Origin of the sequence: Streptomyces sp. NPDC051569, from assembly GCF_044454085.1 — a bacterium.
Lineage (GTDB): Bacteria > Actinomycetota > Actinomycetes > Streptomycetales > Streptomycetaceae > Streptomyces.
The window spans coordinates 82,161-138,749 of record NZ_JBITDJ010000011.1; the positions used below are offsets into that span (position 1 = coordinate 82,161).

The 56,589-nt window shown below is 71.9% G+C and carries 51 protein-coding genes (1 of these 51 cut by a window edge); 21 read left to right on the forward strand and 30 right to left on the reverse strand.

All coding sequences use genetic code 11. The annotated features are described in order from the left end of the window. Nucleotides 1–6 precede the first annotated feature (6 nt). The 7 genes from ACIBAE_RS17860 to ACIBAE_RS17890 all read left to right on the forward strand — a co-directional run bounded on the left by ACIBAE_RS17860 (nt 7) and on the right by ACIBAE_RS17890 (nt 13,638). Nucleotides 7–372: a hypothetical protein gene (locus ACIBAE_RS17860; protein WP_399286139.1), complete on the forward strand. Its 366-nt coding sequence runs from the start codon at nt 7–9 to the stop codon at nt 370–372. Beyond that, entirely contained in the window at nt 285–1,169 is an 885-nt protein-coding gene (locus tag ACIBAE_RS17865) for a DUF4132 domain-containing protein (RefSeq protein ID WP_399285941.1), read from the forward strand. Before ACIBAE_RS17860 ends, ACIBAE_RS17865 begins: the two co-directional genes overlap by 88 nt. Further along, the gene (locus tag ACIBAE_RS17870) at nt 1,166–6,205 is read left to right on the forward strand and encodes a hypothetical protein (RefSeq protein ID WP_399285943.1); all 5,040 of its coding nucleotides are present in this window, start codon (nt 1,166–1,168) and stop codon (nt 6,203–6,205) included. The genes ACIBAE_RS17865 and ACIBAE_RS17870 overlap by 4 nt, the downstream gene beginning before the upstream one ends. Next, nucleotides 6,202–7,365 (forward strand): AAA family ATPase, encoded by a 1,164-nt coding sequence (locus ACIBAE_RS17875; protein WP_399285945.1) that lies wholly within the window; start codon nt 6,202–6,204, stop codon nt 7,363–7,365. Before ACIBAE_RS17870 ends, ACIBAE_RS17875 begins: the two co-directional genes overlap by 4 nt. Further along, a complete protein-coding gene (locus ACIBAE_RS17880) occupies nt 7,352–10,981 on the forward strand; it encodes a DUF5682 family protein (protein ID WP_399285947.1) in 3,630 nt (1,209 codons plus the stop codon). The genes ACIBAE_RS17875 and ACIBAE_RS17880 overlap by 14 nt, the downstream gene beginning before the upstream one ends. Continuing rightward, entirely contained in the window at nt 10,978–12,855 is a 1,878-nt protein-coding gene (locus ACIBAE_RS17885) for a hypothetical protein (RefSeq protein WP_399285950.1), read from the forward strand. Before ACIBAE_RS17880 ends, ACIBAE_RS17885 begins: the two co-directional genes overlap by 4 nt. A gap of 66 nt (nt 12,856–12,921) precedes the next feature. Further along, nucleotides 12,922–13,638, forward strand: coding sequence for a vancomycin high temperature exclusion protein (locus tag ACIBAE_RS17890; protein WP_399285952.1), 717 nt, complete (start codon nt 12,922–12,924; stop codon nt 13,636–13,638). A gap of 15 nt (nt 13,639–13,653) precedes the next feature. Here the strand turns inward: ACIBAE_RS17890 and ACIBAE_RS17895 are convergent, their stop codons facing one another. Continuing rightward, nucleotides 13,654–14,139, reverse strand: coding sequence for a gamma-glutamylcyclotransferase family protein (locus ACIBAE_RS17895; protein ID WP_399285954.1), 486 nt, complete (start codon nt 14,137–14,139; stop codon nt 13,654–13,656). A 340-nt stretch (nt 14,140–14,479) separates the two neighbouring features. On the opposite strand from ACIBAE_RS17895, the gene ACIBAE_RS17900 reads away from it, so the two are divergent. Next, the gene (locus ACIBAE_RS17900; RefSeq protein WP_399285956.1) at nt 14,480–14,992 is read left to right on the forward strand and encodes a hypothetical protein; all 513 of its coding nucleotides are present in this window, start codon (nt 14,480–14,482) and stop codon (nt 14,990–14,992) included. Nucleotides 14,993–15,105: 113 nt separating this feature from the next. Continuing rightward, nucleotides 15,106–15,723 carry a class F sortase gene (locus ACIBAE_RS17905; RefSeq protein WP_399285958.1) on the forward strand — a complete coding sequence of 206 codons (618 nt, stop codon included), beginning with the start codon at nt 15,106–15,108 and terminating at the stop codon, nt 15,721–15,723. Between the two features lie 54 nt (nt 15,724–15,777). Here the strand turns inward: ACIBAE_RS17905 and ACIBAE_RS17910 are convergent, their stop codons facing one another. Beyond that, nucleotides 15,778–16,560, reverse strand: coding sequence for a sulfite exporter TauE/SafE family protein (locus ACIBAE_RS17910; protein WP_399285960.1), 783 nt, complete (start codon nt 16,558–16,560; stop codon nt 15,778–15,780). A gap of 308 nt (nt 16,561–16,868) precedes the next feature. Here ACIBAE_RS17910 and ACIBAE_RS17915 point away from each other — a divergent pair, with 308 nt between their 5' ends. Then, nucleotides 16,869–17,837: an oxidoreductase gene (locus ACIBAE_RS17915; protein WP_399285962.1), complete on the forward strand. Its 969-nt coding sequence runs from the start codon at nt 16,869–16,871 to the stop codon at nt 17,835–17,837. Nucleotides 17,838–17,980: 143 nt separating this feature from the next. Here ACIBAE_RS17915 and ppdK read toward each other — a convergent pair whose 3' ends face one another. The 6 genes from ppdK to ACIBAE_RS17945 form a co-directional block, all read right to left on the reverse strand. Further along, complete coding sequence (gene ppdK / locus ACIBAE_RS17920) at nt 17,981–20,692, reverse strand: pyruvate, phosphate dikinase (protein WP_399285964.1); 2,712 nt, start codon at nt 20,690–20,692, stop codon at nt 17,981–17,983. A 405-nt stretch (nt 20,693–21,097) separates the two neighbouring features. Next, nucleotides 21,098–21,787 carry an HAD family hydrolase gene (locus ACIBAE_RS17925; protein ID WP_399285966.1) on the reverse strand — a complete coding sequence of 230 codons (690 nt, stop codon included), beginning with the start codon at nt 21,785–21,787 and terminating at the stop codon, nt 21,098–21,100. Then, nucleotides 21,784–22,890 (reverse strand): ABC transporter ATP-binding protein, encoded by a 1,107-nt coding sequence (locus tag ACIBAE_RS17930; protein ID WP_399285968.1) that lies wholly within the window; start codon nt 22,888–22,890, stop codon nt 21,784–21,786. Before ACIBAE_RS17930 ends, ACIBAE_RS17925 begins: the two co-directional genes overlap by 4 nt. Nucleotides 22,891–22,896: 6 nt before the next feature. Next, the gene (locus tag ACIBAE_RS17935) at nt 22,897–23,829 is read right to left on the reverse strand and encodes an ABC transporter permease (RefSeq protein ID WP_399285970.1); all 933 of its coding nucleotides are present in this window, start codon (nt 23,827–23,829) and stop codon (nt 22,897–22,899) included. Continuing rightward, nucleotides 23,817–24,752: an ABC transporter permease gene (locus ACIBAE_RS17940; protein WP_399285972.1), complete on the reverse strand. Its 936-nt coding sequence runs from the start codon at nt 24,750–24,752 to the stop codon at nt 23,817–23,819. The genes ACIBAE_RS17935 and ACIBAE_RS17940 overlap by 13 nt, the downstream gene beginning before the upstream one ends. Next, nucleotides 24,752–25,915, reverse strand: coding sequence for an ABC transporter substrate-binding protein (locus ACIBAE_RS17945; RefSeq protein ID WP_399285974.1), 1,164 nt, complete (start codon nt 25,913–25,915; stop codon nt 24,752–24,754). The genes ACIBAE_RS17940 and ACIBAE_RS17945 overlap by 1 nt, the downstream gene beginning before the upstream one ends. A gap of 319 nt (nt 25,916–26,234) precedes the next feature. Between ACIBAE_RS17945 and ACIBAE_RS17950 the strand changes: the two genes are divergently transcribed. Further along, nucleotides 26,235–26,996, forward strand: a complete 762-nt coding sequence (locus ACIBAE_RS17950) for a GntR family transcriptional regulator (protein WP_399285976.1) — start codon at nt 26,235–26,237, stop codon at nt 26,994–26,996. A gap of 130 nt (nt 26,997–27,126) precedes the next feature. Here the strand turns inward: ACIBAE_RS17950 and dusB are convergent, their stop codons facing one another. Further along, a complete protein-coding gene (gene dusB / locus ACIBAE_RS17955) occupies nt 27,127–28,314 on the reverse strand; it encodes a tRNA dihydrouridine synthase DusB (protein ID WP_399285978.1) in 1,188 nt (395 codons plus the stop codon). A 52-nt stretch (nt 28,315–28,366) separates the two neighbouring features. Between dusB and ACIBAE_RS17960 the strand changes: the two genes are divergently transcribed. Then, nucleotides 28,367–29,821 (forward strand): MFS transporter, encoded by a 1,455-nt coding sequence (locus ACIBAE_RS17960; RefSeq protein WP_399285980.1) that lies wholly within the window; start codon nt 28,367–28,369, stop codon nt 29,819–29,821. Between the two features lie 87 nt (nt 29,822–29,908). Here ACIBAE_RS17960 and ACIBAE_RS17965 read toward each other — a convergent pair whose 3' ends face one another. After that, nucleotides 29,909–30,163: a DUF6243 family protein gene (locus ACIBAE_RS17965; RefSeq protein ID WP_399285982.1), complete on the reverse strand. Its 255-nt coding sequence runs from the start codon at nt 30,161–30,163 to the stop codon at nt 29,909–29,911. A gap of 301 nt (nt 30,164–30,464) precedes the next feature. On the opposite strand from ACIBAE_RS17965, the gene ACIBAE_RS17970 reads away from it, so the two are divergent. Further along, the gene (locus ACIBAE_RS17970; protein ID WP_399285984.1) at nt 30,465–31,502 is read left to right on the forward strand and encodes an aldo/keto reductase; all 1,038 of its coding nucleotides are present in this window, start codon (nt 30,465–30,467) and stop codon (nt 31,500–31,502) included. Between the two features lie 89 nt (nt 31,503–31,591). After that, entirely contained in the window at nt 31,592–32,176 is a 585-nt protein-coding gene (locus ACIBAE_RS17975) for a TetR family transcriptional regulator (RefSeq protein ID WP_399285986.1), read from the forward strand. A gap of 96 nt (nt 32,177–32,272) precedes the next feature. On the opposite strand, the gene ACIBAE_RS17980 is transcribed toward ACIBAE_RS17975, so the two are convergent. Then, the gene (locus ACIBAE_RS17980) at nt 32,273–32,479 is read right to left on the reverse strand and encodes a hypothetical protein (protein WP_399285988.1); all 207 of its coding nucleotides are present in this window, start codon (nt 32,477–32,479) and stop codon (nt 32,273–32,275) included. A gap of 110 nt (nt 32,480–32,589) precedes the next feature. Further along, entirely contained in the window at nt 32,590–33,972 is a 1,383-nt protein-coding gene (locus ACIBAE_RS17985; RefSeq protein WP_399285990.1) for a glycine--tRNA ligase, read from the reverse strand. Between the two features lie 141 nt (nt 33,973–34,113). On the opposite strand from ACIBAE_RS17985, the gene ACIBAE_RS17990 reads away from it, so the two are divergent. From ACIBAE_RS17990 to ACIBAE_RS18005, 4 genes are all read left to right on the forward strand, one after another. Then, the gene (locus tag ACIBAE_RS17990; RefSeq protein ID WP_399285992.1) at nt 34,114–35,079 is read left to right on the forward strand and encodes a metal ABC transporter substrate-binding protein; all 966 of its coding nucleotides are present in this window, start codon (nt 34,114–34,116) and stop codon (nt 35,077–35,079) included. Between the two features lie 53 nt (nt 35,080–35,132). Continuing rightward, nucleotides 35,133–35,969, forward strand: coding sequence for a metal ABC transporter ATP-binding protein (locus ACIBAE_RS17995; protein WP_399285994.1), 837 nt, complete (start codon nt 35,133–35,135; stop codon nt 35,967–35,969). A 2-nt stretch (nt 35,970–35,971) separates the two neighbouring features. Next, nucleotides 35,972–36,889, forward strand: a complete 918-nt coding sequence (locus tag ACIBAE_RS18000; protein ID WP_399285996.1) for a metal ABC transporter permease — start codon at nt 35,972–35,974, stop codon at nt 36,887–36,889. Nucleotides 36,890–36,962: 73 nt separating this feature from the next. Further along, on the forward strand, nt 36,963–37,397 hold the full coding sequence (locus tag ACIBAE_RS18005; protein WP_399285998.1) for a Fur family transcriptional regulator: 435 nt from the start codon (nt 36,963–36,965) through the stop codon (nt 37,395–37,397). Between the two features lie 88 nt (nt 37,398–37,485). On the opposite strand, the gene ACIBAE_RS18010 is transcribed toward ACIBAE_RS18005, so the two are convergent. The 4 genes from ACIBAE_RS18010 to leuA form a co-directional block, all read right to left on the reverse strand. After that, complete coding sequence (locus ACIBAE_RS18010; protein ID WP_399286000.1) at nt 37,486–38,337, reverse strand: isoprenyl transferase; 852 nt, start codon at nt 38,335–38,337, stop codon at nt 37,486–37,488. Nucleotides 38,338–38,350: 13 nt separating this feature from the next. Then, on the reverse strand, nt 38,351–39,100 hold the full coding sequence (recO, locus tag ACIBAE_RS18015; protein WP_399286002.1) for a DNA repair protein RecO: 750 nt from the start codon (nt 39,098–39,100) through the stop codon (nt 38,351–38,353). A gap of 105 nt (nt 39,101–39,205) precedes the next feature. Then, nucleotides 39,206–39,853 carry a TerB family tellurite resistance protein gene (locus ACIBAE_RS18020; RefSeq protein WP_399286004.1) on the reverse strand — a complete coding sequence of 216 codons (648 nt, stop codon included), beginning with the start codon at nt 39,851–39,853 and terminating at the stop codon, nt 39,206–39,208. A 235-nt stretch (nt 39,854–40,088) separates the two neighbouring features. Further along, nucleotides 40,089–41,849: a 2-isopropylmalate synthase gene (gene leuA / locus ACIBAE_RS18025; protein ID WP_399286006.1), complete on the reverse strand. Its 1,761-nt coding sequence runs from the start codon at nt 41,847–41,849 to the stop codon at nt 40,089–40,091. Between the two features lie 292 nt (nt 41,850–42,141). On the opposite strand from leuA, the gene ACIBAE_RS18030 reads away from it, so the two are divergent. Together ACIBAE_RS18030 and ACIBAE_RS18035 are read left to right on the forward strand one after the other, a co-directional pair. Further along, complete coding sequence (locus ACIBAE_RS18030) at nt 42,142–43,218, forward strand: M4 family metallopeptidase (RefSeq protein WP_399286008.1); 1,077 nt, start codon at nt 42,142–42,144, stop codon at nt 43,216–43,218. A gap of 134 nt (nt 43,219–43,352) precedes the next feature. Next, nucleotides 43,353–43,628, forward strand: a complete 276-nt coding sequence (locus ACIBAE_RS18035) for a protealysin inhibitor emfourin (RefSeq protein ID WP_399286010.1) — start codon at nt 43,353–43,355, stop codon at nt 43,626–43,628. A gap of 23 nt (nt 43,629–43,651) precedes the next feature. Here the strand turns inward: ACIBAE_RS18035 and era are convergent, their stop codons facing one another. The 14 genes from era to hrcA form a co-directional block, all read right to left on the reverse strand. Next, nucleotides 43,652–44,611 carry a GTPase Era gene (gene era, locus ACIBAE_RS18040; protein ID WP_399286012.1) on the reverse strand — a complete coding sequence of 320 codons (960 nt, stop codon included), beginning with the start codon at nt 44,609–44,611 and terminating at the stop codon, nt 43,652–43,654. Nucleotides 44,612–44,661: 50 nt separating this feature from the next. Continuing rightward, a complete protein-coding gene (locus tag ACIBAE_RS18045; protein ID WP_399286014.1) occupies nt 44,662–45,027 on the reverse strand; it encodes a cytidine deaminase in 366 nt (121 codons plus the stop codon). 15 nt (nt 45,028–45,042) lie between these two features. Then, nucleotides 45,043–45,705, reverse strand: a complete 663-nt coding sequence (locus tag ACIBAE_RS18050; protein ID WP_399286016.1) for a DUF6518 family protein — start codon at nt 45,703–45,705, stop codon at nt 45,043–45,045. Between the two features lie 106 nt (nt 45,706–45,811). After that, nucleotides 45,812–46,171 carry an MmcQ/YjbR family DNA-binding protein gene (locus ACIBAE_RS18055; protein WP_399286018.1) on the reverse strand — a complete coding sequence of 120 codons (360 nt, stop codon included), beginning with the start codon at nt 46,169–46,171 and terminating at the stop codon, nt 45,812–45,814. Nucleotides 46,172–46,290: 119 nt separating this feature from the next. After that, entirely contained in the window at nt 46,291–47,580 is a 1,290-nt protein-coding gene (locus ACIBAE_RS18060) for a hemolysin family protein (RefSeq protein ID WP_399286020.1), read from the reverse strand. Beyond that, on the reverse strand, nt 47,577–48,074 hold the full coding sequence (ybeY, locus tag ACIBAE_RS18065; RefSeq protein WP_399286022.1) for an rRNA maturation RNase YbeY: 498 nt from the start codon (nt 48,072–48,074) through the stop codon (nt 47,577–47,579). Before ybeY ends, ACIBAE_RS18060 begins: the two co-directional genes overlap by 4 nt. A gap of 14 nt (nt 48,075–48,088) precedes the next feature. Beyond that, entirely contained in the window at nt 48,089–49,156 is a 1,068-nt protein-coding gene (locus tag ACIBAE_RS18070) for a PhoH family protein (RefSeq protein ID WP_399286024.1), read from the reverse strand. Nucleotides 49,157–49,334: 178 nt separating this feature from the next. Continuing rightward, complete coding sequence (locus ACIBAE_RS18075; RefSeq protein ID WP_399286026.1) at nt 49,335–50,447, reverse strand: carbohydrate kinase family protein; 1,113 nt, start codon at nt 50,445–50,447, stop codon at nt 49,335–49,337. Nucleotides 50,448–50,557: 110 nt separating this feature from the next. Beyond that, the gene (locus tag ACIBAE_RS18080) at nt 50,558–51,469 is read right to left on the reverse strand and encodes a ribonuclease Z (protein ID WP_399286028.1); all 912 of its coding nucleotides are present in this window, start codon (nt 51,467–51,469) and stop codon (nt 50,558–50,560) included. Between the two features lie 5 nt (nt 51,470–51,474). Beyond that, nucleotides 51,475–51,834, reverse strand: coding sequence for a histidine triad nucleotide-binding protein (locus tag ACIBAE_RS18085; RefSeq protein ID WP_399286142.1), 360 nt, complete (start codon nt 51,832–51,834; stop codon nt 51,475–51,477). A gap of 222 nt (nt 51,835–52,056) precedes the next feature. Next, complete coding sequence (locus ACIBAE_RS18090; protein WP_399286030.1) at nt 52,057–52,794, reverse strand: 16S rRNA (uracil(1498)-N(3))-methyltransferase; 738 nt, start codon at nt 52,792–52,794, stop codon at nt 52,057–52,059. Beyond that, nucleotides 52,791–53,864 carry a nitronate monooxygenase gene (locus tag ACIBAE_RS18095; protein ID WP_399286032.1) on the reverse strand — a complete coding sequence of 358 codons (1,074 nt, stop codon included), beginning with the start codon at nt 53,862–53,864 and terminating at the stop codon, nt 52,791–52,793. The genes ACIBAE_RS18090 and ACIBAE_RS18095 overlap by 4 nt, the downstream gene beginning before the upstream one ends. A 209-nt stretch (nt 53,865–54,073) precedes the next feature. Next, nucleotides 54,074–55,210 (reverse strand): molecular chaperone DnaJ, encoded by a 1,137-nt coding sequence (gene dnaJ, locus ACIBAE_RS18100; protein ID WP_399286034.1) that lies wholly within the window; start codon nt 55,208–55,210, stop codon nt 54,074–54,076. Continuing rightward, on the reverse strand, nt 55,211–56,227 hold the full coding sequence (gene hrcA / locus ACIBAE_RS18105; protein WP_399286144.1) for a heat-inducible transcriptional repressor HrcA: 1,017 nt from the start codon (nt 56,225–56,227) through the stop codon (nt 55,211–55,213). A gap of 196 nt (nt 56,228–56,423) precedes the next feature. Between hrcA and ACIBAE_RS18110 the strand changes: the two genes are divergently transcribed. Then, a protein-coding gene (locus ACIBAE_RS18110; protein WP_399286036.1) for an MBL fold metallo-hydrolase crosses the window boundary here: on the forward strand, nt 56,424–56,589 show its start. The gene runs 560 nt beyond the window's last position; the window shows 166 of its 726 coding nt (coding positions 1–166); the start codon lies at nt 56,424–56,426; the stop codon falls past the right edge of the window.

Below are 56,589 nucleotides of genomic sequence, written 5' to 3' on the forward strand. Positions count from 1 at the left end.
GCCGTCCTGGACCGGGCCGTCCTGGACCGGGCCGTCCTGGACCGGGCCGTCCTGGACCGGGCCGTCCTGGACCGGGCCGTCCTGGACCGGGCCGTCCTGGACCGGGCCGTCCGGGCCGGGCCGTCCGGGCCGGGCCGTCCGGGCCGACGTCATCCAGGGATGCGGGCCGCGTCGGTGTCCTCCGTGCTTTTCCCCCACCTCCCCGGCGCTCCGGGAGCGTTGTCAGACCCGTCACCTACTGTGAAATCCGTTCGGAACCAGAAGGTCGGGGGAGGGGTCCTGCCATGGGCTGGATCGAAACGTCGGGCGGGTATGCCGTCACGCTGGACGGCACGCGGGTGGTGTGCCGCAGTGCCGCGGGCCGCCCGTTGAAGCAGGTGCCCGCGAAGCTCAAGGATGACGCCGAGGTCGTCCGGCTGCGGCAGTTGGCGGAGTGGCTGGAGCGGCACGAGCGGGAGTGCCGGGAGCAGGTGGATACCTGGCTCGCGCGTTCACTGCCGGTGCCGGTGGCACTGCTGGCGCGGGTATGGCCGGACCCGGCCTGGCAGGGCGCGCTGCGCGACCTGGTGGTCGTGCCGGTGGCCGGGGACGGCTCGGCCGACACGGCGTGTGCCGGGTTTCTGCGGGACGCGGATCCGGTGCGGGGAGTGGGAATCGTCGACCTGGACGGGGACTCGGTGCGGCTGGACCCGGTCGAGGTGGAGACGGTACTGATTCCGCATCCCGTGCTGCTCGAAGACCTGGCCGAGCTGAGGGAGTTCGCGGCGGAGCTGGGCATCACGCAGAGCGTGGAGCAGCTGTTCCGTGAGGTGTGGCGGCGGCCGGAAGCCGCTTCCACCGGGACGAACTGGCGTGCGTACGCCCATGGGAAGTTCGGGCAGTTGCGGCATGCCACCGGGCGGGCGACCTCACTGGGCTACCGGGTCCGGGGTGGTCAGGCGGTGTGCGCGCTGGTGGAGGGCGGCCGTCAGCTGGAGGCGGCGTACTGGCTGGGTGACGACTATCCCGAGTCGGAGACGCTGACCGGCGCGCTGGAGTGGCGTGACGCGGCCGGACGGCGGCTGCCGCTCACCGAGGTGGGACCGGTCGCCTGGTCGGAGGGCGAACGGATGGCCGCGCTGGTGTACGCGGGCCGCGTGATCGAGAGCGATGAAGAGGGGGCGCTGTGAACGGGGGGCGACTGCCGGGCGGAAAGCCGGCGGAGAGCACAGGTCTGCTCGGCACAGGTCTGCTCGGCACGGGCCTGCTCGGCACGGGCCTGCTGACAGCGGACCTGCCGGCCGAGGACCTGCTGGAGACCGGCGCGGTGCTGCCCCTCGGCGGCACCGCGGGCGATGTACTGACAGCCCGGGCGTACGGACATCCCGCGCTGGACGACCGCACGGTGGTCCGGCTGGTGCCCGGGGCGATCGGCGCGGCCGAGGACCTGGCGCTGGAGTATCTGGGGTTCGGCGGGGCCGAGGTGGATGAAGTCGGCCGGGTCAGACAGCGGTCGCTCAGCTTCCCCGCCTGGGCGCTCGTGCACGACCCGGCCAACGGCCATCACGCGCTCGCCGTGGTCAAGGAGATGGAGCGGCTCACCCGTCTCGTCGCCACCAAGCCCGGGCTGGCGATGGACGGGTTCGACGAGATCGGCGATCGGCTCGACCGGTCCGTGCCGGGATTCCTGCCCACCTTCTACGAGCAGGTGGGGCGGCTCTTCCTGGCCGTCGACTCCAGCCGGAACGCCTCGGTGTTCTTCGGGAAGGCGCGGGCGGCAGAGCAGCGGCATGCGCTGGCGGTGGACGAGGAGCGGCTGCGGGAGGTGTTCCTGGAGTTCGCCGCGGCCGGGGCACTGAGCGGCAAGGCACTGCGTGAGCACGCGAAGGCGCTGACGGTCCGGTTGTCGGCGGCGGAGGCGTTCGGCCAGTTCCGGGCGGTCTCGCTGGAGCGGTGTGCGGCCGGGCTCGCCCCGTACGCGGGGATGCTGGAGGATCTGCGGCGGCTGGCGAAGGGCGCGGGGCTGGACGTGGCTGCCGAGGAAGGATCGCTGCTGGCGGAGATCATGCACACCGGTGCGATGAACCGGGCGGCGGCGAGCTTCTGGAAATCCGCGCTGCCGTCACTGACGGCCCTGGCGGCGCGGGACCGGACCGTGCGGGAGCGGTTGCTGACGCTGTTTCCGGTCACGGGCGGCGACAGTCCGGAGGAGTTCGACGCCTCCTGGCTGGCCCTGCTGGACCGGTGCGGGGCGGTCGACATGCTGATGGACGGCTCGGTTCCGGCTGCCGAGTGGCTGTCGTCCTGGGCCGCGCACCGGCAGCGCGGCTGGCGGTCCACGAAGCGACTGGCGGCCGAACTGGCCCTGTTGGAGCGGCTGGCGGAGCGGCTCTCGGCCGACGGCACGCCGGTACGACTGGTCGGCGGCCACGGCTGGCGCACCGCCGCCGACCTGGATCTGCTCGACGCCTGCCTGGCGAGCGGGGTGCCGGTCGACGGTCCCCCGGCCGACTGGGCTCTGGAGCTGGCCGGCTGGCTGTCCGATGAGAGTGAGGGGCGCAGGGATCTGGTGGCACTGACCACGGATCCCCGGTTCATCCCGCTGCTGCGGGCGGGCGTGGAGCGGATCGCCCAGAGCGGCGAGCCCCAGCGGCTCGACAGGATCGCCGGCCATCCCGCCCTGCGTACCGCCCTGGTCGGCTGGTTCGGTGAACGGGCCGACGACCTGGCAGGACCTTTCGGACTTCCTGAGCTGGGACGGCAGTTGGGGCGAATGACCCGCTTCTCCACGCCGTCGTTGCTGGCCGTGGCACCGGAAGCGGTGGCGCGGATCACCGCGATTCCGACCGCGCCGGTCCTGGCGCGCACGCTGCGGGCGGGCATTTTCGACGAGTTGGGCTGGCCCGCGCTGGAGGAGGCCCTGCCGGAGCTCGGTGCGGTCGATCCGAAGGCCGCCGGGCAGCGTCACCGTCATACCGCCGGATCCTGGTACCAGCTGACGGACGCCTGGCCGGCCCTGCTCGTCCGGGTCGGGACCCAGGTCGCGGCGGTGGGTCCCACGGGCGTGATCGACCAGCGGGTGCTCACACCGCCGAAGACATCCACAGCCACCCCCTGGGACACGACGGCGATCCGCTATGCCGGAGGTCAGTGGCTGATCGCGCAGGGCCACGGCGACGACCGGCGTGCCCTGTGGTCGGGGCGGCCCGCCGAGGTGTTCACACCCGTGGGCGAGCTGAACGACCATGGCACGGATGCCCGGACACCCTCGCTGGCGCTGCCCGACGGCGGCCGCTGCTACGGCGGCCGGCCGGTGTACGCGGGCGACACCTCGTTCGCGGCGGAGCGCCGTCAGGTGGCGTCGGACGGCATCTCCCTCTGGGTGCTGCACGAGGACCAGTGGTGGGAGTACGACCCGGAGTCGGCCCGCAGGGGCCGGGTGTCACTGCCCGCCTTCTTCGACTCGGCATTGGCCGGGGGCCGGGGACAGCTGGTGGCCGGGTCCTGTCGGCTGCTGCCCGTACAACCAGGTCTGGAATCCTCGCCGTTCGGCACGGAGAACGGGCTGCTGGGCTGGTGGGTACTGCATGACCCGGAGAAGGGGACGCTCACGGCCTGCTCGGTGGACGGCAGTCGGAGCCCCGCCGTGTCCGTGTCCTCCGGTGACCGCACGCGCCACTTCGGCGAGGGCGTTCCGGTGCCGCCGCTGCGGCTGCCCGGCGGAGCCGTGCTGCATCCGCGTGAGTCACGCGGGTACGAGACGAAGATCGATCTGTACGACGCCGAGGGAGTACAGCTCGCGCATCTGCCCGAAGGGCGCCGGGGCGGCGGCTACGCGGCGGGCAGCGCCCTGGTGCCCCCGCTGGCGTACTGGCACGCGCTGCGGCCCCGCGACGAGGCGGGCTCGGCCGCGCTGCGCACGGTGACGGACGCGGACGCGCAGGCGCTGCTGACCGCCGTCACCGGCGGAGCGACCACGCGGGAGGCCGTGCGCCGGGTGCTGCCGGAGATCACCCATCCCGCGCTGGTGGCGGGCGTGGCCGGACTCGTGGACGAGGCGGACCGCCAGGGCAAGCGCATCGGGGTCCTCGCCGAACGGGCCGCACGACGACAGGATTCCACCGCACCGGCGGAGCCGACGGTCCTGCACGCCCACGACGGCACTCTGAGCGAGGCGTTCCGGGGCTTCGTGACACCGGCGTACAGCTACTTCTACCAACGCGGGTCGCGGAACAACACCACGGTCATCCAGCAGATCCTGGCGCTGCCGGGGGTGCTGGCACCGGGCGCGGCCCCGGGGCGGAAGGCCGTTCCCGGTCCGGGTGAACAGTGGCTGACTCTGTGCGGCACCGGGATGGCGGCGCTCGCGCTGCGTGCGGCCTCACCGGTCACGTCGCAGACGCACCGCGCGGCTCTGCTGGAGTTCCTCGACACGGCACTGGGCGTGGAGGCCGGGGGTGACGCCGTCCTGATCGATCCGCGTGGCCGGCTGCGCACCCTGGAGCTGCGGATTCCCGGGACCTTCCAGGGGGACGAGCACGTCGGTGAGGTGCGGCACGCGGGAGCACGGCGGCTGGTGCTCCTGGGCCGGCTGCGGAGCGAGCAGCGGGACGGCTTCTGGCAGTGCGTCGAGTACGACCCCGCCGGGGTCTTCGGCGGCTGGGACGGGTGCACGCTCCTCTCGTCCGAGGTGCTGGGCGCGGCGGGGGACCAGGTACGGGCCCCGGCGGTCCGCCGCCTGCTGGAACTGGTGCGGGAGCGCGGTCCACTGCCGTACCACCCGGAGAACGCCACGGACTTCGCCGACCAGGTCGGTATCACCCCGGCGGCCGCCGCATTGCTCCAGCTGGGCTATCGGAGCCGGGACGTGCTGACCGCCGAGTATCTGGAACCGCTGGGCGCCAAGAACGCGGAGGCGCAGGTCGCCGTCTCCACGCTGGCCGCGCTGACCTTCGGGCAGTCGCGGGCGTTCACCGCGCTGCTGCTGCCGGGTGACCCGGCGCGGGTGGCGGATCTGTGGAGCACGGGCTTCGCGACGGCACCGCTGGTGGAGAGGTGGGTCGCCGCACGCGGCCGACGACGGCCCACGCCGCCTTCGCTGTTCAGGCCGATGACGGCCGAGACGGCCGACCACGGGCGCTCCGTGGAGGAGGTGCTCAACCCCGAGTGGCAGCCGCAGCTCACCGGCCGTACCCAGCAGCGGCTCGTCGAAGGGCGGCCCGCGCCGGTGGATCCGGACCGGCTGCTGACCGGGAATACGGTCCAGCGCTGGGTGGCAGCCCTGCGCTGGCTCGCCTACCGGCTGCCGTACGGCGACCCGCTCCGTGCCGTCCTGCCGCTGACCCTGGGCATCCTGCGGGAGCGGCTCGCCGACCCCGGTCTGCTGCTGGACCTGGGCGTGACCTGGGATTCGGCCTACACCGCCGTGTCCCCTCGGCTGCGGGAGGCGTACGGCCTCGCCCCGGAGCGCGGCGGGGACGAGAAGGAGATGTCCGAGCTGTCGGCCGCGCTGGTGCTGACGCCGATGCCGTACAGAAGGCAGGGCGACGAGGTGTGGGTACGGCCGGCGGCCGTGCTGCCGGCGGCCTGGAGCGACGGCGCCACGGACGGCGGCGAGGGCGGCGGGAAGGACGGCGGCGAGGGCGGTCCCGACCATCCGGACCTGAAGCTGCTGGTGGCGACTGCGCGGGCGGCGCCGGGGCTGGAAGCGTTGCGGACGCTGCTGAGCGAGGAGTTCACGGTGCTCGTGTCGGCGGACGGCCCGGCGGGGTCACCGCAGGACCCGAGCCGCGGGGCTCCCGGACCGGTGAGACAGGCGGCGGAGCGGTTCGGGCTCTCGGAGGACGCGGCCGCTGTCTATCTGATGCTGCTCGCACTGCCCGACCCGACCGACCGCAACCAGGCGGCGTGGACCGGCTGGAAGCCGGCCAGGCTGAAGAAGGCGCGGGCCGAACTGGCCGCCACCGAGCTGGTGGTGAAGGCGCGGCGGGCGCGAGCCGGGCGGTCGCTGTTCCTGCCCGGTGGCTGGCTGGAGCAGAGGACGCCGCCACGGTTGCCGGCGGAGACCTGGAAGACGGTCCTGCTGCCGTGGGACCTGCCGGGCTTCGTGGTGCCGGACCGGCCGGTGCCCGAGTTGTACGAGGCCGCGTGGCGGCGGGTGGCCGACGGCGACAGGCCGGGGTTCGAGGAGTTCCAGGGCCGTACCGGCCGGAGGGGGAGACGATGACAGGGACAGGTGTGAAGACGGCGACGGAGACCCGGTCGGGCCGGCAGATGGAGCTGCCGGAGGATCGGTACGCGGCGGAGCTGGCGTTTCTGGCGGGATACGACGCGGGGCCGCGGCCTCCCGGGTGGCGGCTGACACCGCGCGCCGTCGTGCTGTTCGTCTGCGGTACGGACGGTGAACCACTGCGGTCGCCGGACGGCGGACAGCTCGCGGTGTCCCGCAAGTTCGTGGGCGACCGGGCTCTGGTGGAGCGCTGCGTGGTGACGCTGGCCGGTGAGCGCGGACTGCTGCTCGTCGGCGAGCCCGGCACCGCCAAGTCGATGCTCTCCGAGCTGCTGTCGGCCGCGGTGTGCGGCACCAGCACGCTCACCGTGCAGGGCACGGCCGGCACCACGGAGGACCAGCTCCGCTACGGCTGGAACTACGCGATGCTGCTGGCCAAGGGGCCCAGCCGGGAGGCGCTGGTGCCTTCCCCCGTCCTCACAGCCATGACGCGCGGCGCGGTCGCCCGGGTCGAGGAGGTCACCCGCTGTCTGCCGGAGGTGCAGGACGCACTGGTCTCGCTCCTGTCGGAGCGCCGCATGTCCGTACCGGAACTGGCCGGTGGGGAGGACGGGGACAGCACGGTGCACGCCGTGCCCGGCTTCACCCTGATCGCCACCGCGAACCTCCGTGACAAGGGCGTCTCCGAGATGTCCGCCGCCCTGAAGCGCCGGTTCAACTTCGAGACGGTCGGCCCCATCGGTGATCTCGACGCGGAGACCGAGCTGGTGCGCGGCCAGGCCACGGCGGCACTGGTGCGGGGCGGCGCGCGCTTCTCGGTGGACGACACCGTGCTCGAAGCACTGGTCACGGCGTTCCGGGACCTGCGGACCGGGCGGAGTTCGGAGGGCTGGGAGATCGAACGCCCCTCGACGGTCATGTCGACGGCCGAAGCGGTCCATGTGGCCATCTCGATGGGGCTCGGTGCGGCCTATCTCGGAGACGGCCGGGATGTCGTCCGTACGCTGCCCGGTCATCTGCTCGGCACGGTCCGCAAGGACGACCCGGCGGACCACGCGCGCCTGCTGGGGTACTGGGACGGCCCGGTCAGGCGCCGGGCGGAAGCCGGGGCTCCGCTGTGGCGGACGCTGTGGGAGCTGCGCGATGAACTGGGCTGAGCCGAGGAGGGTGCCGGGCGGCGGCTCGGGGGCTGAGCCCGGAAGTCTGCGCAGCGGCGGCTCGGGGGCGGCTCCGGGCGGCCGGGCCCCTGAGGCCGCCCTGGCGGAGCTCGCCGGGTGCCGGGAGCCGTATCTGATCGGGGTGCGCCACCACTCCCCCGCGCTGGCCGCGGCTGTTCCGGCGATGCTGGCGCAGGCGGCGCCGGAGACGCTGTTCGTCGAGCTGCCGGAGGAGTTCGCGCCCTGGCTGCCGTTTCTCGCCGACCCGGCGACCGTGCCTCCGGTCGCTCTGGCGGGCAGCCGGGGGGACGCCTCCGGCGGACCGGTGTTCCTGCCGTTCGCGGAGTTCTCGCCGGAGCTGGCGGCGATCCGCTGGGCGCGGGAGGCGGGGGTGGAGGTCGTGCCGTTCGATCTGCCGCTGGCGGCGCGGGAGCCGGGCGGCGCTCCCGGTCCGGAGCCCGGGTCCCCGGCCGGTGACCCGGGCCCGCCGGCGGGAGGGGCGCTCACCGCCGCGTTGCGCGCTCGGGCCGGCGGGCGGCCGGGGGACGATCTGTGGGACCGGCTGGTCGAGGCGGCGGCTCCCGGTTCCGGCCCGGAGTCCCTGCGGCGGGCCGCGCTGCTGGTGGGCTGGGCGCTGCGGGCCGACGCGGGCCCGGTCGGCCCGTACGACCTGCGGCGCGAGGCCAACATGCGGCGCAGGCTGGCCGAGCACGGGGATCGCCGCACGGCGGCCGTGATCGGCGCGTTCCACGCACCGGCGCTGCTGCCGGGGACCGTGGAGCCCGGCCGGCCGTCCGGCGGCACGGATCCGTCCCGCGCCACCGCGTCCGTCGTGACGTCGCTCGTGCCGTACTCGTACGCGCTGCTCGACGAGCGGTCCGGCTACCCGGCCGGGATCAGGGATCCGGAGTGGCAGCGCGGGGTGTATCTGGCCGGGGGCGATCCCGCCCTGCTGGACGATCTGCTGACCGCGACGGCGGTACGGATCTGTGCCGCCGTACGGGAGGCCGGGCATCCCAGCGGACCGGCCGACGCCCGTGAGGTGGTCCGGGTCGCCCGGGACCTGGCGGCGCTGCGCGGGCTTCCCGCCGCCGGGCGCGGGGAATTGGCGGAGGCCGCGCAGACCGTGCTCACGCAGGGGCAGTTGTACGGCCGGGGCCGGGTCGTGGCCGCCGCCATGGAACGGGTCCTGGTCGGCGTGCGGCGGGGGCGGCCGGCGCCCGGGACACCCCGGTCAGGGCTGGGACCGGCCGTGGAGGAACTGCTCGGCGAGCTCTCCCTGCCCACGCCGGCGGCCCCCGGCCGCCGGGAACTGCGGCTCGACGCCCACCGGGGTGAGCTGGACCGGCGCCGCGAGCTGTGCCTGCGACGCATGGCGGCCTGCCGTATCCCGTACGGGGAGGAGAGCGGTGTCGCGGGTGTCGCGGACGCCGCCCCGCTGACCACGCGGTGGGCGGTGGCCTGGTCCCCGTCGACCACCGCCATGCTCGATGTGACGGGCGTGCACGGGGTGACACTCGATCAGGCGGCGGCCGGAATGCTGCGGCAGCGGTGGGCCGCCGAGCGGCGGGCCGGCGGCCCGACCGCCACCGAAGTACTCGCCGGTCTGGAGGAGGCGGCGCTCTGCGGGCTGCCCGCGCTCGCGGCGGAACGCCTGTCGGAGACGGCCGGGCTGCTGCCGGCGTCCGGCACCCTCCCCGAACTGATCTCCGCCCTCTCCCTGTTGGACCGGATCAGGTCAGGCCATCTGCCGGGGATTCCGGCGCGGTGGGAGCGGGCCGCGCTCGGCGGGGCCGCTGAGGAACTGACCGCCGCCGGGGTCCGCGCCCTGGACGGACTGACCGGTTCCACCGAACCTGCCGACGCGCGTGCGCTGGTCTCCCTGGCCGACCGGGCGACCTCGGCGCTCGGCGGGGGACTACGGCTCGATGCCGCGCTCGCCCGGCTGGAGGACGAGGCCACTCCACTGATCCGGGGCGCGGCGGGAGCGGCCCGGGTGCTGCTCGGCTCCCGGGACACGGCCGAGCTGGGCATCCGCCTGGCCTCCCGCGTGGACAGCGCGACGACGCCCGTCCTCCGCGCCGGTCTGGCGGGATTCCTGCGCGGGACACTGCTGGCGGCGGCCCCGCTGCTGGAGGCGGGCGGTGCCCTCGATCCGCTGCTGGAACGGATCGAGGCCCTGCCCGACCGGGGCTTCCTGGACCGGCTGCCCTCGCTGCGCGCGGGCTTCGACACGCTCTCCCCGGCGGCCCGGGCCCGGCTGCTGGCCACGGTCGAGGACCGCACGGGCCTCGCCGCGGGCACCCTCCCGGGACCCCTGACGGATCCGACCGCCTTGGCCCTGCTGGCCTCGGCGGACCTGGCGGGCCGGGAGGCGCTGGCGGCCAGGGGACTGGGGACGGGCCCGGGGCAGCCGGCGGTACGGATGGACGCGGCACCACCCGGCGCCCGGCCGGAGCCGTGGGCCGGAACGGCGCCCGGCGGTCCGGCCGGAGCCCTCACCCCCGGGGAGCGGTGGCGGCTGATCCTCGGACGGGGGCAAGGCCTCACCGGGAGCGCCGCGCGGCTCGCCGGGGCGCTGGACGAGCTGTACGGGTACGGGCGCGGTGAGGGGGCCCGGAGCGAGGAACGAGGCACAGGAGGTTCCAGGGGCGGAGACGAGGCACCGTTCCCCGATGTCCGCTCCTGGTCCGAGGAGCTGTCCGCGCTGTTCGGACCGGGCGTGCGGGAGGAGGTACTCGCCGCTGCCGCCGACACGGGCCGCCTCGACGCCGCCCTGGAGCTCGATCCGGCCGCCGCGCGGCCCTCCGTGGAGCTGCTGCGTACGGTCCTCTCGTACGCGGGCGGCCTCCCCGAGCAACAGCTCAGCCGGCTGCGGCCCCTGGTGGCCAGGCTGGTCGCCGAATTGACCGAGGCGCTCGCCAACCGGCTGCGTCCCGCGCTCACCGGGCTCTCCCATCCGCGCCCCACCCGCCGCCCCGGCGGCCCGCTCGATCTCGCCCGTACGCTGCGCGCGAATCTGGCGAGCGCCCGGCGTGACCCGGACACCGGCGCCGTGACGGTCCTTCCCGAACATCCGGTCTTCCGTACGCGCGCCCGCAGGACGGCCGACTGGCGGCTGGTCCTGGTCGTCGACGTGTCGGGCTCGATGGAGGCCTCGACGGTCTGGGCCGCGCTCACCGCCGCCGTACTGGCCGGTGTCCCGGCGGTGAGCACGCACTTCGTCGCGTTCTCCACCGAGGTCCTCGACCTCACCGACCAGGTCGAGGACCCGCTGAGCCTGCTGCTGGAGGTCCGGGTCGGCGGCGGCACGAACATCGCGCGGGGGCTGCGGCACGCCCGCGACCTGGTCACGGCGCCGTCGCGCACCCTGGTCGTCCTGATCAGTGACTTCGAGGAGGGCGGTCCGGTCTCCCCGCTTCTCACGGAAGTACGGGCTCTGGTCGACGCGGGGTGCCACGTCCTGGGCTGCGCCTCGCTCGACGACGAAGGCAGGCCGCGCTATTCGGTGGGCGTGGCAGGCCAGTTGGTGGGAGCGGGCATGCCGGTCGCGGCGCTCAGCCCCCTGGAGCTGGCCCGCTGGGTCGGCGAACGCGTAGGAGGTGCACACCGATGACGGACTCCGCTCCGGCACTCCCGCCGGTGACCGCCGAGGTGGCGGCCGCGGCGCTCGATCTGCTCCCCGCCCGGCTGCGTAAACGCGTGGACGGCGCGGTGGCGAAGGCAGCCGCCTGGCCGGTGGAGGCCATGCCCGGTGGGGTCCTCGTCCGTGTCGCGGACGACACGGAGGTGACCCTGAAGGTCACCTCCGGGATCGTGGCCGGCTCCGACGACGCGGTGTGCACCTGTCTCCTGGCCCCGGCCTGTCTGCACCGGGCGGCAGTCCTGTCGAGCGCACCGCTCGCGGTCGAGGAGGAAGGAGAACTCCACCCGTCGGCTCCCCACCCGGCGGCGCCCCACCCGACGACACCGCACCCGACGACACCGCACCCGACGGCTCCCCACCCGACGACGCCCGGTCCCCCGCGCGCCCTGGAGACGCCGGCCGACTCCACGGCCGGGCTTCCGGCCGACCCGTGCACGCCCGGCACCCCCGGGCCGCCGGCCCCGACTCCCGCCCAGGACGAAGCTCTCCGCGCCCTGCGGCACGCGGTGACGACCGTTCTCGTGGCGGGTGTCACCGGGGCCGGCGCGGTCCATCGGGCCGAGCTGCTCCACGCCGCGCACTCGGCGCGGCTGGCCGGACTGCACCGGCCGGCCGCCACCGCCGTACGGATCGCGCGACGCCTCGGCGAAGCCCACTCCGACGACCCGGCGTTCCGGCTGTCCGGGCTCTCCGCCGAGCTGACGGCGCTGCTGGATCTGGTACGGAACCCGGCCGAGGCGCTGTCCCCCGCGCGGCGCGCCTACCGACAGGAAGGGCCGCTCCGGCTGCACGGACTGTTCACCGAGCCGGTGGTGACGGCCTCCGGTTACGCGGGCGCCACCACCTATGCCCTCGCGCCCGACGGTGGCCTCCGCACCCTGTCGGACATCGCACCCGGCGGGCCCGAGCGCGCTCGCCAGGCGTCGGGTACACCGGTCCCGGGCGGTTGCGGTCTCGCGCTGCGCGACCTGGGCGACAGCGGCGGGGTGATCCTCACGGCGCCGGTCGTCTCACCGGACGGGCGGATCGGGGGTGGCGGGCAGGTGCGTTCCGTACGCGCCCCGGGAACGGGGTGGCACGAACCGCCGCTCGCCGCCCTCTGGGAGCGTTCCCCCGCCAGTCAACTGGCTTCGGCACTGCGCTGGTTGACGAAGCCGGCGGACGCGCGCGCGGCGGGCGGCGATCTGCTCTTCCTGGACGGCACGGTCACCGGAGCGGGTTTCTCGGTCTCCGGAGGCCCCACCCTGAGACTGTCGGCGCCGGACGAGCGGCCGGAACTCCCCTACGCCGAGAACCTTCAGCTGTTCGCCGCGCGCCCCGGGCTCGCGCTGCGGTTGATCGTCCGGGCTCTGCCGGACCGTCCCGACAGGGTCCACGTGCTCGCCGCGTGCTGGACGGGCCATGACGGCGAGCCCGTCCGCGCGGACCTGGGGCTCCGCCGGCTCAACCGCTCACACATCCCGGCCGGGGCCGTCCCGGTGGCCGGGCCGGTGGCGGCCGCGCCGCCCGCGCTCCCGGTCGAGCTGGATCTGCTGCGCAGGACCGTGGACCGCGCGGTCGCGGGAGGCCGGGCGGTCTCCGCCGCGTCGGCGGACGGGGAACTCCCGCGCAGACTGCGGGCGGTGGGCCTCACCACCGGCGCGGAGCGGATCCAGGCCCTGGCGGAGGCCGCCTCGGCCCGCCGTCACGATGTCCTGGGCCGGCTCCTGCCGGCCGATCCCGAAGGCTTCGCACTGGCCTGGCTGGCCGCGGCGGTCTACGCGACGGCGGCAACCGAATCCCTGCTGCTGGCGGCCTGGACGCCGCCGGACATACCGGCCACCGAGACCGCCGAGACGAACTGATCGGTACGGCCTGTCGTCCTACGGAGCGGGACGGCAGGAGAGCCGGATCCGGCCGAGGGAGAGAACATGCCGATGAAGTCGCCGCGCCCGCGCCTGCCCCGTACGCGCCTGCCGTCGCGCCCGCGCCTGCCCCGAACCCGGCGCGGGCAGCGGCGGGCCGTACGGGCCGTCGTGCTCGGATGTGTGCTCGCGCTGGCACCCGCGACCTGGACACACGCGGTCGCCGACGGCCGGATCCGTACGGTCGCGGACGTCCCGGCCCAGGATGTCGCCGTCGTCTTCGGGGCCGGGCTCCGGTCCGGCCGGCCGACGCCGTATCTCGCCCACCGCCTCGACGCGGCCGCGGAGCTGTACCGCACGGGCAAGGTGCGGGTCGTGCTGGTCACCGGGGACAACAGCAGCGAGGAGTACGACGAGCCGGACGCCATGCGGACGTACCTCGTCGGGCGCGGCGTGCCGGACCGGCTGATCGTCAGCGACTACGCGGGTTTCGACAGCTGGGACTCCTGCGCACGGGCCAGGAGGATATTCGGGGTCGAGCGGGCGGTGCTGGTGACGCAGGGATTCCATGTCCGGCGGGCGGTGGCGCTCTGCCGGGCGGCGGGGATCGCGTCGTACGGCGTCGGAGTCAGCGAGCCGCACGACGCGACCTGGTACTACGGCGGGATACGGGAGGTGTTCGCGGCGGGGAAGGCGGCGGCGGACGCCGCGTTCCGGCCCGACCCGACGTTTCTGGGGCCGGTCGAGACGGGGGTGACGGAGGCGTTGGCGGGGAAGGGCTGACGGCCGTCGGCGCCGTCAGGACGGGTGCGGGCAGGACGGGTGCGGGCCGACCGTGTCCCGGCTCCGTGTGCGGGCGAGCCAGTCGCCGCCCGCGATGAGCCGGCCACGCGACCGCAGCTGCCGGGCCACACGGGGCGCCGCGACGTACACCCAGGCCTCGGCCGTGGTGCCGTCCGGCCGCCGGACCTCGCGGACCACCCGTTCATACATGTTGCGCGGATCACCGGGCGCGGTGTACTCCTCCAGCTCGTCGAGTGCGCGGAGCAAGTCGCCGTACGCTCCGGGCGCCGCCGTCACCAGCTCGCCGACGACCGTGCCGGGTACGTCGACCGCGTCGACCGCGTACGGGTAGCCGGGCCCTTCGTACAGGAGCGCCCCCGCCAGCCGGGCCGGTTCCTCCGCGACCGTACGTCCGCGCAGGAACAGGTCGTGGTTACGCTCTCCCGGCCGCAGCGTGCCGTAGACGAAGAAAGGCGCACGGACGGACGCGGCACCGGTCACGGGCGGGCTCCTTCGGCGGCGGTATCGGACGGAGGCGGCAGGCCGGTGCCCAGTCTCCGTACCGGAACGTCCGCCGGTCAACCGGCACGGGCACGGGCGGACCTGGCGTCCCGCAGAGCCGGCCCCCACCGGGCGAGCCCGTCGCGTCACCCGTTCAGCGCGGGCCGGACCGCGAGCCGACCGGCACCGGGCGCCCTGCCGTGACCTGCGGCGACACCGTCCGGCAAGCGCGATACGCGGTCCGGCACCGGCGGATCTGATCGCCCCTCAGCAGGCGTACGCGCCGGGCGGCGCCTTATCTCGGAGGAGACGACGACCGCGGCGCCCCGGAGGACCCACCATGCGCACCACTGCCCGCCTGCTGACCGGTACCGCGCTGGCGGCCGCCACTGTCGCGCTGACCGCCGTGAGTGCCACCGGGGCGTTGGCCGGGGACTTCGAAGGGCTGGAGCTGTTTCCGCAGACCGCCGCGCCCGGGGCGACCGTCACGGTCGACACCACCGCCTGCGGCCGGGACGGCCATGGCAGGGGCGACGCGCGGTCCGTGGGCGCCGGGGACTTCAAGCTGGAGCCCGGCACCCACAAGGAGAGCGTCGTCGGGCGGTTCCAGGTGGCGGAGGACGCCCAGGCGGGCACGTACGGCATCCGCGTGCGGTGCGACAACGGCAGGGAGGCCACCGGCGACCTCGTCGTGGAGCACGCCGGGCCGAGCGGCCACGTGAAGACCGGGATCGGCGGCAGCGTCGCCCCGGACACCACCCAGATCGCGGCGGGTGTGGCCTTGCTGGCCGCGGCCGCCGTCGGCGGGACCTTGCTCCTGCGCCGCCGGGCGAGCGGCGCGCAGGGCAGTTGACGGGGCCGGATCTCCAGCCGCCCCGTATCCCCCCGCCTCCCCGCCCCCGTCACGCTCATCGCTGACAGGGGCGGGGACCCATGCGGAGTTCCCGATTCCGGAGGTCCCGATCCATGACCGCCCAGGGCAAGGGCTGGCTGATAGCCATCGCCGTCTGTCTCGGCGTCTGGCTCGTGCGGAACGGCTCGGAACCGGTGACCCCGCCCATGCCCTCCGCCGCCGAGGCGTTCGCGGCCGGCCCCGGGCACCACACCGAAGCGGCCGCGGACCCGCTTCCGCCGTCCGCCCCCGTCCGGCTGCGCATCCCCGGGATCAGGGTGGACGCCCCGGTCATGCGGCTGGGGCTGGGACCGGGCGGCGCCCTCGACGTCCCTCCCTCGGGAAACGGCAACGTCGCCGGCTGGTACAAGGACGGCACACCACCGGGTGCCAAGGGCACCGCGATCGTCGCCGGCCACGTGGACAACGCGCGGGGCCCCGCCGTCTTCTACGACCTGGGCACGCTCAAGAAGGGCCGGCGCATCGAGGTGTCCCGGCGGGACGGCCGCACCGCCGTGTTCACGGTCGACGCCGTCGAGGTCTACGAGAACGCCGACTTCCCCGACCGCAAGGTGTACGGCGCCGCCGACCGGGCCGAACTGCGCGTGATCACCTGCGGCGGCGGCTTCTCGGAGAAATCCGGCTATCAGGGCAACGTGGTGGCGTACGCGCACCTCATCGGTGTCCGATAGCCCGGGCACCGGCCACCAGGCACGGACAGCGGCCGGCCCCGAGGCCGGACCCCGTCAGGCCACCCACTGGTCGAACGCCAGCTTCGCGACCAGCGAGAACACCACCACCAGCAGCACCCCGCGCACGAACTCGCTGCCCTTCCTGAGCGCCGTCCGCGCGCCGAACATCCCGCCCGCCAGATTGAACACCGCCATCAGCGCGGCCAACTGCCACATCACCGTGCCCTGGTAGGCGAACATCGCGAGCGCGCCGCCGTTGGTACAGACATTCACGATCTTGGCGGTGGCGGAGGCGGTGACCAGATCGAGGTGGAGTACGGCGGTGAGCGCGAGGACCAGGAAGGTGCCGGTCCCGGGCCCGAAAAGCCCGTCGTAGAACCCGATCCCGCCCCCGACGAGCACGATCGCGGTGACCGTACGGCCCCGGGTGACCGCTCCGCCCGCCTCGGCTCTGCCGAAGGCCGGCCGCAGCAGGACGAAGGCCGCCACGGCCAGCAGCACCACCATGATCACCGGCCGCAGCGTCGCGCTGCTGATCCCGGCCGCGAAGAAGGCGCCTGTCATCGACCCGGCCAGGGCCATGAGCCCGATCCGTACGGCCGTCTTCACCTCGACCGGCGCCTTGCGCAGATACGTCACCGCCGCGCCCGAGGTGCCGACGATGGCCACGGCCTTGTTGGTGCCGAGGATGTTCGCGGCGGGCACCTGCGGGAGCCCGAGCAGCATCGCGGGCAGGAGCAGCAGCCCCCCGCCGCCCACGACGGCATCGATCCAGCCGGCCGCCGCAGCGGCGAGGCAGAGCACAACGAGCGTGGTCAGCGATATGTCGGGGGGCATGACCGTGACCCTATGGACGGGACGGCCGCCCCGTCCATCCGCACCCGCCGGCCGCGCCGCGCGTCACAGGTCGTCGGGCAGCGGCCGGAACGCTTTGTGGTGGGTGCGGCCGGATCGGTCGGAAGTCTCGGCGGTCCGTCGTCAGGATCGCGTCCGTACATGCGACACGCAAGCACCCGGCTGCCCACATGCCGTCGCACTCTGAGCCACCGGACGGTTACCGTCTCCACCGAGAAGTACACGACGCAGCACGACGCACCACGACGCACGACACACACCCGCCGCACCCGATGTACGAGGAGTCCCGTATGGCGACCACCGGCTGGAACGCGCGTGACATCCCCGACCAGAGCGGCCGCGTCGCCGTGGTCACCGGGGCCAACAGCGGGATCGGGTTCGTCACGGCCCGTGAGCTGGCCCGGCGCGGGGCGCGGGTGGTCCTCGCGTGCCGGAGCGAGAGCCGGGGCGCGTCGGCGGCGGCCGGGATCGCCGCCGAGGTGCCGGGCGCCGAGGTGGAGTTCCGGCCGCTGGACCTGGCGGACCTCGCCTCCGTACGGGAATTCGCCGCCGCCCTCCCGTACGAGCGGCTCGATCTGCTCATCAACAACGCGGGGGTGATGGCCCTGCCGTACGGGACGACGGCGGACGGGTTCGAGACCCAGTTCGGCGTCAATCACCTCGGCCACTTCGCCCTCACCGGACTGCTCCTCCCCCGGCTGCTGGCGACCGCGCGCGCCCGGGTGGTCTCGGTGTCCAGCGGTATGCACGCGATGGCCAACATCGACATCCGCGATCTCAACAGCGAACGCTCGTACCACCGCTGGGTGGCCTACGGCCGCTCCAAGTCGGCGAATCTCCTCTTCGTCCACGAGCTGGCCAGGCGGCTGGCCGCCGCCGGCTCCGACGTGGTCGCCGCCGCCGCGCACCCCGGCTACGCGGACACCAACCTCCAGACGGCCGCCGTCCGGATGGAGGGCCGCAGGACCGCCGAGCGGGTCGTGTCCCTCGTCAACCGGGCCATCGCCCAGCCCCCCGAGGCGGGCGCCCTGCCGACGCTGTACGCGGCGACCGACCCCGGCGTACGGCCGGATTCGTTCACCGGTCCCCGGTTGCTGGGCTGGCGGGGCGCGCCCACCCCGTCCTGGCGGGCCCCGTGGACCGTGAACGACCTCGCCGGCGAGCGGCTGTGGGCGGAGTCCGAACGGCTCACCGGGGTCACCGCCCTCGCCGGTCCCACCGGTCCCACCGGCCCCTCCGGCGCCACCCGAGCCGTCTGACCGCAGGACGAAGGGGCGGGGGACGAAGGGACGGGCGCCCCGCACAAGGCGCCCGCCCCTTCACTGTGCACCGGAGCCGTCCGCCGGTCGGTGAGGGTCGGGGTGACCGGACGGCGCTCCGGTGGTCCATCGGCTCCGGCGCTCTACCGTGAGTCGCTCCCGCTCGACCGGGCCGCCGCGCGCCCCGCCTCCAGCCGCGCCACAGGAATCCGGAACGGCGAGCAGGAGACGTAGTCCAGGCCCACCTCGTGGAAGAAGTGCACCGACTCCGGGTCGCCGCCGTGTTCGCCGCAGATCCCGAGCTTGAGGCCCGGGCGGGTGGCCCGGCCCGCCTCGGCCGCGCTGCGGACGAGCGCGCCCACACCGTCCCGGTCGATCGTCTCGAACGGGGAGACCCCGAAGATGCCCTTCTCCAGGTAGGCCGTGAAGAAGCTCGCCTCCACGTCGTCGCGGGAGAAGCCCCAGACGGTCTGGGTGAGGTCGTTCGTCCCGAACGAGAAGAATTCCGCGGACTCCGCGATCTGCCCGGCGGTCAGCGCGGCGCGCGGCAGTTCGATCATCGTGCCGAGTGCCAGCTTGATCTCGACACCCGTGGCCCGTTCGACCTCGGCGATGACCAGCTCGGCCTCGTCCCGGACGATCTCCAGCTCCTGGACCGTACCGACGAGCGGGATCATGATCTCGGCGCGCGGGTCGCCCTTGGCGTTCTTGCGTGCGGCGACCGCCTCCGCGATCGCCCGTACCTGCATGGTGAACAGGCCCGGGATGACCAGGCCGAGCCGGACCCCGCGCAGGCCGAGCATCGGGTTCTGCTCGTGCAGCCGGTGGACGGCCTGCAGGAGGCGGAGATCGTTCTCGTTGTGGTCCTGGCGGGCCTCGGCGAGGGCGACCCGTACCGACAGTTCGGTGATGTCGGGGAGGAATTCGTGCAGCGGCGGGTCGAGCAGCCGGACCGTCACCGGGAGCCCGTCCATCGCCTCGAAGAGCTCGATGAAGTCGCTGCGCTGAAGCGGCAGCAGTCCGCTGAGGGCTTCGGTGCGCTCGTCGTCGGTGTCGGCGAGGATCAGCTTCTCGACCATCCCGCGGCGCTCGCCGAGGAACATGTGCTCGGTGCGGCACAGCCCGATGCCCTGGGCTCCGAAGCGGCGGGCGCGCAGGGCGTCCTCGGCGTTGTCGGCGTTGGCGCGCACCCGGAGCCGGCGGCGGCGGTCGGCGTACGACATGATCCGGTGGACCGCCTTGACCAGTTCGTCGGCGTCGTCGGCGCCCGCGTGCATCCGGCCCTCGAAGTACTCGACGACGGGCGACGGGACGACCGGGACCTCGCCGAGGTAGACCTTGCCGGTGGATCCGTCGACGGAGACGATGTCGCCCTCCTCGATGACGGTCCCGCCCGCCGTCAGCCGGCGGGCCTTGGTGTCGACCTCCAGCTCCTCGGCGCCGCAGACACAGGTCTTCCCCATGCCACGCGCGACGACGGCGGCGTGCGAGGTCTTGCCGCCGCGTGAGGTCAGGATGCCCTCGGCGGCGATCATGCCGTCCAGGTCGTCGGGGTTGGTCTCGCGGCGGATGAGGATGACCTTCTCGCCGGAGCGGGACCATTTGATGGCGGTGTACGAGTCGAAGACGGCCTTGCCGACGGCGGCGCCCGGCGAGGCGGCGATCCCGCGCCCGAGCATCTCGCGCTTCGCGTCGTCGTCGAAGCGCGGGAACATCAGCTGGGCGAGCTGGGCGCCGTTGACCCGCTGGAGCGCCTCGGCCTCGTCGATCAGTCCCTGGTCGACGAGCTGGGTGGCGATGCGGAAGGCGGCGCCGGCGGTGCGCTTGCCGACCCGGGTCTGGAGCATCCACAGCCTGCCCCGCTCGATGGTGAACTCGATGTCGCACAGGTCCCGGTAGTGCGTCTCCAGAGTCTCCATGATGCCCATGAGCTGGTCGTACGAAGGCTTGTCGATGGTCTCCAGGTCGGCGAGGGCCACGGTGTTGCGGATGCCCGCGACGACGTCCTCGCCCTGGGCGTTCTGGAGGTAGTCGCCGTACACGCCCTGCTGGCCGCTGGCGGGGTCGCGGGTGAAGGCGACGCCCGTACCGGAATCGGGGCCGAGGTTGCCGAAGACCATGGAGCAGATGGTGACGGCGGTGCCGAGGTCGCCGGGGATGCGCTCCTGGCGGCGGTAGAGCTTCGCCCGGTCGGTGTTCCACGACGCGAAGACGGAGCGGATCGCGAGGTCGAGCTGCTCACGCGGGTCCTGCGGGAAGTCGCGGCCGGCCTCCCGGGAGACGATCTCCTTGAACCGCTCGACCAGCCTCTTGAGGTCCCCGGCCGCCAGGTCCACATCGGTGGCGGCCGAAGCGGCCCGTTTGGCCTCCTCCAGCGCCGTCTCGAAGAGGTCGCCGTCGACGCCGAGCACGGTCCTGCCGAACATCTGGATGAGCCGGCGGTACGAGTCCCACGCGAAGCGCTCGTCACCGGCCTGCGCGGCGAGTCCGGCGACGGAGGCGTCGGAGAGCCCGACGTTGAGGACCGTGTCCATCATGCCGGGCATGGAGAACTTGGCGCCGGAGCGCACGGAGACGAGCAGCGGGTCGTCGGTCTGGCCGAGCCGTTTGGCCATCCGCTTCTCCAGGGCGTCGAGGTGCGCACTCACCTCGTCGCTCAGGGCGGCCGGTTCCTTGCCCCGGTCGAGGTAGAAATTGCACGCCTCGGTGGTGATGGTGAAGCCCGGCGGGACGGGCAGCCCGAGGTTGGTCATCTCGGCGAGGTTGGCGCCCTTGCCGCCGAGGAGGTGCTTCAGATCCTTGTTGCCCTCGGTGAAGTCATAGACGAACTTCACATCTTGAGCCTCGGGGGTCATGGGGGTATCGGGGGTGGCTGTGTGGGGACCTTCGGTTTCCGACACGGGTCTCGACTCCTCGAGGACGCGGTGGCTGCCCTGACGGCGAGGAACATACCCAGATCAAAGGCGTCTGGGCACCGCCACTTGCCTGTCATGCGGCCTTAACCACTCGTCCGCCAGCAGATCGAAAGTGAGGCTGGGGCGACCGGCGGGCCCCGGCTCCTTCATTCGTCGAAGCGGGGATGACTCACCCATGACCTCGGATGCTCATACGAGCGACAGCTTCGACGTTTGAGTTTACGCCTTGAACGGAGAAGGGGTGGCACCAGGTGCCACCCCTTCCGGAAGTGCAGTCAGCTCGCGCAGACTCATCTGAGCAACATGCCCATCAAACGTGTCGAGAATCACGCCCCCGACAGCTCGTCATTCCGCGGCCGGCTCCCCGGACGGCCCAGCGGACGGCTCAGCGGCACGGTCACGCAGCACCGCGAGATCCACTTCCTCCAGGCTCTCCACGAAGGAACGCCGGACCGCGGGACCCACCGGCAGCAGGGACGGCACCACGATCACCGCGCACCCCGCCGCCTGGGCCGAAGCGGCGCCGTCCGGTGAGTCCTCGACCGCGACACACGCCTCGGGCGCGACGCCGAGGCGCTCGGCCGCCACCCGGTAGGGGTCGGGGTGCGGCTTGGTCCGTACGGTGTCGTCGGCCGAGAGCGTGAAGGCGAACGGGACATCGGCCAGCGAGCCGCCGACCACCGAGTCCACCACGCTTCGCGGCGACGCGCTCACCAGGGCGAACGGCACACCGGCCGCCTCCAGGTCGGCCAGCAGCCGACGGGCGCCGGGGCGCAGCGGGGCGCCCGCGTCGACCCGCCGGAAGAAGGATCCGGTCAGGTCGGCGGCGACGGTCCCGGGGTGGCCCGCTCCCGTGACCCGCACCAGGTGCGCGGCGGTGTCCGCGACGGCCCGGCCGACGACCTCCGGCGCGTCCGCGTCGGTGAGCCGGTGGCCGAGACCGGCCGCGATCTCGGCCGCTGTCTCCCACCACAGCACCTCGGTGTCGACCAGGGTGCCGTCCATGTCGAAGAGGACGGCCGCGGGCGCGTTCACGCGGCCTTCCCGGTGATCGCGGGGACGACCAGCACGGGGCGCTGCGAGGGGGTGACCGTCGCCCGGACGCCGGGGACCAGTTCACCGGCGTCCCGCGACGGCACGTCGGACTTGATCGAGCCGCCGCCGGGCAGGTCGAGCAGGACCCGGGTGACCGAGCCGAAGAAGGACGCGGAGACGACCGTGGCCGTGCCGTCCGGGTCGGCGGTGGCGGTGATGTTCTCGGGGCGGATCAGCACCTCCACCTCGCGGCTCACCGGGATCTCGCCGTCCACGGGCAGGGTGCTGCCCGCGACCTCGACGCGACCGCCGTCCACGAGGCGTCCGGGCAGCCGGTTCATCGCGCCGACGAACTCGGCGACGAAGGGCGTGGCGGGCCGCTCGTACAGCTCGGCCGGCGGCGCGCACTGCTCCAGCCGGCCGGCGTTCAGCACCGCGACCCGGTCGGCCATGGAGAGCGCCTCCTCCTGGTCGTGGGTGACGAAGATGGTGGTGATGCCCAGCGACAGCTGGAGGCGCCGGATCTCCTCACGCAGCGAGAGCCGGACCTTGGCGTCGAGCGCCGAGAGCGGTTCGTCGAGCAGCAGGACGCGCGGGCGCAGCGCCAGCGCGCGGGCCAGCGCGACGCGCTGCTGCTGGCCGCCGGACATCTGGTGCGGGAAGCGGTCGCCGTGCTCGGGCAGGCCGACCAGGTCGAGGAGTTCCGAGGCGCGGGAGCGCCGCTCGGCCGCGGACACCTTGCGTACCCGCAGTCCGAAGGCCACGTTGTCGCGGGCGTTGAGGTGCGGGAAGAGGCTGTACGACTGGAAGACCATGCCCGCGTCGCGCCGGTTGGCCGGCACGCGCGTGATGTCCTCGCCGTCCACCAGCACCTCGCCCGCGTCCGGCTGCTCGAACCCGGCGAGGACCCGCAGCGCCGTGGTCTTGCCGCAGCCCGAGGGGCCGAGCAGGGCGAGCAGTTCACCGGGCCTGGCCGTCAGGTCGAGGCCGTTGAGGGCGACGGTGGAGCCGAAGGCCCGGCGCAGTCCGCGGAACTCGACGAGGGCGCCGGCGGCGCCCGGCCGCTCGGCGGTCGCTGTGGAGGTGGATGGCGTGGCGGTCATGGGCGGCTACTCCTTGCCGGAGACGGGAGGGGCGGGCGTCGCGGCGGGCGCCGCGACCGTACGGGTACCGGCGCGGGAGAGGACCAGCAGCAGCGCCCAGGTGATGAGCAGGCTGAGGATGGACACGGCGACGGACATACGCGCCTCGGCGCCGGAGACGACGACGATCCACACCGCGAAGGGCCGGAAGCCGAGGAGCGAGGCGATGGTGTACTCGCCCAGGACCAGCGCCAGGGTGAGGAAGGAGGCGCCGGCCAGCGAGGAGCGCAGGTTGGGCAGGATGACCCGGAGGATCACGTACAGGCGGCCCGCTCCGAGGTTTCGCGCGGCCTCGACGAGGGTGGGCACGTCGATCGCGCGCAGCCCGGCGTCCAGCGAGCGGTAGACGAACGGCAGCGCGAGCACGGTGTACGCGAGGACCAGCACGATGGGGAACGACTCGTCCTGCACGGCCAGGAACGTCTGGTAGAGCGGCGTACGGGAGAGGTGGTCGGGCCCCCAGCGCAACACGGTCGTGATGCCGGTGACCAGGGCGATCGGCGGCACCACCAGCGGCAGCATGCAGACGACCTCGACGATGGGCCGCAGCCGCGCCGGGCCGAGGCGTACGGCGATCAGCGCCGGGACCGCGAGGAGCAGGGCGAGCGCGATCGTCGCGGCGGCGAGGCCGAGCGAGAGCAGCAGGCTCTCGGTGAAGCCGTCCTCGGAGAAGATCCCGGTGTACGCGTCGAACGAGATGCCCTGTCCGGGGATGTGCACCGTGAACACGAACGAGGACAGCAGCGGCGCGACGAAGTAGATCGCGGCGAGCGCCAGGACGATGCCGCGCCACGCGCGCGGGCGGCGCCGGGTCCCGGCGTTCCCGCGACGCCCGGAGGGGGCGTCCTTCCCGGGCACGGCGGCGGCCGGGGTGGTGGCGGTGGGGGTCAGTGCAGCCATCGGGTGCTCCGTCGCTGGAGGGGCAGATAGACCGCCATGACCAGGCCGGCGATCACGATCATGTCGAGGCCCATGGCGAGCGCCACGTTCTCCTGACCGACCAGGACGTTGCCGGAGAGCGCGTCCGCGATCTTCAGGGTGACCAGCGGGACGGAGCCGCCGACCAGCGCGGCCGCGGTGCCGTGCGCCGCGAAGGCGCTGCCGAAGAGCAGGACGAACCCGCCGAGCAGTGAGGGCGCGAGGACCGGCAGCCCGACGTGGCGCCAGAACTGCCAGGCGGTGGCCCCGGCGTTCTGCGCGGCTTCCCGCCACTGCGGGCGCAGCCCGTCCAGCGCCGGGACGCTGACCAGCACCATCAGCGGCACCAGGAAGTACAGGTAGATGACGGCGAGTCCGGTGAACGAGTACAGGTCCCAGCCGAGACTGTCGAGATGGCCGAGCTGGGTGATCACACCGGAGATGCCGAGGGTGGCGACGAACGCGAAGGCCAGCGGGATGCCGCCGAAGTTGGCGAGCACGCCGGAGGCGGTGAGGACGGCGTTGCGCAGTGCGCTGCCCCGCGAGGTCACGACCGCCTGGGCGATCAGTATGCCGACCACGGTGGCGATCACGGCGGTCACCGCGGACAGCTGGACGCTGCCGATCAGGGAGCCGAGGTAGGGGCCCTGGAGCGAGCGCTGGATGTGCTCGCCGGTCACGGCGGTGGCGCCGGTGGCCGGGTCGCTGCGGGTGACGGCCCCGTAGATCAGGGCGCCGACCGGCAGTCCGAAGGCCACGGCGGCGAAGACGAACAGCGGGAGGGCGCCGAGCCAGACGCGCGGCGCCCGCCGCCGACGGCGGTTGCCGTCGGCGGCGCCCGGTGCGGGCGCGGGCGCGGCCGCCGGAGCGGCCGGGCCCGGGGCGGGCGGAGTGAGGGCGGTCATCAGGAGACGGCCTTGTCCCAGTTCTCGGCGAGGGTGGCGCTGGCCTTGTCCGTCTGAGCGGCGTCCGGGAAGGTCGGCGAGCCGCCCTCGACCTGGGCAAGCTTGGCGACAAGGGTGTTGTCGGCGGTGCCGTCGGCGACCATGGCGGGCAGCAGGACGGGGCGGGCGTAGCCCTTCACCCAGAGGTTGTGGCCCTCGGCGCTGTACAGGAACTCTTCCCACAGGCGGGCGGCCGCCGGGTGGGGGGCGTCCTTGTTGATGGCCTGGTTGTAGTACTGGGCGTACATGCCGTCCTTGGGAACGTTGACCTTCCAGTCCACGCCCTTGCCGGCGAACTTCTCGGCGTAACCGGAGTTGAGGTACTCCCAGTCGATCGAGATGGGCGTCTCGCCCTTCTCGATCGTCGCGGGGGTCGACTCGACGGGGATGAAGTTGCCGTTCTTCTTCAGCTTGCCGAAGAAGTCGATGCCGGGCTGGATGTCGTCGAAGGAGCCGCCGTTGGCGAGGGCCGCCGCGTACAGGCCACCGAAGGCGGAGCCGGACTTGGTGGGGTTGCCGTTGAGCGCCACCTTGCCCTTGTACTCGGGCTTGAGGAGATCGGCGAAGGTCTCGGGGCAGTTCTTGATGCGCTTGGCGTCGCAGCCGATGGAGACGTAGCCGCCGTAGTCGTTGAAGTAACGGCCCTCGGGGTCCTTCTGGGCGGCCGGGATCTTGTCCCAGGCCTCGACCTTGTACGAGGCGAACAGGCCCTCGGCGGAGCCGCTGCGGGCGAAGGCGATGCCGAGGTCGAGGACGTCGGGGGCGCGCTTCTGGCCCTTGCGGGACTTGACGGCGGCGATCTCGTCGGAGCTGGAGCCGTCCGGGTTGTCGCTGTTGATCTTGATCTTGTACTTGGCTTCGAAGGTCTTGATCATCTCGCCGTAGTTCGCCCAGTCCGGCGGCAGGGTGATCACGTTGAGCTCACCCTCCTTCTGCGCCGCGGCGACGAGCTTGTCCATGCCACCGAAGTCGGCCACCGACGTGGCGGTCCTGGCGTCGACGCCACCGGTGGCGGCTGCGGGCTCTTCGGCCGCACCACAGGCGGTGAGCGCGGTGAGGGCGGCGGTGCTGAGCGCCAGGGCGGCAACGAGCCGGCCGTTGGCGCGGACGCGAAGTCGGGTCACGCGGTGTCTCCCGGAAGCAAAGGTGGTTTCACTTGTTCATACAAGCTGGGACCAGTTCGCCCGGTCCACATGACCGAAGAGTGAACGAACGATGGCCGCAGCGACACAGCCGAAGGAAGACCAAAACCGCACAACCCGCTGATCATCAGGGTTTTCGTAGGCTAATCATGATCAATAAGGCGTGCGGGGGGAGTCACGCCCCGTGACACGTGCAGTTAAAGTGAAGACCAGGTTCGCAGCGAGTAAGCGCGCCTGTGCACAGTTCAGGAATTCCACGGGACCCGACCACCTCTCCCGGGGACCGACCGAGGGGGCAGGCGTGGGCAGTTCGCGCTATCTGGAGATCGCGGAGGCGCTGCGGCAGTCGATCCTGCTCGGCGAGTACCCCGTGGGGGCCCGGCTCCCCTCGGAGAGCGATCTGGCCGCCCGCTGGCACGTATCGCGCGGCACGGTCCGCCAGGCAGCGGCGCTGCTCGCCTCGGAGGGCCTGATCGGCTCCCGGCAGGGCGCCCGGCGCGTCGTCCTGCGCCAGGAGCGCCGCCACAGTTTCCAGCAGCTCAACAGCTTCGCGCAGTGGGCGCAGACCATCGGCTGCGAGGTCTCCAGCCGCATTCTCAGCCGTACGGCACGCCCCGCGACCACCGAGGAGGCGTCCCGGCTCGGGATCGACCCGGGCGGTGAGGTGCTGTGCGTGGTGCGGCTGCGGCGGCTCGACGGGGAGCCGGTGATGATCGAGCGCACCGCGTACACCGAGTGGGTCGCACCCGTGGTGCGGGCGCTGCCCGAGGACTGCGTGTCCATCATGAACAGCATCGCGGAGGAGGCCGGCATCGTCGCGCACTACGGCGAGCACCTCATCGACGCCGTCGCGGCGGGCAGCGAGGACGCGAGGGCGCTCCAGGTCCGGCGCGGCAGCCCACTGCTGAGGCAGCGTCACCTGACCTACACCGCCGCGGGGCGCACGATCGAGTGGACCGACGACCGCTATCGCGCGGGGAGCGTCGCCTTCAGCGTGAGCAACTCCGCGGCGGCGACGCCCCTGGAGCGCCATGCCGGCCCGGAGGTCGGGGCGCGGACCTGACGGCCCCTCCGAAGCCTCGCGGTCTTCCCCCCGACCTCGCGGCCCCTCCCCGAACCTCGCGACCCCTCGCGCGCCACGCGGCCTCTCCTGAACCCTCCCGAACCGTCGCGTCCCCTGCCGGCCTGGCGGATCAGCCGCCCGAGGTGTCCAGTTCGGCGTCCGCGCTGATGCCCGCGCAGTCGTACGGGTCCTTCAGCCAGCCGTCCGGCAGGACCACCCGGTTATTCCCCGACGTCCGTCCGCGCGGCCCGTCCGCGCCCTCCGGCCAGGGCTGGTCCAGATCCAACCCGCCCATCAGATCGTCCAGTTCGGCCAGGGACGAGGTGATCGCCAGCTGCTTGCGCAGCTGCGAGCCGACCGAGAAGCCCTTGAGGTACCAGGCCACGTGCTTGCGGAAGTCGATCACCCCGCGCTTCTCGTCGCCGATCCACTCCCCGAGCAGCTGCGCGTGCCGCCGCATCACGACCGCGACCTCCCGCAGCGCGGGCCGGGCGGGCGCCCCCGTCCCCTCGAAGGCCGCGACCAGGTCCGCGAAGAGCCAGGGCCGCCCCAGGCAGCCGCGCCCCACGACCACCCCGTCGCACCCGGTCTCGCGCACCATCCGCAGCGCGTCCTCGGCCGACCAGATGTCGCCGTTGCCGAGGACCGGGATCTCCGGAACATGCTCCTTGAGCCGCGCGATCGCGTCCCAGTCCGCCGTACCGCCGTAGTGCTGCGCGGCGGTTCTGCCGTGCAGCGCGACGGCCGTGACGCCTTCCTCGACCGCGATCCGGCCGGCGTCGAGGTAGGTGGTGTGGTCGTCGTCGATGCCCTTGCGCATCTTCATGGTGACGGGCAGGTCCCCCGCGTTGGAGACCGCCTCGTGCAGGATCGCCCGCAGCAGCGGCCGCTTGTACGGAAGTGCGGAGCCGCCGCCCCTGCGGGTCACCTTGGGCACCGGGCAGCCGAAGTTCAGATCGATGTGGTCGGCGAGATCCTCGTCCACGATCATGCGGACGGCCTTGCCGACGGTGACCGGGTCCACCCCGTACAGCTGGATCGAGCGCGGCGTCTCCGTCGCGTCGAAGTGGATGAGCTGCATGGTCTTCTCGTTGCGCTCGACCAGCGCCCGAGTGGTGATCATCTCACTGACGAACAGCCCCTTCCCGCCGCTGAATTCGCGGCAGAGGGTGCGGAAGGGCGCGTTGGTGATCCCGGCCATCGGCGCGAGCACCACCGGCGGGCGCACGGTGTACGGGCCGATGGCGAGCGGAGCGGTCACCGTCGCGGCGGGCGGAGCGGTCGTGGGCGAGCCGAGCGGGGCGAGCGGAGCGGTCATCCGCCCATTGTCGCGCACGACGACATTCATTAGTTAGCCGTACTATCGACACATGTCCGAGCTGAGCCACCGACGGAAATCTCTGGTTCTGGCGATCTGCTGCATGAGTCTGCTGATCGTCAGCCTGGACAACACCGTTCTCAACGTAGCCCTGCCCTCCCTGCAGAGGGAACTGCACACCTCGCTCTCCGGGCTCCAGTGGACGATCGACGCCTACACCCTCGTCCTCGCCTCGCTGCTGATGCTCGCGGGATCCACCGCCGACCGGATCGGCCGCAGACGCGTCTTCACCATCGGCCTCGTCCTCTTCACCCTCGGCTCGCTGCTCTGCTCCCTCGCTCCGAACCTCGAATCACTGATCATCTTCCGCATGGTGCAGGCCGTCGGCGGTTCGATGCTCAACCCGGTCGCCATGTCGATCATCACCAACACCTTCACCGCCCCGCGCGAGCGTGCCCGCGCCATCGGGGCCTGGGGCGCCGTCGTCGGCATCTCGATGGCGGCGGGACCGCTGGTCGGCGGCCTGCTGGTGGACACGGTCGGCTGGCGGTCGATCTTCTGGCTCAACCTCCCCATCGGACTCGCCGCCCTGCTGCTGACCTGGCGGTACGTCCCTGAGTCCCGCGCCCCGAAGCCGCGCCGCCCCGACCCCGTCGGACAGCTGCTGGTCATCGGCGTCCTCGGCTCGCTGACCTACGCGATCATCGAGGCACCCGCGGCGGGCTGGACCTCACCACTGATCATGTCCTTCGCCGGCGTCGCGGCCCTCTCGCTGACGGGGCTGCTCCTGTACGAACCGAGACGTGCGGAGCCGCTGATCGACCTGCGGTTCTTCCGCAGCGCGCCGTTCAGCGGGGCGACCGTCATCGCCGTGGCCGGATTCGCCGGGCTGGGGGGATTCCTCTTCCTCAACACGCTCTTCCTCCAGGAAGTACGCGGCCTCTCCGCACTGCGCGCCGGGCTGTACATCCTGCCGATGGCGGCCATGACCTTCGTCTGCGCCCCGCTGTCAGGACGACTGGTCGGCAGTCGCGGACCCCGGCTCCCCCTGCTGGTCGCGGGGGTCGCCATGACGGCGAGCGGTGTGCTGTTCGCCGCGTTCGGCGCGGAGTCGAGTACGCCGCTGCTCTTCACCGGGTACGTCCTGTTCGGCATCGGCTTCGGCATGGTGAACGCGCCGATCACCAACACCGCCGTCTCCGGCATGCCCCGCTCGCAGGCGGGCGTCGCGGCCGCCGTCGCCTCCACCAGCCGCCAGATCGGCCAGACGCTGGGCGTCGCGGTGATCGGGGCCGTCCTGGCGGGCGGGGTCGCCTCGGCCTCGTACCGGACGGGCTTCACGGACGCGAGCCGCCCCGCCTGGTGGATCATCGCGGGCTGCGGCCTGTGCGTCCTGCTGGTGGGCGCGCTCACCAGCGGGCACTGGGCCCGGGGGACGGCGCGGCGCACGGCGGAACGGCTGGAGGAGCCCACGGTGGCCCAGGCCACGGCGGGCAGCAGATCCTGAGGCCCCGCGCCCGGGAGCGGAACGGCCAGGGGCCCGGATCACCGAGGTGATCCGGGCCCCTGACGGTGCGCGGGTGGTGCCGGAGGGTCAGCCCTGCTCGGCGGGGGCGGACGACTCGCCTGCGCCGGCCGCTCCGGCGGCACCGTCCCGCTGCTCGCCCTGTGCGTCCTGCTCGCCCTCGACGCCGGCGCGCTCGCGCATCTTGCGCAGCAGCTCCTGCTTGTGGTCGTCGGCGACCTTACGGTCGGCGTTGCGGGCCGGACCGTTGCCCTGCTGGTCGGCGCGGGACAGCTTCTTGCGCTGTCCGCCCACGCCGAGGAGGTTGTTGCGGCTCTTTGCCACGGGGTTCTCCCGAAGTGATGAGAAGTGATCTGCGGAATCGTCGGTGGGGGGCGGGCCGGGTCCGCCGCGCTCTCACTCGTAGATCTGGAAGAACATGTCCTTGACGCTACCACCGGGCGAGACCGGGAGGTAACGCGTTTTCCGCCGTCCGCGACAAACAGGGGATGACAGATATTGAAATCTGTCATCCCTCGTGCCATGCTGGTGGTACGTCCTCAGCGGCCGCCTGCGGGAGACCCCGCGCGCGACCTGCTGGACGGCGTCAAGGATTCGCACCGGGATCGCATCGGAGGAGTTCCTCATGACCAGCATCTCCAACATCCCCACCACCCGCCTCCCGGGCCGCACCCTGGGCAGCACCGGACCCCAGGTCTCCGCGGTCGGCCTCGGCTGCATGGGCATGTCCGGGATGTACGCGGGCGCCGATCGCGCCGAGTCCGTCGCCACCATCCACGCCGCCCTGGACGCCGGCGTCACCCTGCTCGACACCGGCGACTTCTACGGCATGGGTCACAACGAGCTGCTGATCAACGAAGCGCTGCGCACGGCCCCCGCCGCCGCCCGCGAGCGGGCCCTCGTCAGCGTCAAGTTCGGCGCCCTGCGCGACCCGGAGAACGGCTGGGGCGGCCTCGACGGCCGCCCGGCCGCCGTGAAGAACTTCGCCGCGTACTCGCTGGGACGCCTCGGCACCGACCACATCGACATCTACCGGATCGCCCGCATCGATCCGGACGTCCCGATCGAGGAGACGGTCGGCGCCATCGCCGAGCTGATCGAGGCGGGGCACGTGCGCCATATCGGCCTCTCCGAGGCCGGTGCGCGGTCCATCCGCCGGGCGGCCTCCGTCGCCCCGATCTCCGACCTCCAGATCGAGTACTCCCTGATCTCGCGCGGGATCGAGGACGAGATCCTGCCGGTCCTCCGCGAACTGGGCATCGGCGTCACGGCGTACGGAGTGCTCTCCCGTGGCCTGATCAGCGGGCACTTCACCGCCGAACGCGAGCTGTCCGCAGGCGACTTCCGCGCGGCGAGCCCCCGCTTCCAGGGCGACAACCTCCAGCACAATCTCGCGCTGGTCGAAGCGCTGCGCAAGATCGCCGAGCAGAAGGGCGTCTCGGTCGCCCAGACCGCCATCGCCTGGGTGCTGTCCCGGGGCGAGGACATCGTGCCGCTCGTCGGGGCTCGGCGCCGCGACCAGCTGACCGAGGCCCTCGGCGCCCTTGACGTCATACTCGACGCCGACGACCTGGCCGCCATCGAACGGGCCGTTCCGGCAGGCGCCGCCGCCGGCGACCGCTATCCGGCCGCCCAGATGCCGTACCTGGACAGCGAGAGCTGACCACCGGGCTCGTTCGCCGGCTTGTCGCGTCTGACAGGTACCGTCATCTGTCAGATCCACCGCACAAGCCATGAAAGGTCGGACATCCCATGGCCGCCGAGACCCTGACCACGGAGCGCATCCTCGAAGCCACCGAGGAGGTGCTGCGCCGCTACGGCCCGGCGAAGGCGACCGTCGTCGATGTGGCGCGGGTCCTGGGTGTCAGTCATGGCAGTGTCTACCGGCACTTCCGCACCAAGGCGGCGCTGCGGGAGGCGGTCACGGCGCGCTGGCTGAGCCGTACCGAGGTCGCTCTGCGGCAGATCACCGACGCGGCGCCCGATCCCGGGCCGGAGAAGCTGCGCGAGTGGCTGCTGGCGCTGTTCGACTCCAAGCGTCACAAGGCCGGTGACGACCCCGAGCTGTTCGCCACGTTCTCCGTGCTCATCGGGGAGAGCAGCGAGGTGGTCGACGCGCATCTGACGGAACTGACCGGCCAGCTCACCCGGATCGTCGAACAGGGCGTGCGGGCGGGCGAGTTCACGGCGGCGGATCCCGCGAGCACGGCCGGGGCGGTGTTCGCCGCCACCGCGCGCTTCCATGACCCGTCCTACGCCCCCGAGTGGCGAAAGCCCGCGATCGACGCCGAGTTCACCGCCGTCTGCGATCTGGTGCTGCGCGGGCTGCGGGCCTGACGGCGTCCAGGGTCCTGTCCGCCTCCTGGGACGGCGGACAGGACCCTGGACGGGCCCGGGGGCTCAGGCAGGCTCAGGACGGACGGGAGCGGCCCGTCAGCCCGCGGCCGGGTCCACCGTCGCCTGATGGGCTTCGGTGAGATGTTCCTCGGCCTTGAGCCACGGCAGGAACTGCGCGGGCTTGCGCCAGCCGCAGGTGTCACATATCAACGACCGCTGTACGCCTGCCTTCTGGACGCGTACGACATGCTCACGTCCGTGCTGATCCCATCTGCTGACCTTGCTGGTGGTCGTGGACGGCATCCGTACCTCCTGTTGACGTGTACGCCCGGTGTGCGACGAAGCCCCCGGCTCCGTCGCGGAACCGGGGGCTTCGAGCTACGACCGTAACCGGCCGTACCCCTTCAGGGGATTCAGCAGCCGAGCAGGCGGCCGCCCAGGTAGCTCTGGATCTGGTCCAGGGAGACGCGCTCCTGCTTCATCGTGTCGCGCTCGCGCACGGTCACCGCGTTGTCGTCGAGGGTGTCGAAGTCGACGGTGACGCAGAACGGCGTACCGATCTCGTCCTGGCGGCGGTAGCGGCGGCCGATGGCGCCCGCGTCGTCGAACTCGATGTTCCAGTTGCGCCGCAGGTCCGTCGCGAGGCCCTTGGCCTTCGGCGAGAGCTGCGGGTTACGGGACAGCGGCAGCACGGCGACCTTCACCGGCGCGAGGCGCGGGTCGAGGCGCAGCACGGTGCGCTTCTCCAGCACGCCCTTGGCGTTGGGCGCCTCGTCCTCGTTGTACGCGTCGAGGAGGAAGGCGAGCATCGCGCGGCCGACACCGGCGGCCGGCTCGATGACGTACGGGGTCCAGCGCTCGCCGGCCTCCTGGTCGAAGAACGACAGGTCGTGGCCGGACGCCTTGGCGTGCGCGGAGAGGTCGTAGTCGGTGCGGTTCGCGACACCCTCCAGCTCGCCCCACTCGTTGCCGCCGAACTGGAAGCGGTACTCGATGTCGGCGGTGCGCTTGGAGTAGTGGGAGAGCTTCTCCTTGGGGTGGTCGTACCAGCGCATGTTCTCCTCACGGAGACCCAGGTCGCGGTACCAGTTCCAGCGCTGCTCCATCCAGTACTCCTGCCACTCCTCGTCCTCACCCGGCTTGACGAAGAACTCCATCTCCATCTGCTCGAACTCGCGGGTGCGGAAGATGAAGTTGCCCGGCGTGATCTCGTTCCGGAAGGACTTGCCCATCTGCGCGATGCCGAACGGCGGCTTCTTGCGCGAGGTCTGCTGGACCTGGGCGAAGTTGGTGAAGATGCCCTGCGCGGTCTCGGGACGCAGGTAGGCGACGGAGCCGGTGTCCTGGGTCGGGCCGAGGTGCGTCGAGAGCAGGCCGGAGAACTGCTTGGGCTCGGTGAAGGTGCCCTTGTTTCCGCAGTTCGGGCAGTTGAGGTCGGTGAGGCCGTTCTCGGGGGCCTTACCGTGCTTCGCCTCGTACGCCTCCTCAAGGTGGTCCGCGCGGAACCGCTTGTGGCAGGACGTGCACTCGGTCAGCGGGTCGGTGAAGGTCGCGACGTGGCCGGACGCCTCCCAGACCTCCGTGGCCAGGATCACCGACGAGTCGAGACCGACAACGTCCTCGCGCGAGGTGACCATGTAGCGCCACCACTGACGCTTGAGGTTCTCCTTCAGCTCGACTCCGAGCGGCCCGTAGTCCCAGGCGGCTCGCTGACCACCGTAGATCTCACTGGACGGGTAGACGAAGCCACGGCGCTTGCTCAGGTTGACGATGCTGTCGATCTTGTCGGCGGCCACGGTGCTCTCTTCATTACGACGACGAACGGCGAATGCTTCAGGTTAGCGGCGGGCGCACCCCTTCGATCAAATCGGTTCGGGGTTCGAGACCTCGAAACCCCTTGTTGACAATCGTTTCCACTTTTGTTGAAAATGACTGTCATGAACGTACGACGCCTCATACCCACCACGGCCCTCGCCGGAGCGGTCACGCTCGGCCTGGTCGCCCTGTCCGCCTGCTCCTCCCCGGACGCCGCCGGGAGCAGGAGCGGAGGCAAGCTGGCGGTGACCGCGTCGTTCTACCCGATGCAGTTCCTGGCCCAGCAGATCGGCGGCGACCTGGTCTCCGTCACCACCCTGACCAAGCCCGGCGTCGAACCGCACGACCTGGAACTCACGCCCCGGCAGGCCGCCCGGCTCGGTGAGGCGGACGTCGTCCTGTACCTCAAGGGGATCCAGCCCGCCGTCGACGAGGCGATCTCCCAGTCCGGCGTCAAGCACGTCGTCGACGCCGCGACCCTCACCACGCTGGAGAAGCACGGCACCGAGGTCGGTCACGACCACGCAGCAGGGGAACACGGCGGGGAGGAAGAATCTTCCCAGGCCGGCGGGGACCCGCACATCTGGCTGGACCCGGTGAAGTACGCGGAGGTCGCGAAGGGCGTCGGCGCCTCCCTGGAGAAGGCCGACCCGGACCACGCCGCCGCGTACCGGACGAACACCGCGACCCTGGTCAAGAAGCTCGGCGGCCTCGACACCGCGTTCAAGCAAGGTCTCGCCAGGACCACGACGAAGACCTTCATCACCACGCACGCGGCCTTCGGCTACCTCGCCGAGCGGTACGGCCTGGAGCAGGAGGCCATCTCCGGCATCGACCCGGAGGCCGAGCCGAGCCCCGCGCGGGTCAAGGCCCTGGAGGCCATCGCGCGGAAGGACAAGGTCAGCACCGTATTCTTCGAAACGCTCGCCAGCGACAAGACCGCCAAGACCCTCGCCGGGGACTCCGGACTGAAGACCGACGTCCTGGACCCGCTGGAGGGAATCACGGACAAGTCCAAGGGCGCTGACTACATCGAGGTCATGGAGTCCAACCTCGCCGCGCTCCGGAAAGCGCTCGGCGCGAAGTGAGCCATGCGCCACCTGAAGTGAACCAGCTGAGAGCAGCATCGGAGGCGCCCCCCATGGCGACTGTGGAGAGCGGACAGACCGCGCGAGCGGCACGGACAGCCAGGACCGGACCGGATGACGGCGCCGCGCCGGTCATCACCGTCCGTGGGGCCACGGCCACGCTCGGCTCGCGCCCCGTGCTGCGCGGCATCGACCTGACCGTGCACCGGGGTGAGGTGGTCGCCCTGCTGGGCGCCAACGGCTCCGGCAAGTCCACCGCCGTCCGGTCGGTGATCGGCCAGGTACCCCTGACCGGTGGTGAGATATCGCTCTTCTCGACCCCGCTGCGGCACTTCCGCGACTGGGCGCGCGTCGGTTACGTACCCCAGCGCACCACGGCGGCGAGCGGCGTGCCCGCGACCGTCCGCGAGATCGTCTCCTCCGGCCGGCTCTCCCGTACGAAGCTGGGCCGGCCGACCAAGGCCGACCGGGCCGCCGTCCAGCGGGCCCTCGAACTGGTCGGGCTCGCCGACCGGGCCAAGGACTCCGTGAGCGCGCTCTCCGGCGGCCAGCACCAGCGTGTGCTGATCGCCAGGGCGCTCGCCGCCGCCCCCGAGCTGCTGATCATGGACGAGCCGATGGCGGGCGTCGACCTGGCCAGCCAGGCCGTCCTCGCCACGACCCTGCGCGAACAGGTCGCCGCCGGCACGACCGTGCTGCTCGTCCTGCATGAGCTGGGCCCGCTGGAACCGCTGATCGACCGCGCGGTGGTCCTGCGCGACGGCCTGGTGGCGCACGACGGACCGCCGCCGGGGGCCGCCGCGGCCGGCCACGACCCCGAGCCCGCGACCCAGCCGGGCTGCCACCCCCACGCGGCCGGCGAGCCGCTCCGTACAGGACTGCTGACCTGACCATGGAAATCCTCCAGACCGCCCTCATGCAGCGGGCGTTGCTCGCCGCCGTACTGGTCGGCATCACCGCGCCCGCCATCGGTATCTATCTCGTCCAGCGCCGCCAGGCGCTGATGGGCGACGGCATCGGCCATGTCGCGATGACCGGCGTCGGCCTGGGCTTTCTGCTCTCCACCAGCCCGGTGTGGATGGCGACGCTGGTCTCGGTCGTCGGCGCCGTCACGATGGAGCTGGTCAGGGCGTACGGGCGCACGCGCGGGGACATCGCGCTGGCCATGCTGTTCTACGGCGGGATGGCGGGCGGCGTCATGCTGGTCAGCCTCTCGCCGAACGGCTCCCCCGGCGTCCTCAGTTCGTACCTCTTCGGCTCCTTGTCGACGGTCTCACCGCAGGACGTGACAGCGATCTCGGTGCTCGCCGGTTTTGTGGTGCTGGTCACCGTGGGGCTGCGGCGCCAGCTCTTCGCGGTCAGTCAGGACGAGGAGTTCGCCCGGGTCACCGGGCTGCCGGTCCGGGCCCTCAACCTGCTGATCGCCGTCACGGCCGCCGTCACGGTCTCCGTCGCCATGCGGGTCGTCGGGCTGCTGCTCGTCAGCGCGCTGATGGTGGTTCCGGTCGCGGCGGCCCAGCAGATCACCCGGTCCTTCGCCGTCACCTTCGTCCTGGCCGTCGTGATCGGCACGGCTGTGACACTGGCCGGCACCGTCACCTCCTATTACCAGGACGTACCGCCCGGCGCGACGATCGTCCTGATCGCCATCGCCGTCTTCGTGGCCCTGACCGCCCTCGCCACTCCACTGGCACGACGGCGGGCCCGCGCGGCAAGAAGCGCGGAGGAAACGGGAGTCGGGGGCGGGAGCGCAGGGCTGACCCCGGACGTACCCGCCACGCGGCGTCCCGCCGACGACATCACGGTGTGACCGCGAGCTGGCAGAATGACGCCACGGAAGCGGGCAACGCCCGGCGGATACGGGCAGAGGCAAGGAGGCAGCTGTGACGACTGCGCCCAGCGGTGGATCGAGTACGGCCCCCGTGCGCGGCCGATCCACCCGCCAGCGTGCCGCCGTGGCGGCGGCGTTGGACGAGGTGGAAGAGTTCCGCAGCGCACAGGAACTCCACGACATGCTCAAACACCGCGGTGACTCGGTCGGGCTGACGACCGTCTACCGCACACTCCAGTCCCTCGCCGACGCGGGCGAGGTCGATGTCCTGCGGACCAACGACGGCGAGTCGGTCTACCGGCGCTGCTCGTCCGGCGACCACCACCACCATCTGGTGTGCCGGGTCTGCGGGTGCGCCGTCGAGGTCGAGGGGCCCGCGGTGGAACAGTGGGCGGAGACGGTCGCGGCGCAGCACGGCTTTGTGAGCGTGGCGCACACGGTCGAGATCTTCGGCACCTGCGCGGAGTGCTCGGCGGCCAAGAACTAGCGCCTCTCCCGGCAGGCTTTGCCCCGTCAGGCAGTCGGCGGGCGGTGGGTGAGAACCCACCGCCCGCCGGTGCGTGCCGGTCCGTACGTCAGCCCCGCTGTTCCCCGTACGCGTTCTCGTCCTCGTCCTCGTCGGTCGCCAGGTTGGGCAGCGCCCCGCCGAAGCGCCGGTCCCGGGACGCGTACTCCAGGCAGGCCCGCCACAGGTCGCGGCGGTCGAAGTCCGGCCACAGCACGTCCTGGAAGACCATCTCCGCGTAACTGGACTGCCAGATCAGGTAGTTGGACGTGCGCTGCTCCCCACTGGGGCGCAGGAAGAGGTCCACGTCCGGCATGTCCGGGTAGTACAGGTACTTGGCGAAGGTCTTCTCGTTGACCTTCGACGGGTCGAGCTTGCCGGACGCCACATCGGCCGCCAGGGCCTGCGCCGCGTCCGCGATCTCCGCACGGCCGCCGTAGTTGACGCAGAAGTAGAGCGTCATGGCGTCGTTGTCCTTGGTCTGCTCCTGCGCGACCTGGAGCTCCTGGACGACCGACTTCCACATCTTCGGCATCCGGCCGACCCAGCGGATCCGGATGCCCAGCTCGTTCATCTCGTCGCGGCGGCGCCGGATGACATCGCGGTTGAAGTTCATCAGGAAGCGCACCTCGTCGGGCGTGCGCTTCCAGTTCTCGGTGGAGAAGGCATACAGGGAGAGGTTCTTGACGCCCATCTCCAGACAGCCCTTGAGTACGTCGAGGACGACGCCCTCGCCCACCTTGTGGCCCTCGGTGCGCGGCAGCCCGCGCTCCTTGGCCCAGCGGCCGTTCCCGTCCATGACGCATGCCACATGCTTCGGCACCAGCTCGGCGGGGATCTTCGGCGGGACCGCACCGGAGGGATGCGGCTCGGGCGTCTTGTACTCGCGGTGGGAACGTCCCAGAAGTCCGCGTCGTGCCATGCGCTCTCGTCTCCTAGTTCTTCTCTACGTATCTGAGCGAGCGCAGGCCGCGCTCCAGATGCCAGTGCAGATAGGCGGACACCAGTCCGCTGCCCTCCCGGACATGCCGCGCCTCGCACGCGTCGGCCGTCCCCCAGTCACCGGTCAGCAGCGCGCTGAGCAGTCCGACGGCCTCCGCAGAGGGTACGACGCTGCCGGGCACCCGGCAGTCGCCGCATACGACTCCGCCCGATGCGACCGAAAAGAAGCGGTTGGGGCCGTGAAGTCCGCATTTCGCGCAGTCGTCGAAGCTCGGCGCGTAGCCGTTGACGGCGAGGGAGCGCAGCAGAAAGGCGTCCAGGATCAGATGGGGGGCGTGCTCGCCACGGGCGAGGGTGCGCAGCCCGCCGACGAGGAGCAGGTACTGCTGGACCGCCGGCTCGCCCTCATGGTCGGTGAAGCGCTCGGCGGTCTCCAGCATGGCGGTCCCCGCGGTGTAGCGGGCGTAGTCAGTGACGATCCCGCCACCGTACGGAGCGATGGTCTCGCTCTGGGTGCAGAGCGGCAGCCCCCGGCCGACGAGTTCACCGCCGCGCGCGAAGAACTGGACGTCGACATGGGAGAACGGCTCCAGCCGCGCCCCGAACTTGGACTTCGTCCGCCGGACTCCCCGGGCGACGGCGCGGACGCGGCCGTGGCCGCGGGTCAGGAGCGTGATGATGCGGTCGGCCTCACCGAGCTTCTGGGTGCGCAGCACCACGCCGTCGTCCCGGAAAAGACTCATGCCCCCATTCTCCCGCATCCGCGCCGGGGCCTTTCGCGCGGTGGCGCCCCGCCCGGTGCGCGCCCGCAGGACGGCGCGTTCAGGACGGCGTGCCCTTGAGCGCCCTCAGGACGGCGTGCCGGAGGCGGCCAGCAGGAGTCTCGCCGTGTCGTCGGCGCACAGGTGGAGCGCGCCGCCCACCGTGCTGAGGACCTCCCGCTCGGCCGGGCTGTACGGCCCGTCGGCCAGGGCGATCCTGGCGCCCTGGAGGAGGAGCGACTCCCGGCCGGCCGGGGCCAGGTGCGGGGCCAGCGGCTCCAGCGACTCGTGCAGTTCGATGGCGAGCGCGGCGTCGCACGGGCCCGAATCGGCGAGACACCGGCCGGTGTCCGCCGCGAGCCCGTCCACCAGATTCGTCAGCCGCTCCTCGGTGCAGTCCTCGAAGCCGGCCGCGCGGACGGTGAGGACCGCCGTCTCCACGGCCGTACGGGACGCGATGCCGCCGGCCGCGAGGACGGCGAGCGTGACCGTGTGGACGGCGTCACGCAGCATGGTGGAGAAGCGGATGGTGGTCGGGTGATCGAGCGCGTCCGTGCCGAAGTGGGTGTGGCAGGCGGCGCATTCGATGACGGGGCCGGTGCGGCCGCGTGCCAGCAGCGGAATGCCGAGCACGGTGAAGCGGCGACGGCCGGTCCGGCGGCGGTAGTTCCGGTCGCCACCGCAGTCGGAGCAGAAGAACTCCCCGTCACCGACGGTGTTCCACGACGTACGCATGCCGCAGATGCGCAGTTTTCGGCCGCTTGATCCTGACACTGGCAGCACGCGCGCACCTCCGTAACGCTCCGGCAACATTGCCGCGTTGACGTGATGTTAGCCACATCTACGAGGTGGCGTCAGTACCTCGGCGTGAGATCGCCACGACATGGCCGAACCCCGCCCACCGCGGGCCGGTGGACGGGGTCGGTGAAAGCTCAGGTCAGCGCGTCGCGCCGGTCCGTGAGAACGCGGCTCAGCGGGTCGCGCGGTTCACCGCGGAGATGACCGCCTTCAGCGACGCCCGCGTGGTGTTGGCGTCGATCCCGATGCCCCACAGCACCTTCTCGTCGATCGCGCATTCGATGTACGAAGCGGCCTGCGCACTCGCGCCTTCGCTCATGGTGTGCTCCTGGTAGTCCAGCAGCCGGGCGTCCACTCCGACCGTGGCCAGGGCCTCGAAGAAGGCCGAGATCGGGCCGTTTCCGGTGCCGGTCAGGACCGTCTCCGCACCGTCCACGACGGCCTGGACGGTCAGCGTGTCCCGGCCGTCCGTGTCGGTCGTGGTCTGGCCGGAGCGCAGCTGGACGCGGCCCCAGGCGTTCTCCGGGTTGGGCAGGTACTCGTCCTGGAAGACCGACCAGATCTGGCCGGGCGTGACCTCGCCGCCCTCGGCGTCCGTCTTGGCCTGGATGATCCGGGAGAACTCGATCTGCATCCGGCGCGGCAGGTCCAGCTTGTGGTCGTTCTTCAGGACGTACGCGACACCGCCCTTGCCGGACTGCGAGTTGACCCTGATGACGGCCTCGTAGGAGCGGCCCACGTCCTTGGGGTCGATCGGCAGGTAGGGCACGGCCCACTCGATCTCGTCGACCGTCCTGCCCAGGGCGGCGGCGTCGGCCTCCCGCGCGTCGAAGCCCTTCTTGATGGCGTCCTGGTGGGAGCCGGAGAAGGAGGTGTAGACCAGGTCGCCCGCGTACGGGTGGCGCGGGTGGACCTCCATCTGGTTGCAGTACTCGCTCGTACGGCGGATCTCGTCGATGCGCGAGAAGTCGATCTGCGGGTCGATGCCCTGCGAGAACAGGTTCATGCCCAGCGTCACCAGGTCGACGTTGCCGGTGCGCTCGCCCTGGCCGAACAGGCAGCCCTCGATGCGGTCGGCGCCGGCCATGAGTGCCAGCTCCGCGGCGGCGACGGCGGTGCCCCGGTCGTTGTGCGGGTGGACGGACAGGCAGACGTGCTCGCGGCGGGACAGATTCCGCGACATCCACTCGAAGCGGTCCGCGTGCGTGGACGGCGTCGACCGCTCCACCGTGGCGGGCAGGTTGAGGATGATCTCGCGGCCCTCCTCGGGCCCCCAGACGTCCATGACCGCCTCGCAGACCTCCAGGGCGAAGTCCAGCTCGGTGTCGGTGAAGATCTCCGGGCTGTACTGGTAGCCGAAGGTGGTCTCGGGGCCCAGGATCTTCTCCGCGTACTCCATCACCAGCCGGGTACCGTCCACGGCGATCTGCTTGACCTGCTCCTTCGAGCCGCGGAAGACGACCCGGCGGAAGGTGGGGGCCGTGGCGTTGTACAGGTGGACGGTCGCACGGTGGGCGCCGCGCAGCGACTCGACGGTGCGCTCGATCAGTTCCTCGCGCGCCTGCGTCAGGACGGAGATCGTCACGTCCTCGGGGATCGCTCCCTCTTCGATGATCGACCGGACGAACGCGAAGTCCGTCTCGCCGGAGGACGGGAAACCGACCTCGATCTCCTTGTATCCCAGGCGGACCAGCAGGTCGAACATCTCGCGCTTACGGGCCGGCGACATCGGGTCGATCAGCGCCTGGTTGCCGTCGCGCAGATCCGTGGAGAGCCAGCGGGGGGCGGTCGTGACCCGGTTGTCGGGCCAGCTGCGGTCCGGAATGTCCACGGCCTCGTACCGGCCGTACTTGTGGATCGGCATCCGGGACGGCCGCTGGGTGTGGGTCGCGTTGGTGATGGGCGTGGGGCGACCGACGGAAGAATCAGACATGGGTCAGGGCTCCTCGTATGTCCGCTGGGACGGCCGACGGGGCGCGATCACCACAGCGCCGGACTCCGCGGGGAGGGGGTCGGCCTACGACTACAGGCCCTCGCCGCGGCAGCTAAGAAGAAGCGGCCTGAAACACATGATGGAGAAAGCGTAACGGAGCCGTCCCGTCCTCGCGGGTCCGTATCAGCATGCGGGATCGGCTGGACGGAGGAGAACGGCGACGAATCACCCGATTTCGTCAACCTTGATCGCAGCTAGTGACATTACGCTCACCAGCTGTCACATTTCCCGCATGAACGACATCTCTCCCGTCTTCTGCACCATCGTCCCGCCCCACCTCCTCGACAAGCTCGCGCAGGCGGAGGACGCCACGCTCTCCGGGCCCGCCCGGCGCACCCTGGAGGCGGACGCCGCGCGGCGCACCCGCCGCCAGTTCGCCCGGGTCGGCGTACCTCGTACGGCGAGCGCCGCGGCCGGCGACACGCCGGACGACGAGCCGCCCGCGAAGCCCCGGCGCACCATCCACGACTGCGCCCACCGCACCCGGCTGCCGGGCGCGAAGGTCCGCGGCGAGGGCGACGAGCCCGGCGCGGACGCCACCGTCAACCGCGCGTACGGCGGGCTCGGCGCCACCTTCGAACTGCTGCTGACCGCCTACGGCAGGGACTCGCTGGATGGCGCCGGGCTGCCGCTGGTCGCCAGCGTCCACTACGACAGGGATTACGCGAACGCCTTCTGGGACGGCGAGCAGATGGTCTTCGGGGACGGCGACGGGGAGATCTTCCTCGACTTCACGCTCCCCGTCGACGTGATCGGCCACGAGCTGACCCACGGCCTCACCCAGTACACGGCCAACCTCAGCTACTTCGGCCAGCCGGGCGCGCTGAACGAGTCGGTCTCGGACGTCTTCGGCTCGCTGGTCAAGCAGTTCACCCTGGACCAGACCGCCGACCAGGCCGACTGGCTGATCGGCGCGGGTCTGCTCGCCCCGCGCGTCTCCGGCGTCGCGCTGCGCTCGATGAAGGCGCCGGGCACGGCGTACGACGACGATGTCCTCGGCAAAGACCCGCAGCCGGGCTCGATGGACGACTTCGTCCGTACGGGCCGCGACAACGGTGGCGTCCACATCAACTCCGGCATCCCCAACCACGCGTTCTACCTGCTGGCCGACCGGCTCGGCGGGAAGGCGTGGGAGCGGGCGGGGCAGATCTGGTTCGACGTACTGACCGGCGGGGGGCTGGCGGCCGACGCGAGCTTCGCGGACTTCGCGCGACTGACCGTCGCCGCCGCGCAGTCCCGTTTCGGCGACGGCCCGGAGCACGAGGCCGTGGTCAAGGCGTGGTCCCAGGTCGGGGTCCCGACGGCGTGAGGCACGGCGCGGTGCGGCACGGGATGCGGCGCGGCGGTGTGCGGCACGAGGTGCGGCACGGGCGGCACGGGCGGCACGGGCGGCACGGCGGGCGGCGGCTTCCGCGGGCGCCCGTCCCGTACTAGAAAAGGACCATGCGTATCCAAGTGCGGCGCACGGGCGGCTTCGCGGGCATCGAGCGCAGGGCCGAGGTGGACACCTCGGCCCTGCCCGACGCCGGTGAAGCCGAGACGTGGCGGACCCTCGCGGAACAGGCGGTCAGTGACGGCCGCGGACCGGCACAGCGCACCGTGCCGGACGGCTTCAGCTACGAGATCACGGTCGACGGCCACACCGTCCACTGCGCCGACCCGGCGCTCTCCGAGGCACAGCGGGCGCTGGTCGCGCGCGTTCTGAGGGAGGGAGCCTGACGGCTGTGGGAAGGACCGTCCGCTCAGAAGCCGAGCTTGCGCAGCTGCTTCGGGTCGCGCTGCCAGTCCTTGGCGACCTTGACGTGGAGGTCGAGGAAGACCGGCGTGCCGAGGAGCGCCTCGATGTGCTTGCGGGACTTCGTCCCGACCTCCTTGAGCCGCTTGCCCTTGGGGCCGATGATGATGCCCTTCTGGCTGGGCCGCTCGATGTACACGTTGGCGTGGATGTCGAGCAGCGGCTTGTCGGCCGGGCGGTCCTCGCGCGGCAGCATCTCCTCGACGACCACCGCGATCGAGTGCGGCAGCTCGTCCCGTACGCCTTCCAGCGCGGCCTCACGGATCAGCTCGGCCACCATGACCTGCTCGGGCTCGTCGGTGAGGTCGCCCTCCGGGTAGAGCGGGGGGCTCTCGGGGAGCAGCGGGACCAGCAGGTCCGCCAGCAGTCCGACCTGCTGGTCGCCGACCGCCGAGACCGGCACGATCTCCGCCCACTCGAAGCCGAGTTCCTTGCTGAGCTGGTCGATCGCGATGAGCTGTTCGGCGAGCGTCTTGGGGTCGACGAGGTCGGTCTTGGTGACGACCGCGACCTTCGGCGTCTTCCTGATGCCGGCCAGTTCCTTGGCGATGAAGCGGTCGCCGGGGCCGAGCTTCTGGTCGGCGGGCAGGCAGAAGCCGATGACGTCGACCTCGGCCCAGGTCGTCCGCACGACGTCGTTGAGGCGCTCACCGAGCAGCGTGCGCGGCTTGTGCAGGCCGGGGGTGTCGACCAGGATCAGCTGCGCCTCGGGGCGGTGCACGATGCCACGGACGGTGTGACGCGTGGTCTGCGGCCGGTTCGAGGTGATGGCCACCTTCTGACCGACCAGAGCGTTCGTGAGGGTGGACTTGCCCGCGTTGGGGCGGCCGACGAAGCAGGCGAAGCCGGCCCGGTGGGGGGCTTCGGCTGTCTCGGGAGAGGAGGTACGAGCGCTCATGGCGCCCATTCTCCCCGATCGTTTACCTGTCGCCGACCAGATCCCCGGCGCGACCGCCGTCAACCGGCCGTGACGGTCGCCCGGAGCGCGCCGTCCGGGCCCGCCACCAGGACCGGGGTTCCGGGGCCGCCGAGATCGCGCACGGCCGCGCGGTCCTCGTCGGTGGCCGTGTCCGCGCCGGTGACGACGGCCGCCGCCTCCAGCGAGGTGGCGCCGCTGGCCACCGCCATCGCGACCGCGGTGCGCAGCGCGCTGAGCTTGAGGGAGTCCAGATCCACGGTGCCGGCGACGTAGGTACGCCCGGTCTCGTCCCGTACGGCCGCACCCTCGGGCACCCCGTTGCGGGCGCGGGCGCTGCGCGCCAGGGTGATGATCTTGCGGTCCTCGGGATCGAGGCCGGCGCCGGACTCCGTGCTCTGTGTCATGCGCCGAGCATAGGGTTACGCGCTGACGTGGTTCAGCACGAGGACGTACACAAGGACATAGGCGAGCAGGGAGAGGGGTATCGCGGCCAGCAGGGTCTGCCCCCGCTCCTTGAGGGTGCGGCCCGGCAGGAGCGCCGCGAGCACGGCGATCACGAAGCAGCCCCAGGCCTGGGGCGCGTAGTGCAGGGTCCAGGCGTAGTGGATGCCTTCCCCGCCGAAGACACCCGCGAGCACGGCCGGTCCGGCGACGCGGTGACGCACGTCCTGCCCACGGCGCCACCAGGTGGCGGCGATCGCGAACAGCGGTCCGGCGACGAAGCCGAAGAACAGCCAGACGGTCGGGTAGAAGAAGGAGCCCATGCCGTCACGGCCGAACTCCGCGTAGCCGTAGTAGCCGATGACCAGGCCGCTCTCGACGAGCAGGCCGGCGAGAGCGACCACAGCCGGCGACGCCCTGCGGGCCAGCAGGGCGCCGGTCACGAACGCGACGGCCGACCAGACGGCGCCGGAGTTGGGTATCTGGTTCCAGGCGCCGGGGAGCCAGCCCTGGGCGAGGTTGTCGAGGATGCCGAGAAGGATGCCCCCCACGAGCGCCCCGGCCGTCGCGTACACCCACGTGGCCTTGGTGGTTCTGGTGGTCTTCGGAACGACGGGAGTGGGTATGCCGGCTGTGGTCATGGTGAGCTGCTCGCTACTCGCTGTGGGGAGGCGGGGGAAGCGGGGGGGCAGGGACACCCGCCGCTCCGAAGAGCGTACAGGTGTCCGCCGACCCGCCCGGAGTACCTCAGGCCCGGTCGAGCCGGAGCCGCTCCGCCTTCGGCAGACCGGCCACCACCAGGTCGTACGAGTCCTCGATCAGCTCCCGCACCATGCGGGCGGGCAGCTCGCCGACCGTCACGGTGTTCCAGTGGCGCTTGTTGAGGTGCCGGCCGGGGACGATCGCCGGATACGCCTCCCGCAGCCGGACGGCCTCCTCGGGATCGCACTTGAGGGCGATCTCCAGGGGCGGCTCGTCCAGGAAGCAGAACGCGAAGATCTTCCCGGCGACCTTGAAGACCGTGAGTCCGGGATTCCGGGGAAAGGGCGCGTCCTCGGACGTGTCGTTCAGCCCGAGGCAGTGCGTCCTGACGTCCTGCGGGGTCATGCGATCTCCCTGCGGGGTCATGAGAGGCGAGGTCATGGGGCCGGGTCACGAGGGGCGAGGTCATGAGGGGCGAGGTCATGCGACCTGGGTCACGAGACTCAGGGACATGAGGCCCGGGGTCATGAGGCCCGCTCGTCCTCCCGTACCGGTTCGGCCAGCACCGTGACGATCTTGTTGCGGCGGCCCGCCGGGGACTCGGCCGTCAGCCGCAGGACTCGGCCGTCCGGCAGCTCGACGCTGGCGCTCGCCCCGGCGATCGGGACCCGGCCCAGGGCCTTGGCCAGCAGCCCGCCGACCGTCTCCACGTCCTCGTCGTCGTACTCGTCGAGCCCGAACAGCTCCCCGAGGTCGCCGATGTCCAGCCGGGCCGTCACCCGGTAGGAACCCTCACCGACCTTCTCGACCGGCGGCAGCTCACGGTCGTACTCGTCGGTGATCTCGCCGACGATCTCCTCCAGGATGTCCTCGATCGTGACGATGCCCGCCGTGCCGCCGTACTCGTCGATGACGACCGCGACATGGCTGCGGTCCTGCTGCATCTCGCGCAGCAGATCCCCGGCGTTCTTGGTGTCCGGCACGAAGGCGGCCGGACGCATCGCCGTGGAGACCAGGTCCGCCTCGGACTCCCGGTTGATATGGGTCTTCCTGACCAGGTCCTTCAGGTAGACGATGCCGACGATGTCGTCCTCGTTCTCACCGGTGACCGGCATCCGGGAGAAACCGGAGCGCAGGGCCAGGGTCAGTGCCTGGCGGATCGTCTTGTAGCGCTCGATGGAGACGAGATCCGTGCGCGGGACCATGACTTCCCGCACGAGCGTGTCGCCCAGCTCGAAGATGGAGTGCACCATCCGCCGCTCGTCGTCCTCGATGAGGGACTCCTGCTCGGCGAGATCGACCATCGCCCGCAGTTCGGCCTCACTGGCGAACGGCCCCTGCCGGAAACCCTTGCCGGGGGTGAACGCGTTGCCCAGCAGGATCAGCAGCTGCGGGATCGGGCCCATGATCCTGGCGAGCGGCAGCAGGACGTACGCCGAGGCCGTCGCCGTGTTCAGCGGGTGCTGGCGGCCGATCGTGCGCGGCGAGACCCCCACCGCGACATAGGAGACGAGGACCATGACGCCGATCGCGACGAGCAGCGCCTCCCAGGTCTCGTCGAAGTCCTTCAGACAGACGTACGTGACGAGGACCCCGGCGGCCATCTCGCAGGCGACCCGGACCAGCAGGGCCACATTGAGATAGCGCGTCGGGTCGGAGGCGACCTGGGCGAGCTTGGCCGCGCCCCGTCGCCCCGACCGCAGGGCCTCGGCCGCACGGAAGGTGGAGACGCGGGCGAGGCCGGCCTCGGCCGACGCCGCCAGCCAGGCGATGACGACCAGGGCGACGGCGCCGACGATCAGCTGCGCGGTCACGAGACCGTCGGCGCCGGTGACGGACCCGTCAGACCCCGCTCGGCCCGCCAGCCGTCCACGATCGCGGCCTGGAGGCCGAACATCTCGGCCTTCTCGTCCGGGACCTCGTGGTCGTACCCGAGCAGATGCAGCACACCGTGGACGGTGAGGAGTTGCAGCTCCTCGTCCATGGTGTGCCGCGTCGGCGCTTCGTCGCCCTGCCGCTTCGCGACCTCCGGGCAGAGGACGATGTCACCGAGGAGCCCCTGCGGGGGCTCCTCGGTGTCCTTCGCCGGCGGACGCAGCTCGTCCATCGGGAAGGACATGACATCCGTCGGCCCCGGCAGGTCCATCCACTGGATGTGCAGCTGCTCCATGGCGGCCTCGTCCACGACGATCACCGAGAGCTCGGAGAGCGGGTGGATACGCATCCTGGCCAGCGCGTAGCGGGCGACGTCGAGAACCGCCTGCTCGTCGACCTGGATGCCTGACTCGTTGTTGACGTCGATCGACATGGTGCGCTCTTGCTCTACTTCCCGTTGTGGCCGCTTCGGTTGTCCTTGCGGCTGTCGTCCTGCTCGTACTGCTCGTACGCGTCGACGATACGGCCGACGAGCTTGTGCCGTACGACATCCTGGGAGGTGAGCCGGGAGAAGTGCACGTCATCGACGCCTTCCAGGATGTCCTGGACCTGGCGCAGACCGCTCTTCGTGCCGCCCGGGAGGTCGACCTGGGTGATATCCCCCGTGATGACGATCTTCGATTCGAAGCCGAGCCTCGTCAGGAACATCTTCATCTGCTCGGGGCTGGTGTTCTGCGCCTCGTCGAGGATGATGAACGCGTCGTTCAGCGTCCGGCCGCGCATGTACGCCAGGGGCGCCACCTCGATCGTGCCCGCGGCCATCAGCCGGGGGATCGAGTCGGGGTCGAGCATGTCGTGCAGCGCGTCGTAGAGCGGGCGCAGATACGGGTCGATCTTCTCGTAGAGCGTGCCGGGCAGGAAGCCGAGCCGCTCGCCCGCTTCGACGGCGGGCCGGGTCAGGATGATCCGGTTGACCTGCTTGGACTGCAGGGCCTGGACCGCCTTGGCCATGGCGAGATAGGTCTTGCCGGTGCCGGCGGGGCCGATCCCGAAGACGATCGTGTGCTTGTCGATCGCGTCGACGTAGCGCTTCTGGTTGAGGGTCTTGGGGCGGATCGTGCGGCCCCGGCTGGACAGGATGTTCTGGGTGAGTACCTCGGCGGGCGTCTCGGGACCGTCCGCGCCGCCGGTTTCGCTTGCCCTGAGCATGGCGATCGAACGTTCCACTGCGTCCTCCGTCATCGGCTGACCGGTGCGGAGCACCAGCATCATTTCGTCGAACAGGCGCTGCACCAGAGCGACATCCGCCGCGCTGCCGGTCGCACTGATCTCGTTGCCCCGGACATGGATGTCCGCGGCGGGGAAGGCGTTCTCGATCACACGCAGCAGGGAATCCCCGGAGCCCAGGACCGTCACCATGGGGTGCTTGGCCGGGACGGTGAAGTGGGCGCGAGCCTGGTCCGGTGCGGGAGCGCGTCCCGCCGCGGGAGTCTGGGCTGTAGGTGTCTGAGTCATGGGCCGGCGCTGTGGCCTGCACATACCTCCCGTTGCAGGGTTCTCGCTGCTCGACAACCACTGGGGTACCAGCCTACGACTCCGCACAGACAAGCCCCTAGAGCTTTTCCGTTCGGCTCAGTGGACCGTTTGCACCGGTCGACACCTACCGGTGCACGCGGCCGACCCTGTCGCCCGGTCAGCCCGCGCGCCGGAATCCGATGGTGGGGACGGCCCTGCGCAGCGGCCACGGCCGGATCGGCGCGGGCAGCAGGTCCGTCATGAAGGCGTAGCGCCGCAGCTCCGCCGGGTCCTGGTCGGGGCAGTCCTGGACGGATTCCCACCAGGCCGCGACCTCGGACCAGCCGGGTGCCGAGAGCGAGCCGCCGAATTCCTGGACGGACAGCGCGGCGGTCAGCCCGGCGAAGGCCAGCCGGTCCGCGAGCGGCCAGCCGGCGAGCGTGCCGGTGACGAATCCGGCGACGAAGACATCGCCCGCGCCCGTCGGATCCAGCGTCTCCACCGCGATGGCCGGGACCTCGGCGGTCTCGCCCGTGGCACCGTCCACGGCGTACGCGCCTTCCGCGCCCAGCGTGACGACCGCGACCGGCACCCGCTCGGCGAGCTTCCTCGCGGCGGCCCGGGGGCAGTCGGTACGGGTGTAGCGCATGGCCTCCTCGGCGTTGGGCAGGAACGCCTCGCAGTACTCCAGATCGGCCAGGCCCGCCAGATCCCAGCGGCCGGTCTCGTCCCAGCCGACATCCGCGAAGATCTTCGCCCCGGCGCGCGCGCTGTGGGCGATCCACTCCTCACGGCGGCCGGGGGTGAGGGCGGCGACGGCGGCGCGCGAGCCGGGCGGGCAGTCGGGGAGCGCCCCTTCGGGCGGCGGGGCCTCGTGGCCGTGCGAGACCATCGTCCGCTCTCCCTCGTACGCCATCGAGACGGTGACGGGCGAGTGCCAGCCGGGGACCGTACGGGAGCGGGAGAGGTCCACGGACTCGCCCTGCTGCAGCGCGTCCCAGCAGTATTCGCCGTAGTGGTCGTCGCCGAAGGCCGCGGAGAGGCAGGTACGCAGTCCGAGGCGGGCCAGCGCGGTGGCCATGTTGGCGATCCCGCCGGGGCTCGATCCCATCCCCCCGGCCCAGGACTCCGTACCGCGCACGGGTGCGCCGGCCAGGCCGGTGAAGACGATGTCCAGGAAGACCGTGCCCGTGAGGTAGACATCGCACTCCGGCCCGTCCGGGGCGCGCAGCGCGCCGAGCGGATCGACATGGGCGGTGTGGTCCAGCGGGTCTCCGTTGGGTGTGATCACGGCGGGCTCCCCGGTCGCGTGCGGATGCGGCCAGTGTGCCTGATGCGACGCGTGGGGGCCGCGTGCCCGCGCACGGCGCCCGGCCCCGTCAGCCTCGGGGCCAGGGGTTCTCAGCCGGAGCGCTTGGGCAGAGGCACTCGTACGAGATCGGCGGCGACCGTCAGTTCGCCCTCGAAGCCCGCCGCGCGAGCCTGCCGCGCGAAGGCGTCCGGGTCGCCGTACCGCTGCGAGAAGTGGGTCAGCACCAGCTGCCGTACGCCCGCCTCCCGCGCCACCCGGGCCGCCTGCCCGGCGGTGAGATGACCGTGGTCGGTCGCCAGCCGCTCGTCCTCGTCGAGGAACGTCGACTCGATGACGAGCATGTCGCACGCCTCGGCCAGCGCGTACACCCCGTCGCAGAGCCGGGTGTCCATGACGAACGCGAACCGCTGGCCCCGGCGGGCCTCGCTGACCTCGTCCAGGGTGACGCCGTTCAGCACACCCTCGCGCTGGAGCCGCCCCACGTCGGGCCCCGCGATGCCGTGCGCGGCCAGCCGTGCGGGCAGCATCCGGCGCCCGTCCGGCTCGGTGAGGCGGTAGCCGTACGACTCGACGGGGTGGGAGAGCCGCCGCGCCTCCAGGGTGTAGGCAGGGGTGGCGGCGAGGACACCGCCCTCGCCGCTCACCGGCGTCTCGGTCAGCGCGACGGTCTCGCGGTACGCCGTCGCGTAGCGCAGCCGGTCGAAGAAGTGCTGTCCGCTCGCCGGATAGTGCGCGGTGATCTCGTGCGGCACCTGGTCCAGGTTGATGCGCTGGATCACGCCGGCCACCCCGAGCGAGTGGTCGCCGTGGAAGTGCGTGACACAGAGGCGGTTGATGTCGTGCGCGGCGACCCCGGCACGCAGCATCTGACGCTGGGTGCCCTCGCCCGGGTCGAAGAGGAGGCCCTCGCCGTCCCAGCGGAGCAGATAGCCGTTGTGGTTGCGGTGACGGGTGGGCACCTGGCTCGCGGTGCCCAGCACCACCAGTTCTCGCGGCGACAAGACGACTACCCGGGAGGCCAGTTGAGACCCCGGCCGCCGAGGACGTGGGCGTGCGCGTGGAAGACGGTCTGCCCGGCGCCGGCACCGGTGTTGAACACGATCCGGTAGCCGGTGCTGTCGGCCTTCTCCTGAGCGGCGACCTCGGCCGCCGCGCTCAGCACGTCGGCGGCGACGGCCGGTTCGGCGGCGGCGAGGGTGGCGGCGTCCGGGTAGTGCGCCCGGGGGATGACCAGGACATGCGTCGGGGCCTGCGGGTTTATGTCCCGGAAGGCGACGGTGGTCGCCGTCTCGTGGACGATGGTGGCCGGCACGTCCCCCGCGACGATCTTGCAGAACAGGCAGTCGGCCTGTGGTTCTCCGGCCATGGTCCGGGCCTCCTCGAATCCGGCGGTCGCCGCCGGTGAGCTGACGATCATGACGATCCGTCCGGACGCATGCTATCCGCGCCACCGCGCGCCGCGCCGTCAGGCCGCCGCGCCGTCAGGCCGCCGCGCTGTCAGGCCGCCGCGCCGTCAGGCCGCCGCGCTGTCAGGCAGGAACGGCGGCCCGTACCAGGAAACGCGCGCGCGCCCGGCCGAGCCGGTCCGTCAGGACCAGCGGCCGGTGCGGCCCAGCAGGAGGGCCGTGGCCGCCGTTCCGGCCGTGGAGGTACGCAGCACACTGCTGCCCAGCCGGTAGGGCTTGGCACCGGCCGCCGCGAACGCCGCCAGCTCCTCCGGGGTCACGCCCCCTTCGGGCCCGACGACCAGCACGATCGACCCTTCGGCGGGCAGCGGCACGGTGGCCAGCGGTTCGCTGCCGTCCTCGTGCAGTACGGCCGCGAAGTCCGCGTCCGCGATCAGTGCGGCGACCTGCTTCAGCGTCATCACCCCGGTGACCTCGGGGAAGCGGAGTCGGCGGGACTGCTTGCCCGCCTCCCGGGCCGTGGCACGCCACTTGGCCAGGGACTTGGCGCCCCGCTCGCCCTTCCACTGCGTGATGCAGCGCGTGGCCTGCCAGGGGACGACCGCGTCGACACCCGTCTCGGTCATCGTCTCGACGGCCAGCTCCCCCCGGTCCCCCTTGGGCAGCGCCTGTACGACGGTGATGCGCGGGGAGGGCTCGGGCTCGGTCCGCAGTTCGGTGACGGCGACGTCCAGCCGGTCCTTGCCCTCGACCGCCGCGACGGTCCCGTACGCGCCGGTGCCTTCGCCGTCCGAGAGCACGACCTCCTCGCCGACGCGCAGCCTCCGTACGGAGACGGCATGGCGCCCCTCGGAACCGTCGAGCGTGACCGTACCGGTGCGCAGTGCGCCGGTCTCGGTGAGGAAGACGGGGGCCGTCATGACGCCTTCCCCGGGGTCAACGACGCCTTGGCCCCGTCGAGTTCGGCGGCGAGGACGCCAACCAGCTCGCCGGCCGGCAGCTCGCGCGCCATCCGGTGGCCCTGGCCCGCCCAGAGCGCCATGCCCTGCGCGTCGCCGACCTTCGCCGCGGCCTTGCGCAGCCCGGAGGTGAGGTGGTGGACCTCCGGGTAGGCGGAGGGGGCGTACGGACCGTGCTCCCGCATGAAGCGGTTGACGAGGCCACGGGCGGGACGGCCCGAGAACGCCCGGGTGATTTCCGTCCGTACGAACAGCGGGTTGGTCATGGCCTGCTTGTGCAGCGGGTTCGCCCCGGACTCCGGGCACACCAGGAACGCGGTGCCGAGCTGCGCGGCGTCCGCGCCCGCCGCGAGCACCGCCGCGATCTGGCCGCCGCGCATGAGCCCGCCGGCCGCGATGATCGGCAGCTGCACGGTCTCCCGGACCTGCGACACCAGCGAGAGCAGGCCGATGCCCGCCCCGTCGGTGGCCGGATCGTCGCGGTGCGTGCCCTGGTGGCCGCCGGCCTCGATGCCCTGGACACAGATGGCGTCGGCCCCTGACCACTGCGCGGCCTGGGCCTCTTCCGGGGTCGTCACGGTCACCACGGTGTACGTGCCGGCCCGCGCGAAGGCGTCGAGGGTGGTACGGGTCGGGCAGCCGAAGGTGAACGAGACGACCGGCACCGGGTCGTCGAGCAGGATGGCGAGCTTGGCCTCGTAACCGTCGTCCCGGCCCGCCTGGGGGTCGCCGAGCGGCGTCTCGTACCAGGTCGTCTCACCGGCCAGCTGGTTGCGGTAGACCTCCACGGCCGCGTGGTCGGCGTACTGCGGCTGCGGCATGAAGAGGTTGACGCCGAAGGGCTGACTGGTGAGCCCCCGGAGCTGTTTGACCTCTTCGTACATGCCGTCCGCTGTCTTGTACCCGGCGGCGAGGAAGCCGAGACCACCCGCCTCGGAGACGGCCGAGGCCAGCTGCGGGCAGGACGCGCCGCCCGCCATGGGGGCCTGCACGATCGGATACCGGCAGAGATCGGTCAGTGCGGAGGACATGCGAGCATCGTGCCACGTCGCCCGGACAGCTTCGAATCCGGTCCACCGGGAAAAGCGGCCGGGGGGCCGGGGGCACAAAGCCCCGACCCCCCGGCCGCACACCCGCCTACCGGCCGTTGAACGCGTCCTTCAACCGCGAGAACAATCCCTGGTCCCCCGGCTGACCGCGCCCGCCGGGGGACAACCCCCGAAACCCCGGCCGCACCCGCCTACCGCCCGTTGAACGCGTCCTTCAACCGCGAGAACAATCCCTGCTGCCCCGGCTGGAACTGGCCCGTGGGCCGTTCCTCGCCGCGCAGTTTCGCCAGCTCGCGCAGCAGCCGTTCCTGCTCCGGGTCGAGCTTCGACGGCGTCATCACCTCGACGTGCACGATCAGGTCGCCCCGGCCGCCACCCCGCAGGTGCGTGATGCCGCGTCCGTGCAGCGGGATCGACTGGCCGGACTGCGTGCCCGGACGGACGTCGATCTCCTCCAGGCCGTCCAGCGTCTCCAGCGGGCACTTCGTGCCCAGCGACGCCGCCGTCATCGGAATGGTCACCGTGCAGTGCAGGTCGTCGCCGCGCCGCTGGAACATCGCGTGCGGCAGCTCGTGGATCTCGACATACAGGTCACCGGCGGGGCCGCCGCCGGGGCCGACCTCGCCCTCACCCGCGAGCTGGATCCGGGTGCCGTTGTCGACACCCGCCGGGATCTTGACCGTGAGCGTACGGCGGGAGCGCACGCGCCCGTCGCCCGCGCACTCGGGGCAGGGGGTCGGCACGACCGTGCCGAAGCCCTGGCACTGCGGGCACGGCCGCGACGTCATGACCTGGCCCAGGAAGGACCGGGTGACCTGCGAGACCTCGCCACGGCCGCGGCACATGTCACAGGTCTGCGCCGAGGTACCGGGGGCCGCGCCCTCACCCGAGCAGGTCGTGCAGACGACCGCCGTGTCGACCTGGATGTCCTTGGTCGTGCCGAAGGCCGACTCGTTGAGGTCGATCTCCAGCCGGATCATCGCGTCCTGGCCGCGCCGCGTCCGCGACCTCGGGCCGCGCTGCGACGCCGTACCGAAGAACGCGTCCATGATGTCCGAGAAGTTGCCGAAGCCACCGGCTCCGAAGCCGCCCGCACCGCCGCCGCCGCTCGCCGAGAGCGGGTCGCCGCCGAGGTCGTAGACCTGCTTCTTCTGCGCGTCCGACAACACCTCGTACGCGGCGTTGATCTCCTTGAAGCGCTCTTGCGTCTTGGGATCGGGATTGACATCCGGGTGCAGCTCGCGGGCGAGCCGCCGGAATGCCTTCTTGATCTCGTCCTGTGATGCGTCGCGGCGCACGCCGAGTACGGCGTAGTAGTCCGTGGCCACTTACGACTCCGCCAGGATCTGTCCGACGTAACGTGCCACTGCGCGTACCGCTCCCATCGTTCCGGGGTAGTCCATGCGGGTCGGTCCGACCACGCCGAGTTTGGCGACTGCCTCGTCGCCCGAACCGTAGCCGACCGCGACGACGGACGTGGAGTTGAGGCCCTCGTGGGCGTTCTCGTGCCCGATACGTACGGTCATGCCGGGGTGTTCCGCCTCGCCCAGCAGCTTGAGCAGCACCACGTGCTCCTCCAGCGCCTCCAGCACCGGCCGGATGGTGAGCGGGAAGTCATGTCCGAAGCGGGTCAGATTGGCGGTGCCGCCGATCACGAGCCGCTCCTCGGTCTCCTCGACCAGGGTCTCCAGCAGGGTCGCGAGCACCGTCGTGACGGTCCCCCGGTCCTCCTGCTCGAACGAATCGGGCAGGTCCTGCACCAGCTGCGGGACGTCCGCGAAGCGGCGCCCGACGATCCGGCTGTTGAGCCGGGCCCTCAGGTCCGCGAGCGAGGTCTCGCCGAACGGCGCCGCGCAGTCGATCATGCGCTGTTCGACGCGTCCGGTGTCGGTGATCAGGACGAGCATCAGCCGGGCCGGGGCGAGCGACAGCAGTTCCACATGCCGCACCGTCGAGCGGGTCAGCGAGGGGTACTGCACGACGGCGACCTGCCGGGTCAGCTGCGCCAGCAGCCGTACCGTACGGCCCACGACGTCGTCGAGGTCGACGGCCACGTCCAGGAAGCTCTGGATGGCGCGGCGCTCCGGCGAGGACAGGGGCTTGACCCCGGCCAGCCGGTCGACGAAGAGCCGGTAGCCCTTGTCCGTCGGGATGCGCCCGGCGCTGGTGTGCGGCTGGGCGATGAAGCCCTCGTCCTCCAGCACCGCCATGTCGTTGCGGACGGTGGCCGGCGAGACACCGAGATTGTGCCGCTCGGTCAGTGCCTTGGAGCCGACGGGCTCCTCGGTGCCGACATAGTCCTGGACGATGGCGCGCAGGACTTCGAGTCTGCGTTCGCTGAGCATCGCGCACACCTCCAGCTGTCGTCCGTCGTATCCGGCCTGGCACTCGCTCCACGGGAGTGCCAGCATCCCCCGGGCCAGTGTACGGCTGTGGGGTACGCCTCTAGCAAGGGCGGCCGACCGCAGCAAGGGTGGCCGACCACGCTACCGCGCTCACACCTACCCCGATTCCGCTGATCGTTGCCGATAGCGTCCTCGCATGAACGTCCGTTGGGAAGAGCACGGGTGGGAGCGGCTGGCCCCCGGGGTGGGGCGGCGGCGGCTGCCCGGCTGGGACGCCACGGCCGGTCTGGTGGCCGGCGCCGACGCGGCCCTGCTGTACGACACGGGGTCGACGGTCCGTGAGGGCGCCGAACTCCGTGTGC

Excerpts from the sequence above, each read along its gene's own strand:
- ACIBAE_RS18085 (WP_399286142.1), bottom strand. The coding sequence starts at position 51,834 with ATGGCCGGAGAACCACAGGCCGACTGCCTGTTCTGCAAGATCGTCGCG.
- ACIBAE_RS17910 (WP_399285960.1), bottom strand. The coding sequence starts at position 16,560 with ATGCCCCCCGACATATCGCTGACCACGCTCGTTGTGCTCTGCCTCGCC.
- ACIBAE_RS17915 (WP_399285962.1), top strand. The coding sequence starts at position 16,869 with ATGGCGACCACCGGCTGGAACGCGCGTGACATCCCCGACCAGAGCGGC.
- ACIBAE_RS17885 (WP_399285950.1), top strand. The coding sequence starts at position 10,978 with ATGACGGACTCCGCTCCGGCACTCCCGCCGGTGACCGCCGAGGTGGCG.
- ACIBAE_RS18090 (WP_399286030.1), bottom strand. The coding sequence starts at position 52,794 with ATGACGGCCCCCGTCTTCCTCACCGAGACCGGCGCACTGCGCACCGGT.
- leuA (WP_399286006.1), bottom strand. The coding sequence starts at position 41,849 with ATGTCTGATTCTTCCGTCGGTCGCCCCACGCCCATCACCAACGCGACC.
- ACIBAE_RS18055 (WP_399286018.1), bottom strand. The coding sequence starts at position 46,171 with ATGACCCCGCAGGACGTCAGGACGCACTGCCTCGGGCTGAACGACACG.
- ACIBAE_RS17935 (WP_399285970.1), bottom strand. The coding sequence starts at position 23,829 with ATGGCTGCACTGACCCCCACCGCCACCACCCCGGCCGCCGCCGTGCCC.
- ACIBAE_RS17960 (WP_399285980.1), top strand. The coding sequence starts at position 28,367 with ATGTCCGAGCTGAGCCACCGACGGAAATCTCTGGTTCTGGCGATCTGC.
- ACIBAE_RS18070 (WP_399286024.1), bottom strand. The coding sequence starts at position 49,156 with ATGACTCAGACACCTACAGCCCAGACTCCCGCGGCGGGACGCGCTCCC.
- dusB (WP_399285978.1), bottom strand. The coding sequence starts at position 28,314 with ATGACCGCTCCGCTCGCCCCGCTCGGCTCGCCCACGACCGCTCCGCCC.
- ACIBAE_RS17905 (WP_399285958.1), top strand. The coding sequence starts at position 15,106 with ATGACCGCCCAGGGCAAGGGCTGGCTGATAGCCATCGCCGTCTGTCTC.
- ACIBAE_RS18020 (WP_399286004.1), bottom strand. The coding sequence starts at position 39,853 with ATGCGTACGTCGTGGAACACCGTCGGTGACGGGGAGTTCTTCTGCTCC.
- ACIBAE_RS17900 (WP_399285956.1), top strand. The coding sequence starts at position 14,480 with ATGCGCACCACTGCCCGCCTGCTGACCGGTACCGCGCTGGCGGCCGCC.
- ACIBAE_RS17930 (WP_399285968.1), bottom strand. The coding sequence starts at position 22,890 with ATGACCGCCACGCCATCCACCTCCACAGCGACCGCCGAGCGGCCGGGC.
- ACIBAE_RS17890 (WP_399285952.1), top strand. The coding sequence starts at position 12,922 with ATGCCGATGAAGTCGCCGCGCCCGCGCCTGCCCCGTACGCGCCTGCCG.
- ybeY (WP_399286022.1), bottom strand. The coding sequence starts at position 48,074 with ATGTCGATCGACGTCAACAACGAGTCAGGCATCCAGGTCGACGAGCAG.
- ACIBAE_RS18045 (WP_399286014.1), bottom strand. The coding sequence starts at position 45,027 with ATGACACAGAGCACGGAGTCCGGCGCCGGCCTCGATCCCGAGGACCGC.
- era (WP_399286012.1), bottom strand. The coding sequence starts at position 44,611 with ATGGGCGCCATGAGCGCTCGTACCTCCTCTCCCGAGACAGCCGAAGCC.
- ACIBAE_RS17980 (WP_399285988.1), bottom strand. The coding sequence starts at position 32,479 with ATGCCGTCCACGACCACCAGCAAGGTCAGCAGATGGGATCAGCACGGA.
- recO (WP_399286002.1), bottom strand. The coding sequence starts at position 39,100 with ATGAGTCTTTTCCGGGACGACGGCGTGGTGCTGCGCACCCAGAAGCTC.
- ACIBAE_RS18010 (WP_399286000.1), bottom strand. The coding sequence starts at position 38,337 with ATGGCACGACGCGGACTTCTGGGACGTTCCCACCGCGAGTACAAGACG.
- ppdK (WP_399285964.1), bottom strand. The coding sequence starts at position 20,692 with ATGACCCCCGAGGCTCAAGATGTGAAGTTCGTCTATGACTTCACCGAG.
- ACIBAE_RS18050 (WP_399286016.1), bottom strand. The coding sequence starts at position 45,705 with ATGACCACAGCCGGCATACCCACTCCCGTCGTTCCGAAGACCACCAGA.
- ACIBAE_RS17990 (WP_399285992.1), top strand. The coding sequence starts at position 34,114 with ATGAACGTACGACGCCTCATACCCACCACGGCCCTCGCCGGAGCGGTC.
- ACIBAE_RS18000 (WP_399285996.1), top strand. The coding sequence starts at position 35,972 with ATGGAAATCCTCCAGACCGCCCTCATGCAGCGGGCGTTGCTCGCCGCC.
- ACIBAE_RS18030 (WP_399286008.1), top strand. The coding sequence starts at position 42,142 with ATGAACGACATCTCTCCCGTCTTCTGCACCATCGTCCCGCCCCACCTC.
- ACIBAE_RS17875 (WP_399285945.1), top strand. The coding sequence starts at position 6,202 with ATGACAGGGACAGGTGTGAAGACGGCGACGGAGACCCGGTCGGGCCGG.
- ACIBAE_RS17865 (WP_399285941.1), top strand. The coding sequence starts at position 285 with ATGGGCTGGATCGAAACGTCGGGCGGGTATGCCGTCACGCTGGACGGC.
- ACIBAE_RS17995 (WP_399285994.1), top strand. The coding sequence starts at position 35,133 with ATGGCGACTGTGGAGAGCGGACAGACCGCGCGAGCGGCACGGACAGCC.
- hrcA (WP_399286144.1), bottom strand. The coding sequence starts at position 56,227 with ATGCTCAGCGAACGCAGACTCGAAGTCCTGCGCGCCATCGTCCAGGAC.
- ACIBAE_RS17975 (WP_399285986.1), top strand. The coding sequence starts at position 31,592 with ATGGCCGCCGAGACCCTGACCACGGAGCGCATCCTCGAAGCCACCGAG.
- ACIBAE_RS18095 (WP_399286032.1), bottom strand. The coding sequence starts at position 53,864 with ATGTCCTCCGCACTGACCGATCTCTGCCGGTATCCGATCGTGCAGGCC.
- ACIBAE_RS17940 (WP_399285972.1), bottom strand. The coding sequence starts at position 24,752 with ATGACCGCCCTCACTCCGCCCGCCCCGGGCCCGGCCGCTCCGGCGGCC.
- ACIBAE_RS17970 (WP_399285984.1), top strand. The coding sequence starts at position 30,465 with ATGACCAGCATCTCCAACATCCCCACCACCCGCCTCCCGGGCCGCACC.
- ACIBAE_RS17880 (WP_399285947.1), top strand. The coding sequence starts at position 7,352 with ATGAACTGGGCTGAGCCGAGGAGGGTGCCGGGCGGCGGCTCGGGGGCT.
- ACIBAE_RS18035 (WP_399286010.1), top strand. The coding sequence starts at position 43,353 with ATGCGTATCCAAGTGCGGCGCACGGGCGGCTTCGCGGGCATCGAGCGC.